This window comes from Massilia sp. KIM, assembly GCF_002007115.1.
Classification (GTDB): Bacteria; Pseudomonadota; Gammaproteobacteria; order Burkholderiales; family Burkholderiaceae_D; genus Telluria.
In genome coordinates, this window is record NZ_MVAD01000001.1 from 2612321 (window position 1) to 2669344 (window position 57024).

The following is a 57024-nucleotide window of genomic DNA, read 5'->3' on the forward strand; positions in this document are numbered from 1 at the left end:
TGGATGGGCGCAAGCTGACTGCCAAGCGGGCCGACATCGCAGTGGGCGGTCCGGGGAACGCGGCGGTGACCCTGGCGGCCAAGGCGCAGCGCAGCGGGGCGCGCGACGGTGCGCAATTGCTGGTGGTGAATCGCCAGGGGCGCAAGCACGGCGAGTAAGTGTGCTTGTCGAACAGGCCGCGTTCGACCGATTGCAAATGCTCAGCCGTGTCCGTTTTCGGCCCAAAGCGGACGTCTTCAGTGACGGCTATCCTCTGGATTGACTTCCCAAAATGTACTGTTCGAGTGACTGCGATCAATGAAGTAATGGTGATTTTTCCGGCGGATGGCATCGATTGCAGCTCGCGCATCGTCTACCGTTTTCTCGTCTGTGTGTCGTAAGAGGCGCTCCAGATGAGGGATCGCGTCTTTCCTCAGAGAGTAGGCACAGAGACCACATGCTCGATAACGAACCAATGTTGCCTTGTCATTGAGGGCAAGAAGTCCTAGTTCAAAGGCGGTCTCTGACTCGCGCGCGAATCGGATAGCATGGAAGATCAAGGCGACTCGGCCTTGAGCCTTCTTCGTATGAGGGTAATACTCTGCCAGGAAAGGAACAGCCCTGGCGCCTAGCGGTTTGAGCGATGCCCATGCAGCCTCATGCATGCTCGTGCTCGCTGTATCAAACATCTTCATCGCATGATGTATCTGTACGTCATCCATAAGTCTTTGGGACGCTGGTAAGTGGAACGTCTGTTCCTGGCCGGCTGCTGCCGCTCAGTGTACGTCAGCTGTCGGCCCGAAGCGAACACAGTACCTAGCTGTCGTGGCTAATAAAGCAGAGTTGCGACTGCTGCAATTCGATGTCGCCACCCTCTTCAAGCTCGACTAGGTAGCGGGGTTCTGTTCCGATAGCGAGTAAGGACACGAGTGAACCGCTTTTACCTCGATGTGGCCCATCAATCACCCGAACATAATCGTTATGCTGGTACTCAACACCGGGGACACTCTCGCGGCTGAGGAACGCTTGGCATAGGTCGTTGTTGTTCATGGCTTAACTTTGTCGTTGACTAGTTGACCCGTCTAGCTAAAGGTCCGCTTTTGGCCGATTGCAGACCTGCTGTAGCGTCCGCCCCCGACCTGAAGCGGACGGAGCGAATCAAACAAATCCGCCCTTCAGTTCAGATGAGGGCACGGACACCTCGTCGTTGAACTTCGCGACGAGTTTGGCTAGGCTCTCAGTTTCGTTCAGGCTTCCGCCACCTTGCAGTGGTTTAGCGATGTGTCGCGCTGCATCTGCGAGGATGGTTCCCCATGCAACCTCCTCATCAATACCCATCCCATCACGGTACATCCCAACTTTTAACGAACAATGCAGTTGACCTTCAGCTACCCATACCCGAAGCATTTCCGCGGAATTTGGGTCTTGCAAGGCTGCTTCCGGTATCGGACGTTCGTTCATTGGGACTCCGTTGCAACGTGTTAGGACGGCGACTAGACGTCCGCTTCTGGCCGGGGGCGGCCGTCGAGTTCAGCATAGCAGGTCGCCAGGAGCAAAAAATCGCAAACTGTCACGAAGGACTGCATCCGCCCCAAAGCGGACGTTAAGTCAGTGGTTAGACCCGTGCATTCGCCAAGGGCCGGGTATCGGTAAATCTCGCGACGAATGATCGAGCGGCTTCCTCAGGTAAATTGATGAGAATAGTTCCACTACTGTCCCAGCAAGCGATTTCGAACAAGGCACCATCAAGCTGAGGATCAGGTTCTTCCCCGCTCCAGTAGCTCGGGTTGCCCTCAACGCATGGTGCAGGAGAAGTAGTGGAGCGAAACCCTTTGGGGACCGCACCAAATACTGCCCAGATGAATTGCACCTCATGTTCATCTAAAAATGACGCCAGCTCTTCGCCAGAGAACCATTGATCAACTGGCGAGAACCCCGGTGGTGTCCAGTTTGTTTCTATGTCGCTGACGTACCAGTCGTAGTCTTGAGGGGCAATGTTCGCGGCATCGAGCATCGCGCATGTTTGTGAACCAACAGACTTGGTCTGTCCTTTCCAATATGAGATTCATCTGTGTCCTTGTAGAGCTCAACCTCGTACGTCCGCTTCTGGCCGACAGCGGACGCTCATATTGGCTTCGCGTACTGGATTGTTCAAGTCAGGCATCATAAAGTGTTGCCAGGCGCTTGACGACAAATTCACGCATTGTCCCGTACAGTTCCAGCCAGACGGCTGCTCAATCCGCCTCCTGCGCCTGCGCCACCACCGCCTCCACCTCCGCCGGCATCGCCGGCTTGAGCAGATGGTGGTCGAAGCCCGCCTCGCGCGAGCGCGCCCGGTCTTCCGCCGCGCCCCACCCGGTCAGCGCCGCCAGCATCACCTTCTCCATCCCGGGCAGCTGCCGCATGCGGCGCGCGGCCTCGTAGCCGTCCATGCGCGGCATGCCGATATCGAGGAACACCAGATCCGGCCGGAAGCCCGCCGCCACTTCCAGCGCATGGACGCCGTCGTAGGCCGTGCGCGTCTCGTGCCCCGCCATCGCCAGCAGGGAGCACAGGGTCTCGGCCGCGTCCAGGTTATCGTCCGCAACCAGCACCCGCAGGGGCCGGGCCGACGCGTGATGGGTGTCCGGCGCGGCATCGACCGGCGCGGCGGACTGCGACGCCGCGGGCGCCAGCGGCAGCCGCACACAGAAGGTGCTCCCCTGCCCCGGCCCCGCGCTGCCGGCCGACACCGTGCCGCCATGCAGCTCCAGCAAGCGCCGCACCAGCGACAGGCCGATTCCCAGCCCGCCGTTGCTGCGGTCGATGCTGCGCGCGACCTGGCTGAACATCTCGAACACCGCGCCCAGCGACTCCTGCGCGATGCCGACGCCGTTGTCCTCGACCTCGACCAGCGCATGCCCATCCTCGGCCCGCGCCCTCAACGCGATGCGCCCGCCCGGCGGCGTGTACTTGGCGGCGTTCGACAGCAAATTGCTCAGCACCTGGCTGATGCGCACCGCATCGGCGACCACCCGCAGGGGCGTATCCGGCACCCTCACCGCGAGCGTGTGGCGCGCGCCGTCGACCAGCGGCTGGCTGGTCTCGACCGCCATCGAAATCACGTCGCGCAGGTCGATCAGCTCCTTCTGCAGCACCAGCTTGCCGCTGGAGACGCGCGCGATGTCGAGCAGGTCGTTGATCAGGTGGACCATGTGGTTCACCTGGCGCTCCATCATTTCGCGCACGCGCTGCATCACGGCCGGGTTGCCCGACCCGATGCGCATGATTTCCAGCCCGTTGCGCACCGGGGCCAGCGGGTTGCGCAACTCGTGCGCCAGGGTGGCCAGGAATTCGGACTTGCGGCGGTCGGCCTCGCGCAGCGCCTCGGTCGAGCGCACCCGCTCGATGTGGGCCCAGCAGCGCTCGACCACGGCTTCCACCAGCGCCACCTCGCTCGCGCTCCAGGCGCGCGGACGGTCCTGGTGCACCGCCATCATCGCCACCAGCTTGCCACCCTTGACCAGCGGGCAGCAGATGATGGCCTGGATGCCGATCCGGGCGAACATCTCGAGGCCGTCGCCGGCCGCCAGTTCGGCGTCGATGTCGGCGATCTGCAGGGTGTGCCCTTCGCGCATCGCGGCGCTCGCGCGCGAACCGAACAGGTCCAGCGAATACACGCCCACGGTGCTGATCGCGCCCTCCACCGTCCAGTCGTGGCGGATGGTGAAGCGGTCGTTGTCCGGCTCCAGGTCGGCATAGGCCACGCGCGTCACGCCCATGTGCTCGCCCAGCAGGCGGGTCGCCTCCTCCATGATGGCGAGGGGCTCGACGGCGATGCGGGTGGCCTCGCCGATCGCGTCCAGCAGGCGCAGGCGCTCTTCGACCTGGCGCCGTTCGGTGATGTCGGCGCCGGTGGCGGCCACCGACAGCACCACCCCGTCCTCGCCCGTCACCGGCGTGAACACGATGTCGGTCCAGCGCTGGGCGCCGTCGGCGATATAGTAGGGCAGTTCGTGGCGCGCGGTGGCGCCCTCGCCCGCCGCGGCCACGCTGTCGCGCACGATGCGGGCAAGCGCGTCGGAGGGCGACCACCAGCCGCATTCCCAGAACGGCCGGCCCAGCACGTCTTCGCGCCGGTAGCCGCAGGCCTCGACCGAAACCCGGTTCACTTCCAGCACCCGGCCGTCGAGGGCGAGCAGCGCGGCGAAATGAATGCCCTGGTCGAAGAAGGTGCGGAACAAGGCGTTGGCCTCGGCCATGTCGCGCGCCACGCGCAGCTTCTCGCTGCTCGACTCCAGCTCGACCAGGGCGGCGTCGCGCTCCTGCTGCGAAGCGACCTTGCCGGTGGTCTCGCCGCACACGCAGAACGCGCCGCCGACCGTCCCGTCTTCGAGCAGCACCGGACTGACCGAGAAATTGAAGTAGACCTGCTCGGGATGACCGTGGCGCTGCAAGGTGAAGAGCTGGTCTTCGCCATGGACCGGACTCCCCGCCATGCTCTCGGCCAGCATCGGCCCGACCACGTGCCAGACCTCGGCCCACACCTCGGAGAAAGGACGGCCGATCAGGGTTTCCGGGTGCTCGGCGCGGGCGCCGAACACGGCGCGGTAAGCGTCGTTAAAGAGGATGCGCAGTTCCGGGCCCCAGGCGATGTACATCGGCTGCTGCGAGGCCAGCATGACCCCGACCAGGGTGCGCAGCGGCTGCGGCCAGGCTTCCAGGGGCCCAAGCGGCGTGGCGGACCAGTCGAAGCCGCGCAGCACCTGCCCCATCACCCCGCCACCGGCGGCGAAGGCGGTTCGTGACCGGGATCCTGGATCGAGCTTGTGCATGCGTTCTTGTTCAGTGTCGTGGTTGAGCCCCGGCTCCCCCGGCCGGGTCTGCGCAACGATAGCACTTCTTCACGAAGCGCGCTGCCGCGCTCGACCCTTCGGCGGGGCGGCGCAAGGGACCGAAAAAAAATCCTGGCCAAGGCGTGATCCGGTTGGCGCGTGGCTACGTATTACGGATGTGCTCTGCGATTGCGGAGCCCCTTCGACCCACGCTTTCAAGGATAAGACATGCACAAACCTACTTTCGCAAGCTCGCTTCTCGCCTCCGCCATCGCCCTCGCCCTCACCGCCTGCGGCGGCAGCGGCGGTGACGACCCCGTCGCCACCCAGCCCGCACAGCCGGCGCCCCAGAACCCGCCCGCAGCGGCCGAGCCGGGCGAAGTCTACGTGCTCACCGCCAGCAACAAGATCGTCACTTTCAACCGCGATACGCCGGGCACGATCCGCACCACCGCGACCGTCACCGGCCTGCAGCCGGGCGAGAACCTGATCGGCATCGACTTCCGCCCGGCCGACGGCCAGCTGTACGGCGTCGGCAGCAGCGGCCGCATCTACACCATCGTCGGCCGCACCGGCGCCGCGACCCTGAAATCGACCCTGGCGGCCGATCCGGCCGACACCAGCGCGCCCTTCACGGCTCTCGCTGGCACCGAGTTCGGCGTCGACTTCAACCCGGCGGCCGACCGCCTGCGCGTGGTCAGCAACACCGGCCAGAGCCTGCGCATCAACGTCGACAACGGCGTGACCGCCACCGACGGCAACCTGAATGGCGGCCCGGCCAACACGGCCGTCACCGCGGCCGGCTACACCAACAGCTTCGCCGGCGCAGCCACTACCACCCTGTACGTGATCGATCCGGCCAACACCACCCTGTTCATCCAGAACCCGACCACCGGCGCCCTGAGCGCGCCGGTCGCGCTGGGCGCCTTCAGCCAGTTGGGTGGCTTCGACATCGACGCCCGCACCAATACCGGCTACACCGTGATGACGGTGGGCGGCACGCGCGGCCTGTACGCCATCGACCTGGCGGCCAGCGCCAATCCGGTCACCCGCGTCGGCGCGCTGGCCATCAACGAAGAGCTGCGCGGCCTGACCCTGCGTTCGCCCAACGCGCCGCTGGTCCATGGCCTGGGCGACGATGGCCGACTGCTCAGCTTCAAGGCGTCCAGCCCGAACACCATCGACGCCAATGTCGCCATCACCGGCCTGGCCACCGGCGAGCGCCTGCTGGGCATCGACATCCGCCCGAAGGACGGGCTGCTCTACGGCCTGACCTCCAACGCGCGCATCGTCACCATCAACCCGGCCACCGGCGCGGCCAGCGTCAAGGCCAGCATGGCGGCCGACCCGGCGGACACCAGCGCGCCCTTCACGGCGCTGGCGGGCACCGCCTTCGCGGCCGACTTCAACCCGGCGGCCGACCGCCTGCGCGTGATCGGCAACACCGGCCAGAACCTGCGCATCAACGTCGACACCGGCGCCACCTCGACCGACACCCCGATCAACCGCAGCGGCGCGGCGCCGGCGGTCACCGGCGCGGCCTATACCAACAGCTTCGCGGGCGCCACCAGCACCACCCTGTTCGACCTCGACACCGCCGGCGCCAGCCTGGCGGTGCAGAACCCGCCGAACGACGGCGCCCTGGCCAACGTGGGCGCGCTGGGAGTGAGCATCGCGGGCGACGTGGGCATGGACATCGCCGGCGGCGCCAACGGCCTGGTGCTGGCCGCCCTGCGCACCAGCGCCACCGGTCCGAGCTCGCTCTACCGCATCGACCTGGCCACCGGCGCCGCGACCCTGGTCAACGGCGCCGCCACCCCGGCCGCCTCTGCGATCGGCAGCGGCGCGACCGGCTTGACCGACATCGCCATCGCCATCACCCCGCGCTGATCGGCGTCGGGCAATCCGCGTTCAGGCCGGCTCCTCGCCGGCCTGGCGCCGGAACCACATCCGGCTGGCCTCGTCGGCCGGGAAGAAGGATTCGAGGCGCAGCTCGTGCACCGTGACGTCGTGCGGGGTGCCGAGCGTGGTGATGGTGCTGAACAGGTTCAGCACCACCCCGTCCTTGCGCAGAATGAGGGGCAGGAAGGGCAAGGCCATGCGCTCCAGGTTGGGCTGGGCGGCCGCTTCGGCGAGACCGGGCAGCGCCATCAGCTCGTCCAGCAGTTGCGCCGCTTCGCTGTTCGGGCCGTCGCCCATGGCTTCGCGCTGCACCCATTGCAGCAGGTCGGCGCCGACCTCCTGCCAGTTGTCGAGATAGCGCCGCAGGCCATCCGGGGCCAGGGTCGAGCGGATCACGTTGATCGAGCCGTCGCGCGGGATCGGGGCATGCGACGGCAGGTCGAGGAAAAAGCGCAGCATGCGCAGCGCCGGCTCGTTCGCCATCACAAGGTTCCACAGGCGGTCGACCACGAAGGCCGGATAGGGCGCGGCCTGGCGCAGCATGAAGTCGAGCGCCTGCTTGACGGCCTCCATCTCGGGGTCGGACAGGCTGCGCTCGCGGTAGGCCGGGGCGAAGCCGGCCGCCAGCAGCATCGCGTTACGCTGGCGCAGCGGGATATCCAGCGCCAGGCCGAGCTTGATGATCAGGTCGCGGCCCGGCTGCGCCCTGCCCGTTTCTAGAAAGCTCAGGTGGCGCTGCGAGATCCCGGAGTCGAGCGAGAGCCGCAGCTGGCTGACGCCGCGCTTGCCGCGCCAGTAGCGCAGGGCCGCCGCGAAGTCGCTGAAGTACCGGGCTCCAGCCGCTTGTGTGTGTCCTTCCATGCCGTCTCCTGTCCAGTAAGCGCCCCCGATTGTGGCCGAAGCGTCCATTGTGCGCAAAGCGCCATGCATGCGCGATTACCTGAGAGGTCATCACCACCTCAACAATACCAAAAACAATACCAATTAATTTCTTCGGAAAATCAGGGATTTACATTCATAACCTGCGGCTATGAGGAGATATCTGCAGAGGAAATTTGCATACCACTTAAATACCTGTTGACAGCGCCGCAGGGCCTGCCTATAGTGCGCTGACCTCCCTTCAACTCACACACCATGATCGACTATCTCATCGGCGTCGATGGCGGCGGCACCGGCACGCGCGTGCGCCTCGCGCTCCCCGACGGCTCGGAACTGGCCCAGGGCGCGAGCGGTCCTTCCGGCCTGCGCCACGGCATCGAGAACGCCTGGGCCGCGATCAACGACGCGGTCGCCCAGGCCTTCGCGGCGATCGGCATCGACCGCATCCCCATGGCTTCCTGCGGCATCGGCCTGGGCCTGGCCGGGGTGCACAACAAGGAGTGGGCGGCCGCCTTCAGCGCCGCCAATCCCGGCTACGCCGCCTTCGTGCTCGACACCGACGGCTATTCGACCCTGATGGGCGCGCACCGCGGCCGCCCCGGCGCCATCGTGGCGATCGGCACCGGCAGCGTGGGCGAGGCCCTGCGCGCCGACGGCGCCCGCGTCGAAGTCGGCGGCTGGGGCTTCCCGGCCGGCGACGAAGCCAGCGGCGCCTGGATGGGCCTGCGCGCCCTGAACCACATCGAGCAGGTGCTGGACGGCCGCGTCGAAGGCGGCGAGTTCGCCCACGACCTGATCCAGGCCTGCGGCGGCAACCGCGACGCCATCCAGGTCTGGCTCGGCAAGGCCACCCAGACCGACTACGCCAGCCTGGCGCGCTTCGTGGTGGCGCACGGCTCCACCGACCCCGTGGCGCTCGGCATCCTCGAGCACGCGGGCCGCGAAGTGGCCAGCATCGCGCGCGCGCTGGACCCGACCGGCACGCTGCCGCTGTCCCTGTGCGGCGGCCTGGGCGAGGTGCTGCGCACCTACCTGCCGGCCGAGACCCTGGCCCGCTGCAGCCCGCCGCACGGCGATTCCGCCGCCGGCGCGCTGCGCATGATCGAACTGCACCTGCAAGGAGCGCAAGCATGAAAGGCAACATCCTCACGCCGCACGGCTGGATCCACGGCGAGCTGCGCCACGGCGTGCTGATCGACGAGATCTCGGGCGACCCGGTCCACCCCGACGGCAACGGCGACGACTACATCCTGCCCGGCTTCATCGACGTGCACGTGCACGGCGGCGCCGGCCGCGACATGATGGAAGGCGGCGACGCCCCCCACGTGATCGCCGCCCTGCACGCGAAGCACGGCACCACCAGCCTGCTGGCCACCACCATGACCGCGCCGCTGGAAGACATCCGCGTGGCGCTGGACGCGATCGGCAAGGCCTGCCGCGAACGCGGCCGCAAGGAAGCGCGCATCCTCGGCGTGCACCTGGAAGGCCCTTACATCAACTCGGGCAAGCTGGGCGCCCAGCCGCCCTTCGCGCGCGAAGCCACCCTCGACGAAGTCAAGAGCTTCGACGACCAGGCGCCCATGCGCCTGATCACGGTGGCGCCCGAGATCGACGGCCACATGGAACTGGTGCGCCAGCTGGCCAACGCCGGCATCCGGGTCCAGATCGGCCACACCAACGGCAACTACGAGGTCGGCGTCAGCGCCCTCGAACACGGCGCGGCCGGCTTCACCCACCTGTTCAACGCCATGCCCGGCCTGCACCACCGCGACCCCGGCATGGTCGGCGCCGCGCTCGCGCATGCCGAATACGCCGAGATCATCCCCGACCTGCTGCACGTGCACCCGGGCGCGATCAAGACCGCGCTGCGCTGCATTCCCAAGCTGTTCTGCGTGACCGACTCCACCGCCGCCGCCGGCATGCCGGACGGCGAATACATGCTGGGCCGCCAGGTGGTCCACAAGTGCATGGGCGGCGTGCGCCTGGCCGACGGCACCCTGGCCGGCAGCACCCTCACCATGGACCAGGCGCTGCGCAACCTGGTGAAGATCGGCCTGCCGCTGGAAGAAGCCAGCGCGCGCGTCTCCACCCACGCCGCCGACTACCTCGGCGAGACCCGCCGCGGACGCCTGGCGCCGGGCTGCCACGCCGACTTCGTGGTGCTCGACCGCGAATTGAATATCAAAGCCGTTTATATCGAAGGAGAAGCCTTGTGACCTCGTTGATGCTCCAGGAAGCGCTGTCCGCCAGTGAGTGCGTCGCTCTGCAACTGTCCCGGGACCAGGACCGCTATGCGGAACTGGGCCGCACCCTGCGTTCGCCCCGTTTCCACAGCGCCGTCACGGTGGCGCGCGGGAGCTCGGACCACGCCTCCAGCTACCTCGCCTACCTGACCATGGCGCGCACGGGCCACCTGGTCACCTCGCTGCCGATGTCGCTCATCACCCTGTACAAATCGCCGATCAAGGCCAGCGACACCCTGGCGATCTCGATCTCGCAATCGGGCCAGAGCCCCGACGTGGTCGAGCCGATCCGCTACTTCCGCGAAGGCGGCGCCACCACCGTGGCCCTGGTCAACGATGCCGATTCGCCGCTGGCGCAAGCCGCCGAGTGGACCATGCCCCTGCACGCCGGCAAGGAGCAGAGCGTGGCCGCGACCAAGAGCTTCATCACCAGCCTGGTGGCCGGCGCGCGCCTGGTGGCCGAGTGGCAGGACGACGCCGAACTGAAGGACGGCATCGCGGCCCTGCCCGAGGCGCTGGCGAACGCCGCCAAGGCCGACTGGTCCTCCGCCATCGAGGTGCTGGCCCCGGCCCGCAACATCATGGTGGTCGGCCGCGGCATCAGCTTCCCGGTGGCCCTGGAGTCGGCCCTCAAGTTCAAGGAAACCTCGGCCCTGCAGGCCGAAGCCTTCTCCGGCGCCGAGATCAAGCACGGCCCGATGGCCCTGATCGAGGAAGGCTATCCGCTGCTGATCTTCGCCACCCGCGGTCCGGCCCAGGCCGGCCTGGTGGCCCTGGCCGAGGAAATGCGTGGCCGTGGCGCGCGCGTGCTGCTCGCCGCTCCGGCGGACATCGCCAGCCGCGACCTGACCCTGCCGACGGCGGCCATCCCTGACCTCGATCCGATCGCCGCGGTGCAGGCCTTCTACGTGATGGCGGCCGGCCTGTCGAAAGCGCGCGGCCTCGACCCGGACCGTCCCCGCCACCTGAGCAAAGTCACCAAGACCAACTGAGCATGAACGCACCCGCACAAGACTATCTCGACCTTGCCGGCCAACTGATGATGGTGCGGCTGTTCGGCACCGAACTCAATGCCGACACCGAGGCCTTCCTGCGCGCCCACAAGGTGCGCGGCGCCTGCCTGTTCCGCCAGAACATGACGGACGCGGCCCAGCTGACCCGCTTCACCGGGGCCCTGCGCGAGGCCATGGGGCCGGAGGCCCTGATCGGCCTCGACCAGGAAGGCGGCGCCGTGGTGCGCTCGACCTGGGTGCCGGCCCCGCCGAGCGCCATGTCGCTCGGCGCGGCCAACGATCCGGATCTCGCGCGCGAAGTCGGCGCGGCCGTGGCGCGCGCGGTGCGCGCCCTCGGCTTCAACTGGAACTTCGCGCCGGTGCTGGACCTGAACAACAATCCGCACAACCCGGTGATCGCCGAGCGCTCCTTCGGCGCCGACCCCGAGACCGCGACCCGCATCGCCCTGGCCTGGATGGAAGGCAGCGAGCGCGAAGGCGTGGCCTGCTGCGTCAAGCACTTCCCCGGCCACGGCGACACCCATGTCGATTCGCACCGCGACCTGCCGAGCGTGGACAAGCCGCTGGCGGAGCTGGAGCGTTTCGAGTTCGCGCCCTTCCGCATCGCCGCGCCTCACGCGCCGGCGGTCATGACGGCCCATATCGTCTACCCGGCGCTCGACCCCGAGCACCCGGCCACGATGTCGCGCCGCATCCTGACCGGCATCCTGCGCGAGCAGTTCGGCTACCAGGGCGTGATCATCACCGACGGCATGGACATGCACGCCATCGCCCACCGCTACGCCGCCGGCCAGGCCGCCGCCAACGCGCTGGTCGCGGGCGCGGACATGGTGATGGCGATCGGGTCGCGCGAGACCCAGGTCGAGACCGTGCATGCGATCGCCGCCGCGATCCGCGACGGCCTGCTGCCGCTGCCCGAAGTCGAAGCGCGCCTGGCGCGCCTGTCGGCCCTGGCCAAGGCGCATCCGGCCGGCGCGCTCGCCTACGCGCAGGAAAGCGATGACCGCGCCCTGATGGCGCGCGCCTGGCGCGCGGGCCTGAGCCTGTTGGGCCAGCCGCAGCGTCCGGCCAAAGGGAGCAAGATCCGCCTGGTGGCGCGCCAGGATGTGGTCAGCGATGGGGTGTCGGAAGCCGGCGTGCCGGCCGCCCAGATCGCCGCCGCGCTGGGCCGCCTGTACGAGGTGGAGCTGACGACCTTCGCCGACCCCGAGACCTTCGACTGGAGCGCCCTGCCCCAGGACGGACGCTTCACCATCCTCGCCTCGACCTCGCGCCGCCGCTACGGCCCACATGCGCGCGCGACCTGGAAGCCGGATCTGCATATTGCTTTGTGGAATCCGTATCAGGCCTTGGACTTCGCTGCGCCGGCGGTGATGACCTATGGCTTCGCGCCGCCGGCCGTGGAGGCTGCGGTCGCCTGGCTGGGTGGGGAGATCGAAGCATCGGGCCGCTGCCCGGTGCCGGGCTTCAACTGATTTAAGGTTCGCAGACCAGCGGATCATTTTGTAGTCGCAAGCCTCAAGACCGTCATTCCGGCGAAGGCCGGAATCCAAGTTCAGCTGAGCAGCCAATCAAACAAACTTGGGTTCCGGCCTTCGCCGGAACGACGGTCTTGGGGCTAACAAAGCCTTGTAGAGCCTTCTGTGCCATCAAGGCCTAGATGGGTCGGGCACACAATTTCACACCCACGATTCAACCATCCACCCCACTCAAGCGTTACTACCCCTGCACGCGTGCTCCCCATGACACTCGTGGTAACGCTATGTAACCGTATGCACGCGCCCACCGCGCCCTGCGGCACAATTGCCGAGCCCGAGAATGCAGTTTGTGGGACAATGCACGCTTTGTCCAAGATGGCATTTTCGCACTATTGGCGAAAGCGCACGTCGCTCATTTTTTGTCTTGATTGAAGGATACTCCATGGCTCAATTCCGTCTTGCCCGCCTCTGCCTGATGCTGGCCGCCGTCGGCCTGACTACTCCGGCCCTGATGACCAGTGCCCACGCCCAGCAAAAAGCCGACGCGCCGGCAGCCGCCGCAGCGCCGAAGGACACCGTGCGCCCCGAGCTGTTCAAGCTGCTCGACCCGGCCGCGATCAAGCCGTTGATGGACGCCAAGAACTACGCCGAAATCCAGAACCGCGTCACCCAGGCCGAAGCCATCCCGAACCGCACCCCCTACGAAGACTTCGTGCTCAACCGCATGAAGCTGACCCTCGGCTCGGCCACCAACAACAACGCGATCACCCTGCCGGCCCTGGAAGCCGTGATCAACTCGGGCCGCCTGCAGCCTGAAGAACAGGCTAACTTCATCCAGGCCATGGCCAACATGCACTTCAACGCCAAGGATTACCCGAAGGCGATCGAGTGGTTCAAGCGCTACCAGAAGGAAAGCTCGACCCCGGAAAAAGTGCGCCCCTCGCTGATCCGCTCCTACTACCTGAGCGGCGACTTCGCGACCGCGAAGACCGAACTGCTGCCGCTGATCAACGACCTGGAAAAGGCCGGCAAGGCCCCGAGCGAGGAAGACCTGCGCCTGCTGGCCTCGGCGGCCAACAAGGTCAAGGATGACGCGACCTACCTGGTGGGCCTGGAGAAGCTGGCCAACTACTACCCGAACGACGATTTCTGGACCGACCTGCTGAACCGCGGCGTGGCGCGCAAGCCGGGCTTCGACGCCAACACCAACATGGTCAACGTGTACCGCCTGGAATTCGCCGCCGTCAAGCAGATGGCGCCGGAAGAGTACGTCGACCTGGCCGAGCTGGCCATGCGCGACGGCTTCCCGGCCGAAGCCAAGAAGGTGATGGACGCCGGCTTCGCCAACGGCGTGCTGGGCAAGGGCGGCAACGCCAAGACCCACACCGCCCTGCGCGACAAGGCGACCAAGGGCGCGGCCGACGACGCCAAGACCATCGCCGCCGGCGAAGCCGCGGCCGCCAAGGCCAAGACCGGCGCCGGCCTGGTCAACCTGGGCTGGGCTTACGCCACCATGGACCAGGGCGACAAGGGTGTGCCCTTCATCCAGCAGGGTATCGCCAAGGGCGGCCTGAAGAATCCGGAAGAAGCCAAGCTGCGCCTGGGCATGGCCCAGGTTCGCGCCGGCAAGCAGGCCGACGCGATCAAGACCTTCGAGACCGTCAAGGGCGGCGGCGGCGCCGGCGACCTGGCCAAGTACTGGATCATGCTGATCAACCAGCAGCAGCGCGGCGGCGGCGCCCAGACCGCTGCCCAGTAAGTTGCTTGCTGTAATGAAAGCCGGTCGCCTGCCCTAATGCTGTTAAGTTAGCCGTGAAACCGTCGTTCCGGCGAAGGCCGGAACCCAAGTTCTCCTGCGCAGACACGGACGCAAACTTGGGTCCCGGCCTCCGCCGGGACGACGCTCAAGCGCTAACTGAACGGCATTAGGGCGCCTGCCCGGCTTTTTTCGTTAACCGGGCCGCCTGCCGGCAAAGCTGTCCCCGCTCCGTCCCGCTTCCCCTGCCATATCGTGCGTACCCGCACATAAGCCCGGCCGAGGCCGCTCCATAATGGCCGCGATTACCCGGAGCTCCCATGACGACCGTACGCAAGGGCCAGGCGCCCGCCAAGCTGGACCGCAACGAATTCCACCTGCGCTTCCGCCGCGCTTTCTACGACCCGGCCTACGAGCAGATCGACCGCGAGCTGGCCGCCGTCGAGGACGTCGCCTGGAAGGCCTATGCCGACAGCAACAAATCCCCGCGCACCGTAAAGGCCGGCCCCGGCTTCGCCGATCCGGACTACGACCTCTCGGTCGAATGGAAGGAGGCGCACGCGCGCCTGCTGGCCGCCGAGCAGCGCCAGAAGGACCCCGCGACCCCCAGCCGCGTCCTGCTCATCAACGGCTCGGCGCGCAACGACGGCAGCTGCCCCGGCGAGATGTCCAAGAGCTGGCGCATGACCATGCTGGCGCGCGAGGTGCTCGAGAGCGGGGGCGTCGAGGCCGACGTGCTCGACCTGAGCCTGCAGATCTCGGACTACGACCGCCACATCTACCCCTGCAAGGCCTGCGTCTCCACCGCCATGCCGCTCTGCCACTGGCCCTGCAGCTGCTACCCCAACCACGCCGAGCGCCAGACCAACGACTGGATGAACGAGATCTACGAGCGCTGGGTGGCGGCCCACGGCGTCATCATCGTCACCCCGGTCTACTGGTACCAGGCCCCGGCGGTGCTCAAGCTGATGATCGACCGCCTGGTGTGCGCCGACGGCGGCAATCCGGACCCCAGCTCGACCCAGGGCAAGGAGGCCGAGCTTGCCAAGCAAATCGAGCAGCGCGGCTGGGATTACCCGAAGCACCTGGCCGGGCGCGCCTTCGGCCTGGTGGTGCACGGCGACGTGGCCGGCATCGAGGGCACGCGGCGGGCGCTGTCGGACTGGCTCAACTGGATGGGGCTGGTGGATTCGGGCAGCTTCGGCCAGCTCGACCGCTACGTCGGCTACTACGAAAACTATGCCGACAGCCACGAGCACCTGGACCGCGACATGGCGGTGCAGGAGGAGGTGCGCAACGTCGCGCGCGCCGTGCTCGAAGCGGTGAAGGAAGTGCGCGCCGGCCGGGTGCGGGTGGTCAGCCATGCCCTGCGCAACCCGCGTCCCAAGTAAAGGCGCTTTGGTATCATGCGCCGCATGACGCCACTCGCCCAACTCATGTACAACATCGCCGGCAGCGCCAAGCTGCCGCTCTACCAGCAGCTCCAGCGCGCGCTGCGCCAGGCGATCGACGAAGGCGCCCTGGGTCCGGCCGCCGCCCTGCCGGCCGAGCGCCAGCTGGCCCAGGAGCTGGGCATTTCGCGCATCACGGTCAGGAAGGCCATCGACGGCCTGGTGGAGGAAGGGCTGCTGGTGCGCCGTCCGGGTTCCGGCAACTTCATCAACACCCGCATCGAGAAGAACTTCGCCAAGCTCAGTTCCTTTTCAGAAGACATGCGCTCGCGCGGCAAGACCCCGCGCAGCGAGTGGCTCAAGCGCACCGAGGGCCTGGTGACGCCCGAGGAAGCGCTGCGCCTGCGGCTGTCGCCCGGGACCCGGGTCTACCGCTTCCACCGCATCCGCTACGCCGACGATCTGCCGATGTGCCTCGAATACGCGACCATCGCGGCGGCCGCCCTGCCCTCGCTGGAGGCGGTGGGGGAATCGATGTACGAGGCGCTGGAGGCGGCCGGGAACCGGCCGGTCAGGGCCTTGCAGCGCCTGTCGGCGCTGCTGCTGAACGCGGAGCAGGCCAGGCTGCTGCAGGCCAGCCAGGGGGATGCGGGATTGTGCGTGGAGAGACTGGGCTTCCTGCGCGATGGGCGGGCGGTGGAGTTTTGCCGGTCTTACTTCAGGGGGGATATGTATGACTTTGTGGCGGAGTTGAATGCGGGGTGATGGGGGGCGTTCGTGGTGCGCGGCTAAACTTGGGTCCCCGCCTTCGCGGGGACGACGTTGGTTGGAGCTGATAGAAAGATGTGGGCAGCGACTTCGGACGGCGCCAACTTCGGACACGTGCTACAGCACGTCGTCCCCGCGAAGGCGGGGACCCAAGTTGCATGCAGACCCGTAGCCCGCCTCACACCGCCGTTAAACCGCCATCCACCACCAGTTCATGCCCGTTGACGTACGACGCCTGATCCGAACACAACCACAACGCCGCATTCGCGATCTCCGCCGCCTCGGCGACGCGCCCGACCGGGGTCGCCGACTTGATCTTCTTCTCGATGCCCGGATCGCGCTCGATCGCGCGGGCCAGCATCGGCGTCTTGACCGCCGCCGGGCACAGGGCGTTGACGCGGATGCCGCTGCGCGCGTATTCCGCCGCCGCGCTCTTGGTCAAACCGACCACCGCATGTTTGCTGGCGCCATAGATGGCGCGGTTGGGCGAAGCCACCAGGGCCGACACCGAGGCCATGTTGACGATCGCTCCGCCGCCCTGCTTGAGCATCTGGCGCAGCTGGTGCTTCATGCACAGCCACACGCCCTTGACGTTGACGCCCATGATGCGGTCGAACTGCTCGTCCTCGCCCTCGGCCAGCGGCTGGCCTTCCTCGTCGATCGCGGCATTGTTCACCGCGTAGTCCAGGCGGCCGTAGTAGTTGATGGTCTTCTCGACCAGCGCTTCCACGTCCGCGGCGCGCGCCACGTTACTCTGTACGAACAAGGCCTTGCCGCCCGACTCGACGATCATCGCCGCCGTCGCATGGCCACCCTCGATCGAGGTGTCCGCCACGACGACGCAGGCGCCGGCCCGGCCGAAGGCCAGCGCGACCGCCCGCCCGATGCCGCTCGCGGCCCCGGTGACGAGAACGACCTTGCCCGAAAACGAGATCCCCGCTTCCGGCTGCTGCTTGCTGATGCCCTTCATGATACTCCCAGGATGAAACTGCGCAACGTATGCTGCCAAAGGGAAACATTTTAACGCACGCGGTTTCGCCTGTCACAAATGGCCGGGTTTTCCCGGCCGGTTGTTGCAAACCTGTCTCTACGGGGCGCGGGGCGGCGGCGCCTGGCCCGCCTTGCTCTGGTCCCCGGCGATGAAGACCGACAGCTTGGCCGGATCGATGGCCTTGCGGAAGGCCGCGTTCAGCTGGGGCAAGCTGACCGCCATCAGCTTGCGCTCGAACTCGGCCGACCAGTCGAAGGTCCGGTCGCGGTAGAGGTAGGAGGTCCAGCCGGCCGCCAGCGCGCCATCGTTGGCCCGGGTCTGGATGCGCTGCTGCATCAGGCCGGACTTGGCCCCGGCCAGCTCGGCCGCCGTGAAGCCCTCCTTCACCGCCCGCGCCAGCTCGGCGCGCACGGCGGCGTCGAGTTTGGCCAGGTTCTGGGGCGCGGCGATGGCGCTGATGGTGAAGGCGCCGGCGCGGTCCAGGTCGCCCGCCGCCAGGTCGGAACCGCCGCCGTAGGACAGGCCTTCGCGCTGGCGGATGCGGTCCATCAGGCGCGACTTCAGCCCGCCCTCGCCGAAGATGTAATTGGCCAGCATCAGCGCCGGGTAGTCCGGGTCCTCGATGTTCAGGTCCAGGTTCATGCGCGCCACGTAGAAGCCGTTTTCCTTGTCCGGGGTGTTCAGGGTGCGCGCCACCGGCGCCACCTCGGCATGGCGGCGCACCACCGGCGCCACGTTGGCGGGCGCCTTCCAGTCGCCGAACAATTCCTTCACCAGGGGCGCGATTTCCTTGGGATCGAAGTCGCCCACGATCGCCATCTCGGCAGGATGCGTATTGTGGAACTCGCGGTGGAAGGCCTTCAGCTGGTCCAGGCGCGCGGCCTTGATATCCTCGATGTCCTCGTCCAGCGTGTTCTCGTGGCGCACGTCGCCGCGCGGATACTGGTCGAAGTGGCTGGCCAGGGCGCGCGCGGCCACCGTCTCCGGCTCGCCGCGGCTGGCTTCCAGGCCCACCAGCGACTGGCGGCGCAACTGCTCGAACTCGTTCTCGGGGAAGGCCGGCTCCTTGAGCACGTGGGCCACCAGCCGCAAGGCCTCGGCCAGGTTGGCGCGCGTGGTCTGGAAGTGGTTCGGGCTGCCCGTGATCTTGAGCTTGTCGAAGGCGTCCGCGAGCTGGGCGCGGCTATAGCGGGTGGTGCCGCGCATCAGCATCGCGGACGTGAGCGCGGGCACCGCGCCCTTGCCGTACAGGTTCTTCTCGTCGCCGAAGTGGCGGCGCAGGTCCACGGTCACGGTCTCGCCCCGGTTCTTCTTGGGCAGCAGCGCCAGCTTCACGCCGCCGGCGCTGGTGAGCTGGGTGCGCTTCATGATGTTCTGCTGGCTGGGCTCGAAGTCTTCCGACACCAGCGAGGACGCGGCCGGCTTGAAATCCTTCAGCAACTGGTCGACCGGCGGCGCGGGCGGAATCATGGCGCGTTGCGGCGCATCCTCCGGGATGAAGCTGCCGGTGATGCGGTTACTGCGCAGGAAATAGCGTTTGGATGCGGCGGCCACCTGTTGGGCGTCGACCTTGCGGATGCGGTCGCGGCTCAGGAAGTACAGGCGCCAGTCGCCCAGCGCGATCACCTCGGACAGGGCCACGCCCACCGCCTGCGGGTCGTTCAGGCTGCGCTCGAAGGTGTTGAGGTAGGTGCGGCGCACCCGCTCCATCTCCTCCTCGCTCGGCGGCCTGGCGCCGAACTCCTCGACCGCCTGGGTCAGGGCCTCGCGCACCGGCTCGAGTGGCTCGCCCTTCTTGACCACGGCGCCGAAGAACTGCAGGCCGGGCGCATAGCCGGTCTGGCCGAAGCTGAACACCTGGCTGGCCTTGCCGCTTTCGACCAGCAGCTTGTGCAGGCGGCCATTGGGCACGTCGCCCAGGATCTCGTTGGCGAAGCCGATGGCCTCGCTGTCCGCGTGCAGGTCCGAAGGAATCTTGTAGCCCACGGCGACGATCTGCACGTCGCCGTGGCGGCGCACGGCGAAGCTGCGTTCGCCGTCCTGGGTCGGCTCGACGGTCCAGAATGCGGGCAGCGTGCGCCTGGGCTTGGGGATCGCGCCGAACAGGCGGTTGATGCTGGCCAGGGTGGAGTCCGGATCGAACTTGCCGGCCACCAGCAGCACCGCGTTGTCGGGCTGGTAGTAGGTTTTATAGAAGGCGCGCAGGTTGGCGATCTTGACGTTCTCGATGTCGCTGCGGTTGCCTATGGTGGCGCGGCCATAGGCATGCCAGTCGTAGGCGATGCTCTGCATGCGCTTGAACAGCACGGCGCCGGGCGAGTTCTCGCCGCTCTCGTACTCGTTGCGCACCACGGTCATCTCCGAGGCCAGGTCCTTCTCGGCGATGAAGGAGTTGACCATGCGGTCGGCTTCCATCTGCAAGGCCCAGTCGAGGTTCGCCTTCGAGGCCTGGAACACCTCGTAGTAATTGGTGCGGTCGAGCGAGGTGGTGCCGTTGAACTGCATGCCGCGCTCGGAGAACTGGCGGGTGATGTCGCGGTTGTTCTTCGCGCCCTTGAACAGCAGGTGTTCGAGCAGGTGGGCCATGCCGGTCTCGCCGTAGTTCTCGTGGCGCGAGCCGACCAGGTAGGTGACGTTGACCGTGACCGTGGGGCGCGAGGCGTCGGGAAAGAGCAGGACCTTGAGGCCGTTGGCCAGCCGGTATTCGGTGATGCCTTCGACCGAGGGGCCGAGGGTGACGCCCTTGGGCAAGGGGGCGCTCCAGGCGGCGCCGCTGATGACGAAGGCGGCGACGCCCAGCCAGACTTGCGCGGCCGGGCCGCGTTTCATACTCATCCAATCCATGGGATCCCTTCACTGGTGCGGCGGGCGTGGGGGCGGGCCGCCGATCATCGGGATGGTAGCAGAGGATGGGGGTGTCGCGGGCTTGCGGTGCGCGCGTGGACGCGCGGCCCCGCCTGGGAGGCGCCTTGGACTGCTTATTGACGGACGCGTTTTTCGTGGGCCTGCTGCCAGCCGCTGATGCGCGACAGTTCGCCCATTTCCTCGGCCAGGAATTCGAGCAGGTCGTCGGCGCTGACGATGCCGCTCAGGTTGCCGCTGGCGTCGACCACCGGCAGGCGGCGCACGCCGTGCAGGCGCATGCGTTCGATGGTCTCGTAGACGTCGTCGGTATCGCCCGCCACCAGCAGTTCTTCGCTCATGATGTCGCCCACCTGCAGGCTGGCCGGGTCGAGCCCGGGCGCGATGACCGACACCACGATGTCGCGGTCGGTGATGATGCCGACCGGGGCGCTGCCCGCCCCGTCCGAATCGATCACGACCAGGTCGCCGACATGGTACTTGCGCATGAGCAGGGCCGCGCCCTGCACGGTCTCCTCGCGCGTGCAGTAGACGGTGTGGACGGTGCAGATGTCGCCGATGTGCATGGTGTCCTCGCGGATTGCTATCCAATCACGCTAGGCCGAAACAAAACTGGCGCTTTGATATGTATCAAAGCGCCAGTTTGGAATCGGGCAAGTGCGGATCAGGCCGCGCTGGGTTTCTTTTCGCCAGGCAGGGGCACGAAGCAGGCGTCGACCACTTGCAGGTCATTGTCCTTGGCGAAGCTGTTCACGAAGTGGTAGGCCATCGGTTCGACCTGCTGCAGCTTGTGGCTCACCACCACCGCCTTGGTGCCGTTGACCACGGTGGGGTGCACGTAAGGCGAAAACTTCAGGTGCGCATCCAGGCCCGAGGAACCCGGGCAGAAGCAGGACATGACGCCGCACAGGCGCTCCGCCCAGTCGCTCGGGCGAAATTGCCTGCCTTTGTTCGTGATGCCCAGGATGAAGAACTCGCCTGCTTGTTCCTGATCCGTGGTGTGCGCTAACTCGGCCATAGTGCTGCTTGCTCAAACAGAAAGTACTGCGTGGATGAGAACAACCTCAGCTCAGTATTATATCTTATAGAAGACTTGGGGACGAGGCCCGCTGCGCCACAGTTTCAGCCGAGCCAGACGACGCTCGAGGTGAGCAGCAGCAGGATCATCCATAATATCAGGGCGCGCCACACCAGGCCTACCGTGCTTTGGAGGGCCCGGATGTTCGGCTCCTCGCCCGGCAGGACATCGGCCTCGCTGTCGCTCAGGTCCACGGTGGCGGCATCGGCCGGCAGCAGCTGGGGCGCGTTCTCGAGCGGCGAGCCGAGGCGCACGCCCATGGCGCCGCCGCCCGCGGCCAGGATGATGCCCTTGGCTTCGTCGGCCCAGCGGCCGGCGAAATTGCGCCAGGCATAGATGGCGTCCTCGAAGTTGCCGACCACGGCGAAGGCGATCGCGGTCAGGCGCACCGGAATCCAGTCGATCCAGTAGAAGGCCTTGGCCGCGAACTGGCCGAAGGCTTCGTTGCGCATGTGGTCCGGCTCGTTCCAGGCACGCGCCAGGTATTCGGACACGCGGTACATCACGGCGCCCGCCGGCCCCAGCGGCATCAGGAACCAGAAGAACACGCCGAACACGTTGCGGTGGGTGGTGATCAAGGCCTTCTCCACCGCCACCCGTGTAATTTCGCTACTGTCCATGCCCACGGTGTCGATCCGGGCCCACTCGGCCAGCAGGGTGCGCGCGGTGGCCTCGTCGCCGTTGTTCAGGGCCAGCTGGATATTGGTGAAGTAATGGCTGTAGTGGCGGAAACCGAGGGTCAGGTAGACGATCAGGACGTTCCAGGCGAAGGCCAGGAACACCAGGTTGTAGCGCATGCAGGCCCAGTACACCAGCCAGGTCGGCAGCATCAGGGCCGCCATCATCAGGAACCAGCCCATGCGGCCATTGCGCTGCTCGCCCGCGTTGAACCAGCTCTCGATGCGCATGGCGAAGGCCTTGACGCCAGCGTAGACCTGGTTGTCGGCGCGCAGCGGTTTCAGCTGCTCGATCAGCAGCGCGCACAGGATGGAGAAAAATGTCATTCAGGAAACCCTTTTTTGTTATTGCATTACAACTGCCCGCTACATTAACGGAGAAGGCGGCTGGAATCAAATCCGGGGTTCCGCGCGCCGGCTCAGGCGCGCAGGTAATGGAACAGGTTGCGCAGCATGGCGGCGGTCGCGCCCCAGATGAAATACTGCTCGTAGGGCATGGCGTAGAAGCTGCGGCGCACGCCTTCCGGCAGGTCGAGGGTGCGGCGCTGGTGGTGCATGCCGTCCATCAGCCAGGCCAGCGGTACCTCGAACACCTCGGCCACCTCGCCGGGGTCGGCCTGCAGGTCCACCGGCGGCTCGACCAGGGCCACCACTGGGGTCACGCGGAAGGCGCTGATGGTGAGGTGCTCGGGCAGCACGCCGATGATCTCGACGTGGCGGCGGTGCAGTCCGATCTCTTCCTCGGCCTCGCGCAGCGCGGTCTCGATCAGGGAGGAGTCGCCCTCCTCCGCCCCGCCGCCCGGGAAGCTGATCTGGCCGGCGTGGCTGGACAGGTGCTCGGTGCGGCGCGTCAGCAGCACGGTCACGCCCTCGGGGCGCATCACCAGCGGCACCAGCACGGCGGCGCGGCGCAGGCTCTGGCCGCGCAGGGACAGCGATTCTTCGGAGACTTCCGGGTCCCAGGGCAAAGTTTGCGCGAAACGGGCGCGCAAGGCCTCGGGCGTCAGGCGCGCGGCCGGGACCGCGGCCTCACCGGCATGGCCGGCCACGGGCATCTGGGTGGGGTCGAATACGAGCTTGACCAATTGGGCTTCCTTTATGTCCAGCATCCGTCGCGGGGACGGCGGCGTCCGTTATCGATTTCACATCGGAGGCCGAAAAAGAAAAAGGCATCCTCGCGGATGCCTTTTTCAGAACACAGTCGCTATTACTCGGCGGCAGTGGTTGCGGCGCGGCGGTTCGGCAGCTTTTCTTTGATACGTGCCGATTTGCCCGAACGCTCACGCAGGTAGTACAGCTTCGCACGACGCACGTCACCGCGGCGCTTCACTTCGATCGAAGCGATCAGCGGCGAGTACAGCTGGAACGTACGCTCCACGCCTTCGCCCGACGAGATCTTGCGAACGATGAAGTTCGAGTTCAGGCCACGGTTACGACGCGAGATGACCACGCCTTCGTAAGCCTGGGCGCGCTTGCGGTTGCCTTCGACGACGTTGACGCTGACGACAACGGTGTCGCCCGGTGCGAAATCAGGGATATTGCGGCCGAGGCGCGCAATTTCTTCTTGCTCGAGTTGCTGGATCAGATCCATGTTTTACACTCCAAAAACCATCGTGCTGGCGCTGTACGATTGCCCAGTAGAGGATGGGGTTGAACATACGGGCAACATGCCCGTCGTTACATGCACACAAGGTACATTCTTACTCGGCGGCCTGGTCCAGGCTCGCCAGAAACTGCTCGTCGGCCTTGGTCAGCCGGCCGGCGCCGCGCGCCTGCTCGATCAACTCGGGCCGTTTCCTCGCGGTCGCCTCCAGCATGCGCTGGCGGCGCCACTTCATGATCTCGGCGTGGTTGCCGCCCATCAGCACGGGCGGCACCGGCGCGCCTTCGTAGACTTCCGGCCGGGTGTAGTGCGGCGAATCCAGCAGGCCGTTGACGAAGCTGTCCTCGACCGCCGAGGCATCGTCGCCCAGCACGCCCGGCAATTGCCGCACCACGGCATCCATCAGAGCCATGGCCGGCAGTTCCCCGCCCGACAGCACGAAGTCGCCGAGAGAAATTTCCTCGTCAACGCAGCGGTCCAGCAGGCGCTGGTCCACCGCTTCGTAGCGGCCGCACAGGATCACCAGACCGGGCTCGTCCTTCAGCGCCATCACGCGTTCATGGCTCAAGGGCTTGCCTTGCGGCGACATGAACACCACGCGCGGCGCCGGCAGGCCCAGGTCGAGCTGCCTTTGCTTGGCCGCATTGATCGCGGCTTCGAGCGGCTTGGCCAGCATCACCATTCCGGGGCCGCCGCCATAGGGGCGGTCATCCACGGTGCGGTGGCGGTCCTGCGTGAAATCGCGCGGATTCCAGATCGTCAGGGCCCAGCGCTGCTGCTCGATGGCGCGGCGGGTCACCCCCGACTGCGTCAATGCGGCGAACATCTCTGGGAACAAGCTCACGACGTCAAACTGCATCGGGATCTCGCTCCGGTTGGAAGGGGTTAATAATCCAGACCCCAATCCAGGGTAATCAGCTTGCCCTCGAGGTCGACGGTCATGACGTACTGGTCCACGAAAGGCACGAGGCGTTCGGTTGGCTTGTCTTGCGTCTTGCCGGCGTCGGCCGGCGTGATGCGCAGGATCGATTGCGCGCCGTTATGCATCATATCGCTCACCTTGCCCAGGGCTTCGCCCTGCAGGTTCACGACATCCATGCCGATCAGGTCGGTCCAGTAATACTCGTCCTCGTCGAGCGCGGGGAAGTCCTTGCGCGACACCTGCACCGTGGCGCCCTTGAGCGCCTCGGCTTCGTCGCGGTCGCGCAGGCCGACCAGGGTGGCGACCACGTCGCCACTGTGATACTTCGCGTTGCGCACGGCGACCGCGCGCAGGCCCGGTTTATCGAGCCACCAGGTCTTGACGTTCAACAGCGCATCGGCGTCGTCGGAATGCGGGGTGATGCGAATGCCACCCGCGAGTCCGTACGCGCCGGACACATAGCCAACCTGGATCAGGTCGTCAGGGATGTCCATCCCGGATGCTGCCGAATCGGTCAAACCTCTACAACCCTGCTTGAATTAAGCAGCTGCTTTCTGGGTAGCGACCAGGCGAGCGACTGCCGGCGACAGTTGTGCGCCAACGCCTTGCCAGTGAGCCAGACGGTCAGCAGCGACGCGCAGGCCGACTTCGGCGCCCGAAGCCATCGGGTTGTAGAAACCGATGCGCTCGATGAAACGACCATCGCGACGGTTGCGCGAGTCGGTTGCAACGATGTTGTAGAACGGGCGCTTTTTAGCGCCACCACGAGCCAAACGAATAACGACCATAATAATTCCGAAAAAGTGAGCTGGACGGAGAAAGTCGACGATTATAGCGCGCGACGGCTTCCCCCAGCAAGTGTTAACAACAACCCGGCGCGCAGTCCCGGCCGAATCAAACATTATCGCCGATTTTTCGCCCTGCCGCCACCGGCGGGGTTGTTTCCCGGTAAAAACGTGCCATTCCCGCCAATTTGGACCATACTCTTGGCTTCCTGAACATTTGGCAACTTTTCCCATGGCTGTCGCGCACAAGAACAAGACCCTGACCGTATTGCTGGCCCTGGTGGCGGGCGGCTTCGGCCTGCACCGCTTCTACCTGAAGGGAGGGACCGACCGGCTGGGCTTGCTGCACCTGTGTGCCCTGCCCCTGACCGGGCTGCTGTACGGGGCGGTGAAGCCCCACCCCTTCTATGTCCTGATGCCCTTGCTGGTGTCGTATATCGCCGCCTACATCGAAGCCCTGGTGCTGGGTCTGACGCCGGACGAGAAATGGGATGGGGCGCACAACCAGGGCAGCGGGCGCGCTTCGCGCTCGAACTGGGTGCTGCCCCTGCTGCTGGTGCTGGCGGCGGCGATGGGGGCAATACTGCTGATCGGGACCATCGCGCGCCTGTTCGACCTGCTGTACACGGGCGGGGCCTACGGCTGAACCCGAACGGGGCCCCGCCCCTGCGTGAGGCCGGCGCCGGACCGGACGCCGGCCGGACCGCTAGTAATGCGCCTCGTCGTACTCCTTGTCGTGACCCTTGTCGTGGTCCTTGTCGTGGTCCCTGTCGTGACCCTTGTCATGGTCCTTGCCGTGGTCGTCGCCGTGGTGCTTGCCCAGCTTCTTGGCGGCCTCGACCAGGTCATCCTGCAATTGATCGAGCTTGCGCGCCGCGACGCCAAGACGCTCCAGGGCTTCCTTGACGAAGGCTTTGTACTCGTACAATTCCTTCTTGTACTTCCAGGCGGCCTTCTTCCACTCCTCGCGCTCCTTCCTGTAATCGTCGCGCTCCTTGCGGTACTCGTCCCGCTCCTTCTTGTACTCGGCGCGCTCCTTCTTGCACTTGCAGTAGTCGCGCTCCTTGTCGTCGTCGTGACCGTGGTCGCCATGGTCGTGGTCGTGGCCGCAGTCGTGATGATCGTGGCCATTGTCGTCGTAGTTCTCGATACCCATGATGTTCTCCTCGTCGAGCCGCTGGAATTGGAGGCCGCGCGGCTCATGCACGGCTTACGAACAAGTTAGTTCCATCTGGATGAGCGAGCTTTGCGACAAACTAAATATCGCAGCACATGGTTTTATGCAAATTTCCTTCCAAAAAATCGTGTAAACGAGAAATATCGTGCAAAAAAAAAATCCCCGGCGCCGGCGAATGCCGGGGCCGGGGACGCCGTGCGGGTTCAGCCGTTTAGAATTGATCCACCTCCAGCGCCAGCACACCCGGCGCGCCTTCGACGATCGCGTCGCGCAGGCTGCCGGCCTGGCTCAGCACATGGTCGCCAAAGAAACGGGCGGTCGCGATCTTGGCCTTGAAGAAGGCGGCGTCGCCCTCCCCGGCCTGCAGCTTCTGCTGGGCCACCAGCGCGGCGCGGCCCAGTTGCCAGCCGCCCAGCACGATGCCGGCCAGCTTCAGGTAGAGCACGCTGCCCGCGAACACCGCGCGCACGTCCGACTTGGCGTTGGCGACCACATAGTCCACCACCTGGTCCAGCGCATCCGCGCCAGCGCTCAAGCGGCGACCGATCGCCGCCAGGTCGCCCTGCACCTCGGCCAGCTGGGCCGCCGTCGCGCGCACCTGGGCGCTCAAGCCCTTGGCCACGGCGCCGCCGTCGCGCACGGTCTTGCGGCCCACCAGGTCGTTGGCCTGGATCGCCGTCGTGCCTTCGTAGATGGTCAGGATCTTGGCGTCGCGGTAGTGCTGGGCCGCGCCGGTCTCCTCGATGAAGCCCATGCCGCCGTGCACCTGCACGCCGTCGCGCGCCACGTTCTCGCTCATCTCGGTCGACCAGCCCTTGATCACCGGGACCAGGTATTCATACACGGCCAGGTTGGCCTTGCGGGTCGCTTCGTCGGGATGATGGTGGGCCAGGTCCGACAGGCCCGCGCCCACATAGGCCAGCGCGCGCGCGGCCTCGGTCTGGGCGCGCATCGACATCAGCATGCGGCGCACGTCCGGGTGGTTGATGATGGCCACCGGACCGGGCGAGCCGGCCACTTCGCGCGACTGGATGCGGTCCTTGGCGAAGGCCACGGCCTGCTGGTAGGCGCGCTCGGCCAGGCCGACGCCCTGCATGCCGACGCCGAAGCGGGCCGCGTTCATCATGATGAACATATATTCCAGGCCGCGGTTCTCCTCGCCCACCAGGGTGCCGATGGCGCCGCCGTGGTCGCCGAACTGCAGCACCGCGGTGGGGCTGGCCTTGATGCCCAGCTTGTGTTCGATCGAGACGCAGTGCACGTCGTTGCGCTCGCCCAGCGAGCCGTCTTCCTTGACCAGGAACTTGGGCACGATGAACAGCGAGATGCCCTTCACGCCGGCGGGCGCATCCGGGGTGCGCGCCAGCACCAGGTGGATGATGTTCTCCGCCATGTCGTGCTCACCGTAGGTGATGAAGATCTTGGTGCCGAAGATCTTGAAAGTGCCGTCGCCCTGGGGCTCGGCGCGGGTGCGCACGGCAGCCAGGTCGGAGCCGGCCTGGGGTTCGGTCAGGTTCATGGTGCCGGTCCACTTGCCGCTGATGAGGGGCTCGAGGAACAGCGCCTTCTGGGCGCTTGACCCGGCGGTGAGCAGGGCCTCGATGGCGCCGTCGGTCAGGAGCGGCGCCAGCGCGAAGGACAGGTTGGCGCCGTGCAGCATCTCCATGCACGGAGTGGCCACCAGCTTGGGCAGGCCCTGGCCGCCGAATTCGGCCGGGTGCTGCACGCCCTGCCAGCCGGCGTCGGCGAAGGCGCGGAAGGCCTCGCGGAAGCCCTTCGAGGTGGTGACGCTGCCGTCCTTCCAGAAGCTGGGCTCCTTGTCGCCGGCATGGTTCAGCGGGGCCACGACTTCGCCGCAGAACTTGGCGCTTTCCTCGAGCACGGCGCTCACGGTGTCGGGGGTCGCGTCCTCGCAGCCGGGCAGCTGGTTGATCTCGGCCAGGTTGGCCAGTTCGTTGAGCACGAACTCCATGTCTTTCAGCGGGGCTTGATAGCTCACCTTGGTCTCCTGATGTAAAGCTTGAATGTATAAAGCACTGCTTGCCCGACGGCGCGCGGCGATACCGCTAACGTCCGCCATAAGCGAGAACGCCGTTCCGGCGCAGGCCGGAACCCAGGTGTGCGGGCGCCGCCAGCGGCGTCAGGCGCTATCGGACCGCATCCAACTTGGGTTCCGGCCTGCGCCGGAACGACGTGCTTGTGCTGCTGGTGCGGGAGGCATTGCATTTCGCCCCTCCCGCTCCGGGTATCAGCCCAGTTCCTTGACCAGTGCCGGGACGACTTCGAACAGGTCGCCCACCAGGCCGTAGTCGGCCACCGAGAAGATCGGGGCTTCCGGGTCTTTGTTGATGGCGACGATGGTCTTGGAGTCCTTCATGCCGGCCAGGTGCTGGATCGCGCCCGAGATGCCGACCGCGATGTACAGGGTCGGGGCGACGATCTTGCCGGTCTGGCCGACCTGCCAGTCGTTCGGCACGAAGCCCGCGTCCACCGCGGCGCGCGAAGCGCCCATGGCGGCGCCCAGCTTGTCGGCCAGCGGCTCGAGGATCTTGAAGTTCTCGGCCGAGCCGATGCCGCGGCCGCCCGAGACGATGATCTTGGCGGCGGTCAGTTCCGGACGGTCCGACTTGGCCAGTTCGCGGCCCACGAAGGAGGACTTGCCCGAATCGGCCACCGGCGCCAGCTGCTCGACGGCTGCCGAGCCGCCCGTGGCGGCCGAGTCGAAGGCGGTGCCGCGCACGGTGATGACCTTAATCTTGTCGCTCGACTGCACGGTGGCGATGGCATTGCCGGCGTAGATCGGGCGCTCGAAGGTGTCGGGCGCGTCGACCTTGGTGATTTCCGAGATCTGGGCCACGTCCAGCTTGGCGGCCACGCGCGGCAGGATGTTCTTGCCGAAGGCGGTGGCCGGAGCCAGGATGTGCGAGTAGTTGCCGGCGATGGCCAGGGCCTGCTCGGCGACGTTCTCGGCCAGGCCGTCGGCGAAGTGCGGCGCGTCGGCGACCAGCACCTTGGCGACGCCCGCGATCTGGGCGGCGGCTTCGGCGGCGGCGCCGCAGTTCGAGCCGGCGACCAGGATGTGGACTTCGCCGCCGCACTGGGCGGCCGCGGTCACGGTGTGGTGGGTGGCGCCCTTCAGGGAGCCGTTGTCGTGTTCAGCAATAACGAGTGCGACCATGATGATTCCTATGTGTGAGTTCGGCGCGGGCCGCGATCAGATGACTTTGGCTTCGGTACGCAGCTTTTGCACCAGCGTCGCCACGTCCGGCACCTTGACGCCGGCCGAGCGCTTGGCCGGCTCGGTCACTTTCAGGGTCTTCAGGCGCGGGCTCACGTCGACGCCCAGGTCTTCCGGCTTGATGGTCTCGAGCGGTTTCTTCTTCGCCTTCATGATGTTCGGCAGGGTCACGTAGCGCGGCTCGTTCAGGCGCAGGTCGGTGGTGACGATGGCCGGCAGGCTCAGGGCCACGGTTTCCAGGCCGCCGTCCACTTCGCGGGTCACGGTGACCTTGCCGTCTTCCAGCACCACCTTCGAGGCGAAGGTCGCCTGCGGCCAGCCCAGCAGGGCAGCCAGCATCTGGCCGGTCTGGTTGGAGTCGTCGTCGATCGCCTGCTTGCCCAGGATGATCAGCTGCGGCTGTTCCTTGTCCGCCAGCGCCTTCATGATCTTGGCCACGGCCAGCGGCTCGGTCTCGACATTGGTCTCGACCAGGATGCCGCGGTCGGCGCCGATGGCCATGCCGGTACGCAGGGTTTCCTGGCACTGGGCCACGCCGACCGACACCGCCACCACCTCGGTGACCTTGCCGGCTTCCTTCAGGCGCGTGGCTTCTTCCATCGCGATCTCGTCGAACGGGTTCATCGACATTTTGACGTTGGCGATATCCACGCCGCTGCCGTCGGATTTGACGCGGACCTTGACGTTGTAGTCGACCACGCGTTTGACGGGTACCAGGACTTTCATAGGGTGCCTTTAGAAAATGGGAATGGGTGACAGACTAAAATGGCCTAGATTATAAGAGAAATTCAGGCTACGGTCGAAATTAAAGCACGATCGTGCGTTTTTTTGTTAGAGGTTTTCGACTAAAACAAGCTGGACATCAAAAAGGGAGATTCGACGGGGCCCCGGGCGGCTGCCCTGCCCCGTCACATGACATTGCGCGGGAAAGCGCGCAACTTATTTGCGGCGCATCAGAAAGGTGAATTCACCGTTCTCCACGCTGTGGTGCAGCAGCGCGTTGCCGGTCTGTTTGGCGAAGGCCTGGAAATCGCGCACGGAACCGGTATCGGTCGCGACGATGCGCAGCACCTCGCCGCTTTCCATCTCGGCAAGCGCCTTCTTCGCTTTGAGGATGGGCAGGGGACAGTTCAGCCCGCGCGCATCCAGGTCTCTCTGGAATTCCATGGTGTCGAAAGTGATGTCGCTCATCGCATACCTGCTCAGTTAAACGTGCGTCTGGTTCGCATACTACTCCAATTCGCGCAGTATGACGCAGCGCACCAAAATAGTCACACATTGTTGCAAGAGTGCAACCGAATGTGAAATGCCACAGTGCATTTGCGTCCGCATCCGACACGCTTGTTACTACTTTTGCACAGCGATGGTGCATTTCACCCTGTAAATATGGTGCATTCTGGCCCGCTGCAAGACTCCTGGCAAAGCCTAAGAATACGTAGGCGGGACGTCAATGGACGCATTGACTACGCATGCGGTGCGGCCCTGCGCCTTCCGCTCTCCCAAAATAAAAACGCCGCCCGGAGGCGGCGTGTTCATGCGCTGCGCGAGCCGGTCAGGCGCGCTCGCCCACCCAGCCGGCCACGCCAGCCAGTGCCTGCGGCAGGGCCGACGGATCGGTGCCGCCCGCCTGCGCCATGTCCGGACGGCCGCCGCCCTTGCCGCCCACCTGCTGGGCGACGAAGTTCACCAGCTCGCCGGCCTTGACCTTGCCGGTCGCGTCCTTGGTCACGCCCGCGATCAGGCTGACCTTGCCGTCCGCCACGCTGGCCAGCACGATGGCCGCGGTCTTGAGCTTGTCCTTCAGCTTGTCCATGGTCTCGCGCAGGCTGGCCACGTCGGCGCCGTCCATGGTCGCGGCCAGCACCTTGATGCCGTTCACGTCGATGGCCTTGCCGGCCAGCTCGTCGCCCTGGCCCGCGGCCAGCTTCGACTTGAGCGCGGCCACTTCCTTCTCCAGCGCCTTGACCTGGTCCTGGACCTGGCCGATGCGGCTCGGCAGTTCCTCCGGGCTGGTCTTGAGTGCGCCCGCGGCTTCGTTCAGCTTGCGGGTGATGGCCTGCACCAGCGCCAGCGCGCCCTCGCCCGTCACCGCCTCGACGCGGCGGATGCCGGCCGCCACGCCGCCTTCCGAGACGATCTTGAACAGGCCGATGTCGCCGGTGCGGGTGACGTGCACGCCGCCGCACAGTTCCTTCGACGAGCCGATGTCCAGCACGCGCACGGTGTCGCCGTACTTCTCGCCGAACAGGGCCATCGCGCCGTGCTTGACGGCGTCGTCGAAGCTCATGTGCTGGGCCTGGGTGGCGTGGTTCTCGAGGATCTCGCGGTTGACGATGGCCTCGACCTTCGCGATTTCCTCGGCGGTGAGGGGCGCCGGGTGGCTGAAGTCGAAGCGGGTCTTGTCCGGATCCACCAGCGAGCCTTTCTGCTGCACGTGGCTGCCCAGCACTTCGCGCAGGGCCTTGTGCATCAGGTGGGTCGCCGAGTGGTTGCGGATGGTGCGCGCACGCTTGACGGTGTCGACCTGGGCGTCCACGGTGTCGCCCACCTTGAGCGCGCCCTGGCGCAGCACGCCGTGGTGGCCGAACACGTCGGCCTGGATCTTGAGGGTGTCCTGCACCTCGAACAGGCCGCCGGGGGCGCGGATCTCGCCCTGGTCGCCCACCTGGCCGCCCGACTCGGCGTAGAACGGGGTGGTGTCCAGCACCACGATGCCCGGCTGGCCGGCCCGCAGTTCCTGGACCGAGACGCCGTCGGCGTACAGGGCCAGCACGTGGGTGTTGTGGGTCAGCGACTCGTAGCCGACGAACTTGGTCTTCTCGCCCGCGTACTCGACGTTGGCGGCCATCTTGAACTTGCCGGCCGCGCGCGCGGTCTGCTTCTGCTGTTCCATGGCGGCGGTGAAGCCCGCTTCGTCCAGGGTCACGCCGCGCTCGCGGCAGATGTCGGCGGTGAGGTCGAGCGGGAATCCGTAGGTGTCGTACAGGGTGAAGGCGGTGGCGCCGTCCAGGTTCTTCGGGTCCTTGGCCAGCTGGGCTTCCAGGATCTTCATGCCGTTTTCGAGGGTCTCGCCGAAGCGCTCTTCCTCGGCCTTGAGCACCTGCATCACGCGCTCCTTGGCCTCGCGCAGCTCCGGATAGGCTTCGCCCATCTCGAGGTCGAGGTCGGCCACCAGCTTGTGGAAGAAGGGCTTGGTCTGGCCCAGCTTGTGGCCGTGGCGCAGGGCGCGGCGGATGATGCGGCGCAGGACGTAGCCGTGGCCTTCGCTGCTCGGGATGATGCCGTCGACGATCAGGAAGGAGGCGGCGCGGATGTGGTCCGCGATCACCTTCAGCGAATTGTTCGACAGGTCGGCGGCGCCGGTCTCGCGCGCGGCGGCCTTGATCAGGTTCTGGAACAGGTCGATCTCGTAGTTGCTGTGCACGTGCTGCAGCACGGCGGCCAGGCGCTCCATGCCCATGCCGGTGTCGATCGAGGGCTTGGGCAGCGGGGTCAGGACGCCGGCTTCATCGCGGTTGAACTGCATGAACACCAGGTTCCAGATCTCGATGAAGCGGTCGCCGTCTTCCTCGGGCGAGCCCGGAGGACCGCCCCAGATCTCGGGACCGTGGTCGTAGAAGATCTCGGTGCAGGGGCCGCAGGGGCCGGTGTCGGCCATCTGCCAGAAGTTGTCCGAGGCGTAGCGCGCGCCCTTGTTGTCGCCGATGCGGATGATGCGCTCCTTCGGCACGCCGATCTCGTTGGCCCAGATGTCGTAGGCCTCGTCGTCCTCGAAGTAGACGGTGACGGTCAGCTTCTCGGCCGGCAGCATGTACACGGTGGTCAACAGCTCCCAGGCGAACTGGATGGCGTCGCGCTTGAAGTAGTCGCCGAAGCTGAAGTTACCCAGCATCTCGAAGAAGGTGTGGTGACGCGCGGTGTAGCCGACGTTTTCCAGGTCGTTGTGCTTGCCGCCCGCGCGCACGCAGCGCTGCACGGTGGTGGCGCGCTTGTACGGACGGGTATCCAGGCCCAGGAAGACATCCTTGAACTGCACCATCCCGCTGTTGGTCAACAGCATGGTCGGGTCGTTGCCCGGCACCAGCGGGCTGGAGCGGACGATGGTGTGGCCTTTGGACTCAAAGAACTTGAGAAACTTTGCGCGGATTTCGGAGGATTTCATGTCGTAGGGGCGGAAAGGGGCAGCGTTCTGTATAAAGGAACGATTATAGCGTAGCTGCTTGTTGGAATAGCAGTCTGGTGGAGAATGCGTTGGGGGGATGCTTGCGGGGGCGACTACGGTAGGGAACTTGGGTTCCGGCCTGCGCCGGAACGACGGGTTGTTGTTGTCAGCTATTCATGCTGTGGCGCCGCCTTCGTAGTCCGCGGCCAGAGCACGTCGTTCCGGCGCAGGCCGGAACCCAAGTTTGCATGAGCAGCGCCAACCCCACCCAGTGCCGCAGCGCGTGAAGAGCGCGCCCTCAGCGCAACAAGGACAACACCGCCCGCGGCTGGCTGTTCGCCTGCGCCAGCATCGCCGACGCCGCCTGCTGTAGGATCTGCGCCCGGGTCAGGCCGGCCGTCACGCTGGCGTAGTCGGTGTTGGCGATCCGGTCCTGGGCCGCGGCCAGGTTCACCGAATCGCGCTGCAGGCCGTTGGCCATCATGTCGATCCGGTTGCTGTAGGCCCCCACCGCCACCCGCTGCTGGTTGACGAAGGCGAGCGCCTCGTCGATGTGCAGCAGGGCCACCGCCGGATCCTGCATGTTCAGGTCGGCCAGCCCCAGCGCCGCCGCGCTCATGCCGGCGAAATGCAGGTCGATCGTGTCCCCGGCGCGCTCGCCCACCTGGATCTGCACCCGCCGCATGGCCGTGCTGCCGCCCTGCTCCGGATAGATGACCTGGAAGCCCGCCAGTCCGTCCTCGGCGTTGTTGGTCCCGTCGTCCGCCACCACCGCGCGCGCATTGCGCGCCGGCCCGCCGTCGGCGTCCAGGCCGCCGATCGCGCCGGTGTCGGCGTTGGTCAGGTTCATCTTGGTGGTGATGAAGTTGGCGCCGTTCGTCCCGAACTCGGTCATGAAGGCGCCGGCGTCGGCCCACACGCCGTTGCTGACCGTGTTCAGGGCCTGGTTCAGGTTGGCCGACTGGTTCTGGTTCAGGAACTGCATCACGCCCTTGATCCCGCCGTCCACGCCCATCTCCTTCAGGCGAGAGTGCAGGTAGCGTGCGGCCGCGTAGGAGCCTTCGTAGCTGAAGGTGCCTCCCGCGGTGGCCGCCACCAGCGCCGCCGCGCCGCCGCCCACGGCCCCGGCCAGGCGCTCGTCGGCGCCCTGGATCAGCTCGGCCGTGCCTTCGATGAACCATTGCGGCAGGCTCTGGAAGTTCATGGTGCGCGACATGATGGCGTGCGCCATCTCGTGGGCGATGATGCGGTCGCTGTACAGCGGCGCGCTGCCGCCGTCCTGGGTGGCGCCGGTGCCGAAGTCCGCCATGTCGATGTTCAGGTGGATGTTGGTGAACTTGCCGCCGGAATAGACGCCCGAGACCGAGGCCAGGTTGTTGAAGGCGCCGTCGGTGCCCTCGAGGTTGACGGTCATGGTGGCGCCGTCGGCCTCCAGGCCGTAATACTTCTTGACCATGTCCTCGGCCGCCGCCAGCCAGCCTGTCTTGAGGCCGTCCAGCACCTTGCGCTTGCGCTCGTCGCCGCCGATGCTGCCCGCCTCCTGCGAGAACACGGCCTGGCCGTTGAAACTGGTCTGCTGGCCGATCTGGGTGATGTTGCCGAGCAGTTCACGGGTCTCTTCCTGCAGGGCGGCGCGGTCGCCTTCCGAATAGCTGCCGTTGCCGGCCGCCACCGCCAGCGAGCGCAGGCGCTGCAGGGTGTCGCCGATGCTCGCCATCGCGCCGTCCGCGACCTGCAGCATGGAGCCGGCGTCGCTGATGTTGCGCAGCGCCTGGCTGGCGCCGTTCAGGCCCGCCGTCATGCGCGTGGAAATCGCCAACCCTGCCGCATCGTCCGCCGCGCCGCCGATGCGCATGCCGGTGGCCAGCGCGCCCAGCAGCCTGGCCCGCGATTCCTCGTGGGTCTGCAGATTGCGCTGGGCGAAGCTCGCCAGCGTATTGTTGAGAATCGACAGTGACATTGCTTGCCGGGTTGACAGACGGTTATCTGTCTTTATCGACAAGCCGGAAAAATACTTGAGCCAATTTGGAAACTTTTTGTCGGGCGCCGCCGCTTACCTGAAATCGGGGCCGATCAGGTCGATCCGGTCGGTGCAGAAGGCGTCCACGCCCCAGTCCAGCAGTTCGCGGGCGCGCGCCGGGTCGTTGACGGTGTAGCAGAACAGGCCGAAGCCGGCGGCCTTGACCGCCCGCGCCAGCTCGAGCGTCAGGTGGCGGTGGCTGGTGTGCACCGCCACCGCCTCGACCGCGCAGGCGCGCCGTTCCCAGTCCGGGGCCAGGCGCTCGAACAGGCAGGCGCGCGCCACGCCAGGCGCCGCCTCCATCGCCGCCTCCAGCGCCTCCTGGCTGAAGGAGGACAGCAGCGGCGCGCGCCGGCGCGCCTCCAGGTCCCCGGCCAGCTCCGCGGCGAACATGGCGGCCACGGTGCGCGCCACGGTCGCGCCGGTGGCGCGCTCGAAACCGGGCGCAGGCTTGATCTCGACGTTCATCCATACGCCCTGCGCCTTGCACATGCCCGCGAACTCGACGAACAGCGGCACCGTTTCGTCACGGTGGGCGGCCGCGAACCAGCTGCCGGCATCCATCGCCGCCAGCTCGTCCGCATCGTAGTCGGACACCTGGCCGCTGCCCTTGACCGTGCGCCCCAGCACCGGGTCGTGCATCACCACCGGCACCCCGTCGCGCGCCAGCATCACATCGAATTCGATGGCCCGGAAGCCCGCTTCCATGCCGCGCCGCAGGCCGGCATAGGTGTTCTCGGGCGCCAGCGTGCCGCCGCCGCGGTGCGCCAGGATGCGCGGATAAGGCCACATGGACGACTCCTTCATGCGCTATGCCCCAGGCCGTGGCGCTGCGCCAGCCAGGCGAACAGGGTGATGTTCAGGGCCACCGTCAGGTGGAACTTCCAGCGAAAGGATTGCTTGGCGCTTTTGTGGCGCAGCCATTGTTGGGCCAACAGTCCGCCCGGCCAGCCTCCGACCAGGCCCAGCAGCAACAAGGTGGTTTCCGGGGTGCGCCAGGTCTTGGCCCGGGCCGCCGACTTGTCGAGGGCGTAGAACACGAAACAGGTCAGGCTGGTGACCAGATAGGCGGCGCCGACCAGCAGCGGCAAGTCCCAGGCCAGGGTGGCGTACAGGTAGAGGCCGGAGAACAGGATCAGGGGCAGATAAGGCATGGCCACAGCTTACGGTCCCATCTTGGGAATGTCCATATGGCAAAAAAGACAGCGTTTTCCGGCTTCACCGTTCGATAACGAACAGAGAAAAGCATGTCAAAACACCTACCCTCGACCTTCACCCTTGGAACAGGCAGGAGAAACCTCATGGCTTTTGATCTAGGAAACCTGTTGAACCAGTACCTCGGCGGCGCCCAGAATCCCCAGAGCGCGGCCGACGATTTCGAGCGCGTGGCCCAGAATGCGCCGCGCGAAACCCTGGCCCAGGGCGTGGCCGGCGCGCTGCGCTCCGACCAGACCCCGCCCTTCCCCCAGATGGTGAGCCAGCTCTTCGGCCAAAGCAACCCGAACCAGCGCGCCGGCATGCTGAACCAGCTGCTGACCACCCTCGGCCCGGCCGTGCTGGCCCAGCTCGGCAACGGCGGCCTCGGCAAGATCTTCGGCGGCGCCGCGCCCACCCAGGTGACGCCCGAGCAGGCTGCGCAGGTGACGCCGGAACAGGTGCGCGAACTGGCCGAGAAGGCCGAGCAGCAGAATCCCAGCATCATCGACCGCATGGGCGACTTCTACGCCGAGAACCCGACCCTGGTCAAGGCCATCGGCGGCGCCGCGCTGGCGATCGCGCTCGGCCACATGGCGCAGGGCATGCGTCGCCAGTAAGTAGTCACCAACAACACAGCGAGGACATCATGGGTATTCTGAGCAATATCTTCCACAAGATCTTCCCGGGCTCCGCCCCGAAACCGGCGCCGGCGCAAGCCCAGGCCCCGGCCCAGGCGCCCAAGCCCCAGGCCGCCCCGGCCCAGCCCCAGGCGCAGCCTCAGGCCCAGCCGCAAGCCCAAGCCGCCCCCGCAGCCGCCGCGCCGATGCAGCAGGTCGACGTGGAGCAGATCCTCAACGACATGCAGAAGCAGTCGGGCCAGCAGCTCAACTGGCGCACCTCGATCGTCGACCTGCTCAAGCTGCTCGGCCTGGACAGCAGCCTGGCGGCGCGCAAGGAACTGGCCGCCGAACTGCACTACACCGGCGACACCGGCGACTCGGCCACCATGAACATCTGGCTGCATCGCCAGGTCATGAACAAGCTGGCGGCCAATGGCGGAAAGGTGCCGGCCGACCTGCGCGACTGATGTCAGTCCGCCAGCGTGGTGTTGGCCGGCGTCCCGCAGGAAAAGCAGAAGCGGGCGAAGGCGCTCTTGCGCGTGTTGCAGGTGCCGCAACGGTCGAACAGGCCGATGCCGCAGTGCGGGCAGAAGTCCAGGCTGCCGTCCTTCAGGTCCACCGGCCGCTCGCAGCCGGGGCAGACGCTCTTGCCCAGCCGGGCCTGGGCCAGGTCGTAGCGCATGGTCTGGCGCCGCTCCTGGTCAGGCAGGGCCTCGGCCGCCTTCTGGCGCGCCAGGTAGGCCTGCAGCCACTTGATGGCGTAGCGGCCGACCACGAAGGTGAGCAGGATGCCGACCAGGTAGCGCACGTAGCCGCCATAGCTGGGCAGGTAGGGCACCAGCTCGAAGAAGAAGGTGAACAGGGCGAACAGGATGAAGCCCCAGGCGAAGGGCCAGTCCGGGCTCTTGCGCTTGTGCTTGAACAGCCAGCCCGCGACCAGCAGCAGCGGCAGGGTCACCGCCAGGCGGTACAGGAAGACCCGCAATTCCTTGGCGCGCTCGGCCTCGGCATAGGCCTTCTGGGCCGGTCCCTCGAGGCGGAACAGGCGGTCGTGGGCGCGCCCGGCGGCCTGGGTGGCGTCCAGCATGGCCTGCTGCTCGGCCTCGACCGCGCCCAGGGCCTTGCGCTCGGCGGCTTCGAGTTCGTCGAGTGCGCGGGTGCGGGCGATGAGTTCGGGGTCCTGCTCGGGACGCGCGGTGGCGCTGCGGGTGGCAAGCCAGTTGTCGAAGGTGGCGCGCGCCGAGCGGGTGTTCGACTGGGCCACGCCGTGCTTCTGGGTGGCCTGCTCGAGCCGTTCGCGCGCGCTCTCCTGCCTGGCCGTGGCCCCCTCCAGCTCGGCCTTGGCGGCCTTGAGCTGAGCCGGATCCATGAACTGCTCGACCGTGAGCGGCTCCTCGACATCCCAGAGGTTCTGCACGACCAGGCTGCCCAGGCCGATCAGGAAGCCGGCGAAGACGATCGCCACCAGCCACAGCGCGCGCTGCAGCCATTTTTCGGTCAGGCGCAAGCCTTTGTTCATGAGCAGGGTCCTCCAATCAAATTGAAGGCCCTACTTTGCCATGGGAAACGACCCCGGGCCAGCGGCTGGCGCAAAAGACAGCGCCGGCGCTACCTTGGGTATCGCCGGGCGCTACCCTGCCCCCGCTCAGAAGTAGGACAGGCCGAGCGCCTTCTTGACTTCGTCGGTGGTCACGGCGGCGATCTCGCGTGCACGCGCCGTGCCTTCCTTCAGGATCTGCAGCACCTGGCCGCGGTCCTTGGCGAACTCCTCGCGGCGCGCGCGGATCGGGGCCAGCAGCTCCTGCAAGATGCCTTCCAGGCGCTTCTTGACCACGCTGTCGCCCAGCCCGCCGCGGGTGTAATGGGCCTTCATCTCGGCCAGGCCTTCCTTGTCCGGGTCGAAGGCGTCGAGGTAGATGAAGGCCACGTTGCCCTCCAGGTGGCCGGGGTCGGAGACCTTCAGGTGCAGCGGGTCGGTATAGACCTGCTTGACGGCGGCGCGGATCTCGTCGGCCGAGGCGCCCAGGTTGATGGTATTGCCGAGCGACTTGCTCATCTTGGCCTTGCCGTCGATGCCGGGCAGGCGGCCGACTTCGGGCACGATGGCCTTGCACTCGACCAGGATGTCGCGGCCGGCGTTGCGGTTGAACTTGCGCACGATCTCGTTGCACTGCTCGATCATCGGGATCTGGTCTTCGCCGACCGGCACCACGCTGGCCTTGAAGGCCGTGATGTCGGCGGCCTGGCTGGCCGGATAGGTCAGGAAGCCGGCCGGGATGTCGCGCTCGAAGCCGCGCAGGACGATCTCCTGCTTGACGGTGGGATTGCGCTCCAGGCGCGCCACCGTCACCAGGTTCAGGTAGTAGAAGGTCAGCTCGGTCAGTTCCGGAATCTGGGACTGGATCAGGATGGTGGTCTTGGCCGGGTCGATCCCTACGGCAAGGTAATCGAGCGCCACCTCGACCACGTTCCGGTGTACCTTTCCGATGTCATCCATGTTGTCGGTCAGGGCCTGCGAGTCGGCCAGCATGACGAACTGGCGATAGCTGTCCTGGTAGGCGACCCGGTTGCGCAGGCTGCCGACGAAATGGCCGAGGTGCAGCGGACCGGTAGGACGGTCACCGGTCAGGATGATGGGCGTGGAGTTGGTCTGGTTCTGGCTTGGCTGGTTCATCGAGTTTTCCTGTTCTTGCCCCGATCGTCCAGCGCCAACGAAAAAACGCCACCCGAATCGAGGCGGCGTCGTTTGAAATGCACATCATTTCCCGTGGCCGCGCGCTATGAGCGGCGCCACCAGGTCGTCAAATGGAGATGTGCTTTCGGAAAGTTCATGGACCGCATGGTTGCAGGTTGGCGCGTCGCTGTCAACCGCAACCCGCGCCGTGACACGGCAGGCAAGGCTTCCCCTTCTCTTCTTTTTTCACATGGGCGCCTCGCTGGGACCACTTTGTTGTAAAACTTATAATAATTGGTGAATGTTATGGATTCAAACAAGCGCACGAACAACCCGATCCCTCCGCTGGAACTCTGGGGCGGCCTCGAATGCACGGTCAATCGCGTCCGCGACGAATATTTCAGCCAGCTCGACCGTAATGGCCATGCGGCGCGCGCCTGCGACATCGCACGCTTCGCCTCGCTCGGCATCCGCGCGATCCGCTATCCGGTGCTGTGGGAGCGCACTGCGCCGAACGGCCTGGACAGCGCCGACTGGAGCTGGCCGGACGAGCGCCTGCCCGCCCTGCGCGAGGCCGGCATCACGCCGATCGCCGGCCTGATCCACCACGGCAGCGGCCCCGAGCACACCAGCCTGGTCGATCCGGGCTTCGCCGAGCAGCTGGCCGAGTACGCGGGCGCGGTGGCGGCGCGCTATCCCTGGCTGGAGTACTACACCCCGGTCAACGAACCCTGCACCACCGCCCGCTTCGCCGGCCTGTACGGCGTGTGGTACCCGCATGGACGCGACGACCGCACTTTCGTGCAGGCCCTGCTGAACCAGTGCCGCGCCGTGGTGCTGGCCATGCGCGCCATCCGCAAGGTGAATCCGAACGCCAAGCTGGTCCAGACGGACGACCTGGGCAAGACCTACGGCACGCCCGAGATGGCACAGGTGGCCGACTTCTACAACGAGCGCCGCTGGCTGGCCTGGGACCTGCTGTGCGGCATGGTCGGCCCCGAACACCCGCTGTGGAACTACCTGCGCAAGACCGGCATCCCGGCCGAGGAATTCCTCTGGTTCCGCGACAACACCTGCCCGCCCGACATCATCGGCGTCAACTACTACGTCACCTCCGAGCGCTGGCTGGACCACCGTCCCGAGCGCTTTCCTGAGCACCACCGCGGCGTGGCCGACGGCATCCCCTGCGCCGACATCGAGGCCTCGCGCGTGCTGGCCACGCCGACCCCGGGCATCGCTCCGCTGCTGTCCGAGATCTGGGACCGCTACCGCATTCCGCTGGCCGTGACCGAAGCCCACATCGACGCCAACCGCGAAGACCAGCTGCGCTGGCTGCTCGAAATCTGGGAAGCGGCCCAGCAGTCGCAGCAGAACGGCGTGGACGTGCGCGCCGTGACGGTATGGTCGCTGCTGGGTTCCTTCGACTGGAACAGCCTGGTGACCCAGAACCGCGGCTACTACGAGCCCGGCCCCTTCGACGTGCGCTCGCCGCTGCCGCGCCCGACCGCGCTGGCGCGCATGATGCAGGAGCTGTCGTCCGGCAAGCCGCTGTCGCATCCGGTGCTGCGCGGCCAGGGCTGGTGGCGGCGCGCCGGCCGCTTCCTGTGCCACCCGCCGGTGGCCACGCCGGCCGCCCTGACCTCGATCTCGGCCGACGGCCACCGCCTGGTCGGCACCGGCGCCGCGCCCATCCTGGTGCTGGGCGCCACCGGCACCCTGGGCCGCGCCTTCGCGCGCGTCTGCCAGAAGCGCAACCTGGCCTTCCGCCTGCTGTCGCGCAAGGAGATGGACATCGCCGACCCCGACTCGGTCGAGCGCGCGCTTGCCGAGCACAAGCCCTGGGCCGTGATCAACACCTGCGGCTACGTGCGGGTGGACGAGGCCGAGAACGACGTCGAGCGCTGCCTGCGCGAGAACACGGTGGGCCCGGCGATCCTGGCCGCGGCCTGCGCGCGCCACGGCGTGCACCTGACCACCTTCTCGAGCGACCTGGTGTTCGACGGCGGCCAGGACCGGCCCTATGTCGAATCCGACCCGGTGGCGCCGCTCAACGTCTACGGCCGCAGCAAGGCCGAGGCTGAAAGCCGGGTGCTGGACCAGAACCCGGACGCGCTGGTGGTGCGCACCAGCGCCTTCTTCGGGCCCTGGGACCAGTACAACTTCGTGACCCTGGCGCTGGGCGCGCTGGAGCGCGGCGAGCCCTTCGTGGCGGCGAGCGACCTGACCATCACCCCGACCTATGTGCCGGACCTGGTGCATGCCTGCCTCGATCTCGCAATCGACCGTGAAAGCGGCATCTGGCACCTGGCCAACGGCGGCGCCCTGACCTGGGCGGAGCTGGCGCTGCAGGCGGCCGAACGGGCCGGGGTCGACGCCAGCCGGCTAGAAGCGCGGCCGGGCGCGTCCTGCGGCTTCGCGGCGGCGCGCCCGAGCTACTGCGCGCTGCACAGCGAGCGCGGGGTGCTGCTGCCCAAGCTGGACGATGCGCTCGGACGCTACCTGGAGCTGCGCGCCGGCGATCCGGCCGAGATGGAGGAGCTGGTGCTGACGGCCGAGAGCAGGCAGCCGGTGGCGGGCGGGCATCGGCAGCAGGAGGCGACCGAAGTGGGGGTGGTGCAGGCGGGGACCTGATGCCGCTTGCGGTGCGGGTTCGTGGCCTGCATGCAAACTTGGGTTCCGGCCTTCGCCGGAACGACGTTTATAGGCAGGTGGCCGAAGTGACGGAACTCGATCAGAGACCGACATAATCAACGTCGTCCCGGCGCAGGCCGGGACCCAAATTCCCCGCCGAAGCCACAAATATCCGACTAAACCCCTCCCCTATTAAACCCACAAAAAACCCTCCACGCTACAATCCCCCGGCCACCCAATAACACCACAGGCCACCCCAAGTGCAAGAGCAACACGCCTTCCCCTTCCTGCGGGAGATCATCCTCTTCCTGATCCTCTCCGGCATCCTCATCCCCACCCTGCAACGCCTGCGCATCAACCAGGTCCTCGGCTTCCTGGCCGTAGGCACCGTCGCCGGCCCCTACGGCCTGGGCCTGCTGGCCGACGACTACCCCTTGATGCGCCACTTCAGCTTCCCCAGCGGCGAAGGGGTGTCGATGCTGGCCGAGCTGGGCGTGCTGTTCCTGATGTTCATGATCGGCCTGGAGCTCTCCGCCGCCCGCCTGTGGTCGATGCGGCGCTGGGTGTTCGGCGCCGGCACCGCCCAGGTCCTCGTCAGCGCCACCCTGATCGGCGGCGCCTTGCTGCTCTACGGCCTGCCCGGCGAGTACGCCACCGTCCTCGGCCTGGTGCTCTCGCTCTCCTCCACCGCCGTGGTCATGCAGCTCATGAGCCAGCAGCAGAGCACCAACACCCCGCTCGGCCAGGCCGCCTTCGCGGTGCTGATGCTGCAGGACCTGGCCGTGGTGCCGATCCTGATCCTGATCGGCGCCCTCGGCAAGGACGCCGGCGGGGACGCGGGCGTGGCCATGCTGGCCCTGCTCACCCTGGCCAAGGCCGCCGGGGCGATCGCCCTCATCTACCTGGCCGGCGGGCGCGTGATCCATCCGCTGTTCCGCGCCTTCGCCCGCCACCGCCAGCCCGACGTGTTCATGGCCCTGATCCTGCTCTCGACCTTCGGCATCGCCGCCCTCTCGGCCGCCGCCGGCCTGTCGATGGCGCTGGGCGCGCTGATCGCCGGCCTGCTGCTGGCCGAGACCGAGTTCAAGCACGAGGTCGAGCTGATGGTCGAGCCCTTCAAGGGCCTGCTCATGGGCCTGTTCTTCATGACCGTGGGGATGAACATCGACACCCGCCAGATCCTCGAGGCGCCGCTGTGGCTGGCCGCCTTCGTGGGCGGACTGGTGCTGGTCAAGGCGCTCGTGGTCGCCCTGCTGTTTCGCATCGGCGGCCTGCCCTGGGGCCGGGCGGTCGAGGGCGGCCTGCTGCTGGGCCAGGGCGGCGAGTTCGCCTTCATCGTGATCGGCTACGCCGTCAGCACCCAGGTGCTGGACGCGGGCCTCGGGGCGCGCGTGATGCTGGCGGTCGGCCTGTCGCTCTTCATCACGCCGCTGCTGGCGCGCCTGGGCCGCATGATCGGGGAGCGCCACGACGGCGCGGCGCGCGAGCAGGCCGCCAACGCCTCCCACGCCAGCCTGGCGCAGGCGCGCGGGCGCATCATCATCGCCGGCTTCGGCCGCGTGGGCCAGCAGCTCGCCAAGCTGCTCACGGCCCAGGGCATCCCTTTCGTCGCCTTCGAGAACGACGCCAAGCTGGTGTCGAAACTCCATGCCGAAGGCGTGCCGGTCTACTTCGGCAACGCCGCCCGTCCCGAGCTGCTGCGCCGCGTGCACGCCGACGAGGCGCCCGCCATCGTCCTCACCATGGACCACCCGGCCTCGGCCCTGCAGGCGGTGCGCGGCATCCGCCGCGAATTCCCGGACGCGCGCCTGTTCGTGCGCTCACGCGACGAGAAGCATGCGCGCGCCCTGCGCCAGGCCGGGGCCAGCGTGGTGGTGCCGGAAACCCTCGAGGCCAGCCTGCAGCTGTCGGCCTTCGTGCTGGAAGCGATGGGCCTGGACGAGCGCTCCGTGGACGACATCGTCGACCACGAGCGCGAGCTGTTCGCGGCCCAGCTGCTCGACCCCAGGCCGCCCGCGGCCTGAAGCCGGCTCAAGCCGCGGCGCGCAGCGCCGCCTGCACGCCCCACCACGCCGCTTCCTCGAACACCGAATAGCCGGACAGGTCGCCGTGCGCGAACAGCACCGGTCCCTCGGCTTCGCGCAGCGCCGCCAGGCCCGCATTCTTGCGAAAGCCGGGCGCCGGAATCGCCATCGCGTGGGCGCGCAAGGTGATGTCGGCGCGCTCGACGCAGGGCGCCAAGGCCAGCCCATAGGCCGCGCGCAGGTCGCTCGCCGCCAGGTCCAGCAGCTCGCGCGGGTCGGCGTCCTGCAGCCAGCGCCGCGCCTCCTGCGGCGTGCGTCCGGACAACGCCATATAGGCCGTGAACACGGTCTTCTCGGGCGGATGCAGGCGGATGTCCTGGTGGGTCGACACCACGTAGCCCAGGCCCTTGCCGCCGTAAACCACGTTGTCCCAGGCCAGCGGCGTCTCGTCCAGCTCGCGCGGGAAGGCGCGCATCACGAAGCTGCTCACCATCCAGGGCGCGTAGGCCGGCAGGTCGCGGCGCGGGTCGAAGCCCAGCTTCCCGATGCCCTCGACGATGCGCGCGGCGACGAACAGCGGCATCGCGCACACGATGCGCCGCGCCCGCACCAGGAAGCTGCGCGGCTTGCCGCTCTCCAGCGTGAAGCACAGCGCCTCGGCCCGGTCGCCCAGCGAACGCACCGAAACCGCCGTGCCGGGGCGGCGACGCCCGGCGACGCGCGCGGCCAGCGCCTCGGCCACTGGCGCCAGGCCGCCCGGCCAGGTCAGGAGGCCGTTCTCCTCCGCGTTGGCGGCCAGGCCCAGGCGTCCGGCGAAGTAATGCACGCCGGCCCAGGCCGACACCTGCGCCAGCCCGGCGCCGTAGTCATCGCGGCAGCAGTAGTCGAGATACCAGCGCAGCGCCGGCGCGGTATAGCCTTCGCGGTCCAGCCAGGCGGCGAAGCTGATGGCGTCCAGTCCGTCGAATTCCGGGTCCTGCGAGGACAGCGCGGCCGGGAACACAAAGCTGCGCCGCCCGTCCGCGCCGCGATGGTGGCGCAGGCGCTCCATGTGGGCGAAGAACTGCCTTTCCTGGGCCAGCTCGCCGGCCGCCAGGCCCTCCTGCGGCAGCAGGCCCTCGTGCCAGCGTCCCTGGTACAGCAGGCGCTCCTGCGGGCCGTGCAGGACGAAGCGCTCGTCGTACAGCGGGCGCTCACCCAGCGCGTCCTGGCGGATCACGCCGAGGTCGGCCAGCATCTCGCGCACCTGCCTCGCTTCCCTGCCCGGCAGCGGCAGGTAGTGGGCCCCGGTCGGGCAGGCGTAGTCGCCGTAGCGGCTGCCGGCGGCGTTGCCGAAGGCTTCCGGGCCGTCGAACAGCAGGAAGTCCTGGCGGCCCATGCGGTTCAGCTGCCAGGCCGCGCTCAGGCCGGCGATGCCGGAGCCGAGGATGGCGACCTCGGTCTCGATCACGCTGGACGGCGGCGGCAACTGGGCGCGGTCGCGCAGCAGATGGCCTTCCAGCCGGCCGGGGGTACGCACCGTCGGCGTGATTTCCTGCCAGCCGAGAAAGCCGGCCGCGCCACCCAGGCCGGCCACCGCCGCCCCGCCGGCGCCGATCAGGAAGGAACGCCGGTCCATCAGCGGATCACCTGGCGCCAGTCTTCCTCGAACTCGCGCACCAGCGACTGCGAATCGAGCCGGTTCGGCTTCATCGGCAGGCGCGGCATGTCGGGCGGGAAGCTGAACATGGCGCGTGTGGTCTCGGCGTTCAGGTAGCGCAGCGGCAGGGTGTAGCGCTGCGGCGGCGTGAAGCTGCCCTGGGGCGAGGCCAGCACGAAGCCCCACTCGCCGAAGGACGGCACGTAGAGGTGGTAGGGCCAGGTCTTCAAGCCGACTTCGCGCAAGGTGGCCTCGATGGTCCAGTAGGCGTGCGGGGCGAAGAAGGGCGAAGTGGACTGGACGGCGATCATGCCGCTGGCCGCCACGTGCTTGCGCAGGATGCCGTAGAAAGGCACGGAGTACAGCTTGCCGAGCGCGAAGCTGGACGGATCGGGGAAGTCGACGATGGCCACGTCGTACATCCCGGCTTCCTTCTGCAGCCAGACCGCCGCGTCGGCGTTCACCACTTTCACCCGCTTGTCGTTGAGGGCGTTGTGATTGAGCTTGACGAGTTCCGGGCGGGTGGCGAAGGCCCCGGTCATCTGCGGATCGAGGTCGACCAGGGTGACCTCCTCCACGTTCGGATAGCGCAGCACTTCGCGCAGCGCCAGGCCGTCGCCGCCGCCCAGCACCAGCACCCGGCGCGCCCAGGGCGTGGCCTGCATGGCCGGATGGACCAGGGCCTCGTGGTAGCGGTACTCGTCGCGTGAGGAGAATTGCAGGTTGCCGTTGATGTAGAGCCGCAGGTCGTCCTTCCAGCGCGTGATCACCAGGCGCTGGTAGGGGGTGGTGGTCGAGAACACCACCTCGTCGCCGAACAGCCCGCGCTCGCCCCACTCCACCATGCGGTCGGACAGGCCGAAGCCCAGGCACAGCAGGAACAGCACCGCGCCGGCGCGCAGCGCCCGTCCGCCCAGGTTGGCCAGCTCGGCGCGGAACACGTAGAGGGTCCAGATGGCCACGCCGACGTTGAGCATCCCGAACAGGAAGCCGGTGCGCACCAGGCCCAGGTGGGGCGCCAGCACCAGCGGGAACAGCAGCGACACCGCCAGCGCGCCCAGGTAGTCGAAGGTCAGCACGCGGCTGACGATCTCGGCGAACCCGGTGCGGCGCTCGTTCAGCGCGCGCATCACCAGCGGCACCTCCATGCCGACCATGGCGCCGATCATGAACACCGTCACGTAGAGCACGGTGCGGAAAGGCGCGGCCATCCAGGTGAAGGTCATGAACAGCAGCGCGGCCGAGACGCCGCCGATCAGGCCCACCGCCAGTTCGATGTCGATGAAGCGCGCCAGCACGTCCTCGTCGCGCACGTATTTCGAGAGGTGGGCGCCGACGCCCATCGCGAACAGGTAGCAGCCGATGATGGTCGAAAACTGGAGCACCGAATCGCCCAGCAGGTAGCTCGACAAGGCGCCTGCGATCAGTTCGTAAGCCAATCCGCATGAAGCGACGACGAACACGGAAAGGATGAGAATTTTTTTGGTCATTGCTCAGGTTTTGCTCTAAGATCGCGATGCTGCCAAACAGACTATTTTCCGTGGAGAACGCCGTGCCCGCCATCCTAGCCTATCTGCTGCACCTGACAACAGCTGTCGCACTGGTCATGGGATTTTTTGTGGTCTACACGCGCGTCACGCCCTACGACGAAGTGCACCTGATCCGCGAAGGCAACGGGGCCGCCGCGCTGTCGCTGGGCGGCACCCTGCTCGGCTTCTCGGTCACGGTGGCCGCGAGCCTGATGTACACCCGCGACTATTACGAGTTCGTCGGCTGGGGCGCCTTCGCGATGCTGGTCCAGGTGCTGGTGTTCGTGGTCGCCACGCGCCTGCTGCGCATGTCCAAGGACCAGATCGAGGCCAACAACATGGCCTTCGGCGGCCTGCTCGGCGCCATCTCCCTGTCCATCGGCCTGATCAACGCCGGCAGCGTCTCCTGATCCATCCCTTCATTCCGCTCGCATACACGGAGGCTTCCATGTCCATCGGTTCTTTCATCAAGAAGCAGTTTCTCGACGTCCTGCAGTGGAACGAGGAGACCGAGGGCGTGCTCGCCTGGCGTCACCCGATGGAGGACTACGAGATCCAGAACGGCGCCACCCTGGTGGTGCGCGAATCGCAGATCGCGGTGTTCGTGGACGAAGGCCGGATCGCCGACGTGTTCGGCCCCGGCACCCACCGCCTGACCACGAATACCCTGCCGGTGCTGACCAACCTGAAGAACTGGGACAAGCTGTTCGCCTCTCCCTTCAAGTCGGACGTCTACTTCTTCAGCACCCGCGTGCAGACCGGGCGCAAATGGGGCACCACCCAGCCGGTGACGATCCGCGACAAGGACTTCGACATGATCCGGGTGCGCGCCTTCGGCATGTACTCCTACCGCATCGCCGACCCGCGCCTGTTCTTCAAGGAGATCAGCGGCACCCGCGCGGCCTACACCCGCGACGAGGTCGAGGACCAGCTGCGCGGCCTGATGCTGGCCACCATGGCCAACTCCCTGGGCGCGTCGAACATCGCCTTCCTCGACATGGCGGCCAACCAGACCCTGATGGCGCAGCAGATCCGCGGCGACCTCGCGGCCGCCTTCGCGCGCTACGGCGTCGGCCTGGACGAGTTCAACGTCACCAGCGTCAGCCTGCCGGAAGAACTGCAGGCTGCCCTCGACCAGCGCATCTCGGCCGGCATGAAGGCCAGCCTGGGCGCGGACAAGATGGGCAACTTCACCCAGTTCCAGGTGGCCAGCAGCATCCCGCTGGCGGCCCAGAACGAAGGCGGCCTGGCCGGCATCGGCGCCGGCGCGGGCGCCGGCATCGCCATCGGCCAGGCCATGGCCCAGGGCATGAGCGGCGCCTTCGCCCCGCCCCAGGCCCCGGCGGCGCAAGCAGCACCAGCAGCCCCCGCCCCGGGCGGCGAGTCGATCGAAGACCGCCTGGCCAAGCTCAATGGCCTGCTCGACAAGGGCCTGATCTCGCAGGCCGACTACGACGGCACCAAGGCCGAGCTGCTCAAGAAGCTGATCGGCTGAGGACTGCCGCCCCGATGCTGAGCGTTTCCTGCCCTTCCTGCGGCGCCCCGGTGGCCTTCCGCTCGCACGCCTCCGTGATGGCGGTGTGCGAGTACTGCCGCGCCACGGTGCACAAGGACGCCGGCGCGGTGCGCCAGCTCGGCAAGCTGTCCGAGGTGCTGGAAGACTATTCGCCAATCCAGATCGGCACCGCCGGCAAGGTGGGCGCGCGCAGCTTCACCGTGATCGGCCGCATCCAGCTGCGCTACGCGGCCGGCATGTGGAACGAGTGGTACCTGATGTACGAGGACGGCGGCAGCGGCTGGCTGGGCGATTTTTCCGGCCAGTTCACCGTCACCGCCCAGCGTCCGCTGCCGGACAAGTTTCCGCCCTTCGAGATGGCGCGCGTCGGCGCCCAGTTCGACCTCGGCTTCGGACTGGCGGTGGTGTCGGACCGGCGCGAAGCCCAGTGCGTCGGCGGCCAGGGCGAGCTGCCCTTCGACGTCGGCGACGGCTGGAGCGCGCGCGTGGTCGACCTGCGCCGCGGCCCCAGCTTCGCCACCCTCGACTACTCGGACGGCGACAAGCCCCTGCTCTACACCGGCGTCGCGGTCACCCTCGAATCCATGGGCTGCCAGCTGCTGCGCGACGACGAGGCGATCAAGGCCAGCGCGGGGCGCTACCGGGGCAAAGTCGGCGCCCTGCAATGCCCTTCCTGCGGCACGGCGATCGCCTACCTGCCGGGCATGGCGGACAAGCTGGTGTGCCAGGCCTGCGCCACCCGCATCGACGCCTCCACGCCCCAGGCCGAGGTGCTGGCGGCCGGTGAGCGCAACGACAAGGTGCCGCTCACCCTGCCGCTCGGCGCTCAGGCGAAGATCGGCAACCAGGACTACCACCTGATCGGCGCCATGAAGCGCACCGACGACGAGGGCGAGACCTGGACCGAATACCTGCTCTACGCCACCCGCGGCACCTTCTTCTGGCTGGTCGAAGCCGGCGACCAATGGTGGCGTTCGGAAGTGATGGACGAGTGGCCGGAGCCGGGCACCCCGGCCGTGCCCCATGTCTCGCTGCACAACATCCGCTACGAGAGAACGCTGGACTACGAAGCGCGCGTCACCTGGGCGGCCGGCGCCTTCAACTGGAAGGTGGCGGCCGGCGACCGGGCGCGGGTGCGCGAGTTCGAGCGCGGCATGGCCTCGCTCGCGGCCGAGAACACCCAGGACGAATTGAGCTGGTCGCGTTCGACGCCGGTCGCGGCCGACCAGGTGCGCGCCTGGTTCAAGCTGCCGGCGCCGCCGGCCGCCAAGGGAGCGGGCCTGTCCGCCTCGCTGGGCGAGCTGCAATGGCGCTTCCTGCTGTGGATCCTCGGCCTGAACGCAGTTCCGCTGATCGTCAACTTCGGCGAGACCATGATCTGGCTGCTGGCCGCGCTGTTCGCGCTGTTCATCCCGCCCAATATCGTCAAGAAGGACTGAAGCGCCCCCATGAACAAGCGTTATTTCGTCTATGCGATGGCGATTACGATCGTGACCACCATCGTCTGCTGGGTGAGCATGTTCGACTCCACCAGCTCCTCCGGCTACCGCTCGCGCGGCTACGGCGGCAGCTATTCGGGCGGTGGCCACAAGTGAGCGGCGGCGCGCACCGCCCGGCCGGCATCCATCTGCTGGCCGACCTGGCCGGCATCGACGCCGCGCTGCTGGCCGACCCCGAGGCCATCGACGCCCTGCTGCGCGAGGCCGCGCTGGCGGCCGGCGCGCGCATCCTGCACAGCCATTTCCACAGCTTCGGGACCGGCATGGGCGTGACCGGCGTGCTGCTGCTGGCCGAATCGCACATCTCGATCCACACCTGGCCCGAGCACGGCTTCGCCGCCGCCGACATCTTCATGTGCGGCGCGGCCCAGCCGCAACTGGCGCTGGAAGTCATCGAAGACGCGCTGGCGCCCGCCTCGCGCAGCCTCAAGACGGTGGCGCGCGGACAGCTATAATCGGGGTCTCCCGATTTCTCACGACACCGACATGACGCAATCCGGCACCTCCTCTTCCGCGCTTCCCAAAGCCCTGGGACACATCCGCGTGCTCGACCTGTCGCGCGTGCTGGCCGGCCCCTGGTGCTCGCAGAACCTGGCCGACCTCGGCGCCGACGTGATCAAGATCGAGCGTCCGGGCAGCGGCGACGACACCCGCGCCTGGGGTCCGCCCTATGCCAAGGACGGCGCGGGCCATGACACCGGCGAGGCGGCCTACTACCTGTCGGCCAACCGCGGCAAGCGCTCGGTGACGGTGGACATCGCGAGCAGCGAAGGCCAGGCCCTGCTGCGCGAGCTGGTCAAGCACTGCGACGTGGTGCTGGAGAATTTCAAGGTCGGGCACCTGAAGCGCTACGGCCTCGATTACGACAGTCTCAAGGCAATCAAGCCGGACCTGGTCTATTGCTCGATCACCGGCTTCGGCCAGGACGGTCCCTACGCGCACCGCGCCGGCTACGACTTCCTGATCCAGGGCATGGGCGGATTGATGTCGGTCACCGGCGAACGCGACGACCTGCCGGGCGGCGGCCCGCAGAAGGCCGGCGTGGCCCTCACCGACCTGATGACCGGCATGTACGCCACGGTAGCCGTGCTGGCCGCGCTGACCCACCGCGACCGTACGGGCGAAGGCCAGCACATCGACATGTCCCTGCTCGACACCCAGGTGGCGATGCTGGCCAACGTGGGCAGCAACTACCTCAACAGCGGCAAGCCGCCCAAGCGCTGGGGCAATGCCCACGCCAACATCGTGCCCTACCAGACCTTCGCCTGCGCCGACGGCCACATCATCGTCGCCACCGGCAACGACGGCCAATACCAGAAATTCGTGGAAGCCGGCGGCCGGCCGGAGCTGGGCAGCGACGAACGCTTCGCCACCAATCCGCTGCGCGTGCGCAACCGCGACACCCTGGTGCCGATCCTGGCCGAGATGGTGAAACAGAAGACGCGCGACGACTGGATCGCGCTGCTGGAAGAACGCGGCGTGCCCTGCGGCCCGATCAACGACCTGGCCGACGTCTTCGCCAACCCGCAGGTGGTGGCGCGCGAGGTCGCGATCGAACTGCCGCACCCGACGGCCGGCAAGGTCAAGCTGGTGCGCAGCCCGATCAGGATGTCCGCCACCCCCGCCACCAGCGACAAGGCGCCGCCCCTGCTGGGCCAGCATACCGACGAGGTGCTGCGCGAGATGCTGGGCCACAGCGAGGCGGATATCGCCGCCCTGCGCGACAAGGGCGTGCTGTAAGCCGCCCGGGCTTAATGCAGCTGGTGCTTGAGGTTCGACAGCTCGTCGTGCACCCGCATCACCACCGACTGCACCTGGGGTGAGGGCTGCGCGGTCCTGCAGATGCGCTTTGCCTCGTCGCTGAGCTGCTCGAGATGATCGATCTTCTGCACGATATCGGACTGGTCGTTCGAATTCATCACCACGGCTTGCGCGGCGTCCGACTCGTGCGCGATTTTCTGGATGCAGTCACGGATCTCCGACGGGATGCTCTGGTCGTTACGGCAGACTTCCTCCGCCTGGTTGATCACTTGCTGGACGTGGCTGAAGCGTTGCTGGATGTCGGCTGGTTGCAGCATGATGTCCTCCTGAAACGTGATGCGGAAACTCCGCGGGAGCCTTCCAGCTTAGGACGGATCCAGGGTTTATCAAGCAAATTCGCCCGCCCCTGGCCGGGACAAGCACGGTGCGTTCCTGTCAGCATTGCGCCTGCGAGGGCGGCAGGTAACGCTTGCCCAGCGCGATCTTCGCCCGCTCATGCGGGACGTGCTTGATGAAGGACGGCGCGCTGGCGTCGCCGTTGAGCACGATATAGAACTACTCGCCGTAGTCGTTGCGCGCGAAGCGCTGCACGCGGATCACGGGCGAGCCCATGTCGTCGTTCTCGTACTGCCGCGTTTCCGTCACGATTTCCGCCCTGCCGCCGTCGAAGGAAAAGCGGGGATCGGGCGCGTGCATCACCAGCTGGCGGAAATCGCGCTCCATATTGCGCCGATACACCTGACCGCGTCGCTCCGCACCGCGTGCTTGGCGTATGGACAGGACGCCAGCGGCGACGATACCGATCAAGAGGATGAGGGCGAATGGATCCATGAACGGGGAGCAAACGGTGCGGACATGCGCCGGATCCTAGCACGCCACGCCCCCGCCAATGTCCGCGCTTACTCACCACGCTGCGCGGACAGCTGCTGCGCCAGCATCTCCACGCACACCCTCACCTTGGCCGACGCGCCGAGCCGCTGCGGATACACGGCCCACACATTGGCCTCCTGCGCATACTCGGGCAGCACCCGCACCAGGGTGCCGTCGTCGAGCAGGGGCTGCACGTCCCACAGCGAACGCAGCACGATGCCCGCCCCTGCGCGCGCCCAGCGCAGCGCGATCTCGCCGTGATTGGTCGACAGCGAACCGGAGACCTTGACCGTCTCCTCCCCATGGCGCCCACGCAGGCGCCAGGTCCCGAAGGGATGGTCGCGCTCCTTGATCGGCAGGCAGTTGTGGCTGGCCAGGTCGGCCAGGGTTTTCGGTACCCCGTGGTTCGCGAGATAGGCCGGCGCCGCGCACAGCACGCGCCGGTTGTCCATCAGGCGCCGCGCGATCAGGTGAGGCGCGATCTCGTCGCCGATGCGCACGTCGAGGTCGAAGCCCTCTTCCACGATGTCGACCAGCCGGTCGAACACCTCGAAGCGGATCTGCAGGCCGGGATAACGCATCGCCAGCTGCGCGACCAGGGGAGCGACCACCTTGCGCCCGAAGCCGAAGCTGCTGCAGATGCGCACCCGCCCGGCGGGCTCGCGGCGCCGCTGCGACACCTCGTCGGCCAGGCTGTCCAGGTGGTCGAGGATGGTCTGGGCGTGGGCCAGCACCCGCTCGCCGTCCTCGGTGATCAGGATGCGGCGTGTGCTGCGCTGGAACAGCTTGACGCCCAGCCCGGCCTCCAGGATGCCGATGCGCTTGCTCACATAGGCGGGCGACATGCCCAGCTCCTGGGCCGCAGCCGCGAAGCCGCCCTTGCGCGCCACGGTGACCAGCACCCGCAGGTCTTCATTTTCGATGGGATTATTCACGGAATGTGATGTCTGAGCGAACAATAGCGACGATTATAAACGCCTTGTTTTGAGTTAAGCTGAGGGCATTCCAACACCCATCCCACTTCACCATGAAAAAGACCCATCGCATCGCCGTCCTCGCCGGAGACGGCATCGGCAAGGAAGTCATGCCCGAGGGCCTGCGCGCCCTCGAGGCCGCGGCCCGCCGCTTCGACATCGGCCTGGCCTTCGAGCATTTCGAATGGGCCAGCTGCGACTACTATCTCGCGCACGGCAAAATGATGCCGGACGACTGGTTCGAGCAGCTGCGCGGCTTCGACGCCATCTACTTCGGCGCGGTCGGCTGGCCGGCCACGGTGCCCGACCACGTCTCGCTGTGGGGTTCGCTGCTGAAGTTCCGGCGCGAGTTCGACCAGTACATCAACCTGCGCCCGGTGCGCCTGTTCGAGGGCGTGCCCTGCCCGCTGGCCGGCCGCAAGCCGGGTGACATCGATTTCTTCGTGGTGCGCGAAAACACCGAGGGCGAGTACACCAACCTGGGCGGCATCATGTTCCCCGGCACCGAGCGCGAGATGGTGATCCAGGAATCGGTGTTCACCCGCCACGGCGCCGACCGCGTTCTGCGCTATGCCTACGAGCTGGCCAAGAGCCGCGCGCGCAAGCACCTGACGGTGGCCACCAAGTCCAACGGCATCGCGATCAGCATGCCCTGGTGGGACGGACGCGCCGACGCGATCGGCAAGGCCTACCCGGAGGTCACGGTGGACAAGCAGCACATCGACATCCTCACCGCCCGCTTCGTGCTCCAGCCCGACCGCTTCGACGTGGTGGTGGCCTCCAACCTGTTCGGCGACATCCTGTCCGACCTCGGCCCGGCCTGCACCGGCACCATCGGCCTGGCGCCCTCGGGCAACCTGAACCCGGACCGCGACTTCCCCTCGCTGTTCGAGCCGGTGCACGGCTCGGCGCCCGACATCTATGGCCGCAACATCGCCAACCCGATCGCCATGATCTGGTCGGGCGCCATGATGCTCGACTTCCTCGGCGCCGGCGAGGCGCGCTACACCGAGGCCCACGACGCCATCGTGCACGCCATCGAGCGCTGCCTGGTCGAGGGCCCGCGCACGCCGGACATGGGCGGCGCGGCCAGCACCACGGACGTGGGCAAGGCGGTCGCCGCCCTGCTGGCCGGCTAAGCGGCCGGGATTGCTCCCGGGAACTCGAAAAAAAATTTGCAGATCGCTGCATCCGAACGCGCCTCTGGCGAGTAGTGCGAGGGCAAGCCGCCTTTTCCGAAGGGCGGCCCCTTTTGACCCACTACTACGGAGCAGCCATCATGACCAGACAGCAGACCTTCCGACTCGTCCTCGCCGCCTCGCTCGCGCTTCCCCTCGCCGCCTGCGGGGGCGACGATGACGACCACCACGAGATGCCGCCGCCGGCCCAGCCGGCGCCGACCACGCCGCCGATGAGCGCGGGCGACCTGTTCATCCTCACGGCGGGCAACCGGCTGGTCTCGGTGAACCGCGACGCGCCGGGCACGGTGCGCACCAACATGCCGGTCACCGGCCTGCAGAGCGGCGAGAACCTGGTCGGCATCGACTTCCGCCCGGCTGACGGCATGCTGTACGCGGTGGCCTCGACCGGCCGCCTGTACACGATCGACACCGCCAGCGGCGCGGCCACCCTCAAGTCCACCCTGAGCGCGGACGCCGCCGACACCACGGCCCCCTTCACCAGCCTGTCCGGCGCCGACTTCGGGGTCGACTTCAACCCGGCCGCGGACCGCCTGCGCGTGGTCAGCAACACCGGCCAGAGCCTGCGCATCAACGTCGACACCGGCGCCACGACCACCGACGGCAACATCAACGGCGGCGCCGCCAACAGCGCCATCACCGCCTCGGCCTATACCAATTCCTTCGCCGGCACCGCGAGCACGACCCTGTTCGGCATCGACACCGCGAACGACACCCTGTACGTACAGAACCCGCCCAACAACGGCACCCTGGCCACGCCGGTGACCCTGGGCGTGGATGCCGGCAGCGCCAACGGCTTCGACATCGACGCCCGCAACAACAGCGGCTACCTGGTGGCCACGGTGTCCGGCGCGCGCAACCTGTACAGCGTGAACCTGGCCGCCACCAGCGGCGCGGCCACCCTGGTGGGCGCGCTGGGCGTCAGCGAAGACCTGCGCGGGATCGCCCTGCGCCCGGCCCAGGCGCCCGTGGTGCTGGGCCTGACAGACGACAACCGCCTGGTGAGCTTCAAGCCGGCCACCCCGAACACCATCGACGCCAGCAACGCGGTCAGCGGCTTGAACGGCGGCGAGACCCTGGTCGGCATCGACGTGCGCCCGAAGGACGGCATGCTCTACGGCCTGACCTCGGCCGCGCGCATCGTCACCATCGA

At 67.1% G+C, this 57024-nt stretch carries 54 protein-coding genes (2 of these 54 only partly in view); 22 read left to right on the forward strand and 32 right to left on the reverse strand.

Translation table 11 applies throughout. From position 1 onward, the window contains the following. Positions 1-158 carry the 3' end of a head GIN domain-containing protein gene (locus B0920_RS11365; RefSeq protein ID WP_078032602.1) on the forward strand. It extends 1192 nt beyond the left edge of the window, so the window shows 158 of its 1350 coding nt (coding positions 1193-1350); its start codon lies beyond the left edge, outside the window; its stop codon occupies positions 156-158. Between the two features lie 78 nt (positions 159-236). Here B0920_RS11365 and B0920_RS25590 read toward each other — a convergent pair whose 3' ends face one another. The 5 genes from B0920_RS25590 to B0920_RS11380 form a co-directional block, all read right to left on the reverse strand. Then, on the reverse strand, positions 237-701 hold the full coding sequence (locus B0920_RS25590) for a hypothetical protein (protein ID WP_143745710.1): 465 nt from the start codon (positions 699-701) through the stop codon (positions 237-239). A 94-nt stretch (positions 702-795) separates the two neighbouring features. Then, positions 796-1029: a KOW motif-containing protein gene (locus B0920_RS25595; RefSeq protein WP_143745711.1), complete on the reverse strand. Its 234-nt coding sequence runs from the start codon at positions 1027-1029 to the stop codon at positions 796-798. A gap of 108 nt (positions 1030-1137) precedes the next feature. Beyond that, entirely contained in the window at positions 1138-1440 is a 303-nt protein-coding gene (locus B0920_RS11370; RefSeq protein WP_078032603.1) for a DUF5076 domain-containing protein, read from the reverse strand. Positions 1441-1594: 154 nt separating this feature from the next. After that, a complete protein-coding gene (locus B0920_RS11375) occupies positions 1595-1993 on the reverse strand; it encodes a hypothetical protein (RefSeq protein ID WP_218669353.1) in 399 nt (132 codons plus the stop codon). A 220-nt stretch (positions 1994-2213) separates the two neighbouring features. Next, positions 2214-4793 (reverse strand): ATP-binding protein, encoded by a 2580-nt coding sequence (locus B0920_RS11380; RefSeq protein ID WP_078032604.1) that lies wholly within the window; start codon positions 4791-4793, stop codon positions 2214-2216. A gap of 228 nt (positions 4794-5021) precedes the next feature. Between B0920_RS11380 and B0920_RS11385 the strand changes: the two genes are divergently transcribed. Further along, positions 5022-6683, forward strand: a complete 1662-nt coding sequence (locus B0920_RS11385) for a DUF4394 domain-containing protein (protein ID WP_078032605.1) — start codon at positions 5022-5024, stop codon at positions 6681-6683. A gap of 21 nt (positions 6684-6704) precedes the next feature. Here B0920_RS11385 and B0920_RS11390 read toward each other — a convergent pair whose 3' ends face one another. Beyond that, positions 6705-7556, reverse strand: coding sequence for a helix-turn-helix domain-containing protein (locus B0920_RS11390; RefSeq protein WP_179119141.1), 852 nt, complete (start codon positions 7554-7556; stop codon positions 6705-6707). A 273-nt stretch (positions 7557-7829) separates the two neighbouring features. Here B0920_RS11390 and B0920_RS11395 point away from each other — a divergent pair, with 273 nt between their 5' ends. The 7 genes from B0920_RS11395 to B0920_RS11425 all read left to right on the forward strand — a co-directional run bounded on the left by B0920_RS11395 (position 7830) and on the right by B0920_RS11425 (position 16220). Beyond that, entirely contained in the window at positions 7830-8708 is an 879-nt protein-coding gene (locus tag B0920_RS11395) for a BadF/BadG/BcrA/BcrD ATPase family protein (protein ID WP_078032607.1), read from the forward strand. Further along, the gene (gene nagA, locus B0920_RS11400) at positions 8705-9790 is read left to right on the forward strand and encodes an N-acetylglucosamine-6-phosphate deacetylase (protein ID WP_078032608.1); all 1086 of its coding nucleotides are present in this window, start codon (positions 8705-8707) and stop codon (positions 9788-9790) included. The genes B0920_RS11395 and nagA overlap by 4 nt, the downstream gene beginning before the upstream one ends. 8 nt (positions 9791-9798) lie before the next feature. Further along, on the forward strand, positions 9799-10809 hold the full coding sequence (locus tag B0920_RS11405) for an SIS domain-containing protein (protein ID WP_179119184.1): 1011 nt from the start codon (positions 9799-9801) through the stop codon (positions 10807-10809). A gap of 2 nt (positions 10810-10811) precedes the next feature. Beyond that, positions 10812-12305: a beta-N-acetylhexosaminidase gene (nagZ, locus tag B0920_RS11410; protein ID WP_078032609.1), complete on the forward strand. Its 1494-nt coding sequence runs from the start codon at positions 10812-10814 to the stop codon at positions 12303-12305. 445 nt (positions 12306-12750) lie between these two features. After that, positions 12751-14067: a hypothetical protein gene (locus B0920_RS11415; protein WP_078032610.1), complete on the forward strand. Its 1317-nt coding sequence runs from the start codon at positions 12751-12753 to the stop codon at positions 14065-14067. Between the two features lie 317 nt (positions 14068-14384). Then, the gene (locus B0920_RS11420; protein WP_078032611.1) at positions 14385-15455 is read left to right on the forward strand and encodes a flavodoxin family protein; all 1071 of its coding nucleotides are present in this window, start codon (positions 14385-14387) and stop codon (positions 15453-15455) included. A gap of 24 nt (positions 15456-15479) precedes the next feature. Beyond that, positions 15480-16220 carry a GntR family transcriptional regulator gene (locus B0920_RS11425; protein ID WP_078033387.1) on the forward strand — a complete coding sequence of 247 codons (741 nt, stop codon included), beginning with the start codon at positions 15480-15482 and terminating at the stop codon, positions 16218-16220. A 181-nt stretch (positions 16221-16401) separates the two neighbouring features. Here B0920_RS11425 and B0920_RS11430 read toward each other — a convergent pair whose 3' ends face one another. The 10 genes from B0920_RS11430 to rpsP all read right to left on the reverse strand — a co-directional run bounded on the left by B0920_RS11430 (position 16402) and on the right by rpsP (position 25144). Continuing rightward, positions 16402-17193: an SDR family oxidoreductase gene (locus B0920_RS11430; protein ID WP_078032612.1), complete on the reverse strand. Its 792-nt coding sequence runs from the start codon at positions 17191-17193 to the stop codon at positions 16402-16404. A 117-nt stretch (positions 17194-17310) separates the two neighbouring features. Beyond that, the gene (locus tag B0920_RS11435) at positions 17311-20049 is read right to left on the reverse strand and encodes a pitrilysin family protein (protein WP_078032613.1); all 2739 of its coding nucleotides are present in this window, start codon (positions 20047-20049) and stop codon (positions 17311-17313) included. A gap of 143 nt (positions 20050-20192) precedes the next feature. Further along, positions 20193-20642 carry a CBS domain-containing protein gene (locus tag B0920_RS11440; protein ID WP_078032614.1) on the reverse strand — a complete coding sequence of 150 codons (450 nt, stop codon included), beginning with the start codon at positions 20640-20642 and terminating at the stop codon, positions 20193-20195. Positions 20643-20740: 98 nt separating this feature from the next. Then, on the reverse strand, positions 20741-21094 hold the full coding sequence (locus B0920_RS11445; protein WP_078032615.1) for a DUF3579 domain-containing protein: 354 nt from the start codon (positions 21092-21094) through the stop codon (positions 20741-20743). 104 nt (positions 21095-21198) lie between these two features. Further along, positions 21199-22158, reverse strand: a complete 960-nt coding sequence (locus tag B0920_RS11450) for a CobD/CbiB family protein (protein ID WP_078032616.1) — start codon at positions 22156-22158, stop codon at positions 21199-21201. 92 nt (positions 22159-22250) lie between these two features. Next, entirely contained in the window at positions 22251-22916 is a 666-nt protein-coding gene (locus B0920_RS11455; protein ID WP_078032617.1) for a CoA pyrophosphatase, read from the reverse strand. 122 nt (positions 22917-23038) lie between these two features. Further along, on the reverse strand, positions 23039-23422 hold the full coding sequence (rplS, locus tag B0920_RS11460; RefSeq protein WP_078032618.1) for a 50S ribosomal protein L19: 384 nt from the start codon (positions 23420-23422) through the stop codon (positions 23039-23041). A gap of 109 nt (positions 23423-23531) precedes the next feature. Beyond that, positions 23532-24293, reverse strand: coding sequence for a tRNA (guanosine(37)-N1)-methyltransferase TrmD (gene trmD / locus B0920_RS11465; protein WP_078032619.1), 762 nt, complete (start codon positions 24291-24293; stop codon positions 23532-23534). Positions 24294-24319: 26 nt separating this feature from the next. After that, on the reverse strand, positions 24320-24850 hold the full coding sequence (gene rimM, locus B0920_RS11470; RefSeq protein ID WP_179119142.1) for a ribosome maturation factor RimM: 531 nt from the start codon (positions 24848-24850) through the stop codon (positions 24320-24322). Between the two features lie 45 nt (positions 24851-24895). Further along, on the reverse strand, positions 24896-25144 hold the full coding sequence (gene rpsP / locus B0920_RS11475) for a 30S ribosomal protein S16 (RefSeq protein ID WP_078032621.1): 249 nt from the start codon (positions 25142-25144) through the stop codon (positions 24896-24898). A 229-nt stretch (positions 25145-25373) separates the two neighbouring features. On the opposite strand from rpsP, the gene B0920_RS11480 reads away from it, so the two are divergent. Further along, positions 25374-25787 (forward strand): TM2 domain-containing protein, encoded by a 414-nt coding sequence (locus B0920_RS11480; RefSeq protein ID WP_078032622.1) that lies wholly within the window; start codon positions 25374-25376, stop codon positions 25785-25787. 60 nt (positions 25788-25847) lie between these two features. Here B0920_RS11480 and B0920_RS11485 read toward each other — a convergent pair whose 3' ends face one another. From B0920_RS11485 to B0920_RS11525, 9 genes are all read right to left on the reverse strand, one after another. Next, positions 25848-26297, reverse strand: a complete 450-nt coding sequence (locus B0920_RS11485; RefSeq protein ID WP_143745712.1) for a hypothetical protein — start codon at positions 26295-26297, stop codon at positions 25848-25850. Positions 26298-26529: 232 nt separating this feature from the next. Next, positions 26530-28317 carry an acyl-CoA dehydrogenase gene (locus B0920_RS11490; protein ID WP_078032624.1) on the reverse strand — a complete coding sequence of 596 codons (1788 nt, stop codon included), beginning with the start codon at positions 28315-28317 and terminating at the stop codon, positions 26530-26532. Positions 28318-28566: 249 nt separating this feature from the next. Then, a complete protein-coding gene (locus B0920_RS11495; RefSeq protein WP_078032625.1) occupies positions 28567-29496 on the reverse strand; it encodes an electron transfer flavoprotein subunit alpha/FixB family protein in 930 nt (309 codons plus the stop codon). Between the two features lie 36 nt (positions 29497-29532). Beyond that, positions 29533-30282, reverse strand: a complete 750-nt coding sequence (locus B0920_RS11500) for an electron transfer flavoprotein subunit beta/FixA family protein (protein ID WP_078032626.1) — start codon at positions 30280-30282, stop codon at positions 29533-29535. Positions 30283-30495: 213 nt separating this feature from the next. Further along, on the reverse strand, positions 30496-30723 hold the full coding sequence (locus B0920_RS11505) for a sulfurtransferase TusA family protein (RefSeq protein ID WP_078033388.1): 228 nt from the start codon (positions 30721-30723) through the stop codon (positions 30496-30498). A 385-nt stretch (positions 30724-31108) separates the two neighbouring features. Continuing rightward, on the reverse strand, positions 31109-33718 hold the full coding sequence (gene alaS, locus B0920_RS11510; protein WP_078032627.1) for an alanine--tRNA ligase: 2610 nt from the start codon (positions 33716-33718) through the stop codon (positions 31109-31111). 298 nt (positions 33719-34016) lie between these two features. After that, positions 34017-35678 (reverse strand): flagellinolysin, encoded by a 1662-nt coding sequence (locus tag B0920_RS11515; RefSeq protein WP_078032628.1) that lies wholly within the window; start codon positions 35676-35678, stop codon positions 34017-34019. 93 nt (positions 35679-35771) lie between these two features. Continuing rightward, positions 35772-36530, reverse strand: coding sequence for a glycerophosphodiester phosphodiesterase (gene ugpQ, locus B0920_RS11520; RefSeq protein ID WP_078032629.1), 759 nt, complete (start codon positions 36528-36530; stop codon positions 35772-35774). A gap of 11 nt (positions 36531-36541) precedes the next feature. After that, on the reverse strand, positions 36542-36892 hold the full coding sequence (locus tag B0920_RS11525) for a DUF1294 domain-containing protein (protein WP_078032630.1): 351 nt from the start codon (positions 36890-36892) through the stop codon (positions 36542-36544). A 171-nt stretch (positions 36893-37063) separates the two neighbouring features. Here B0920_RS11525 and B0920_RS11530 point away from each other — a divergent pair, with 171 nt between their 5' ends. Both B0920_RS11530 and B0920_RS11535 read left to right on the forward strand, forming a co-directional pair. Beyond that, on the forward strand, positions 37064-37552 hold the full coding sequence (locus B0920_RS11530; RefSeq protein ID WP_078032631.1) for a hypothetical protein: 489 nt from the start codon (positions 37064-37066) through the stop codon (positions 37550-37552). 29 nt (positions 37553-37581) lie between these two features. After that, on the forward strand, positions 37582-38022 hold the full coding sequence (locus B0920_RS11535) for a DUF3597 domain-containing protein (protein ID WP_078032632.1): 441 nt from the start codon (positions 37582-37584) through the stop codon (positions 38020-38022). 2 nt (positions 38023-38024) lie between these two features. Here the strand turns inward: B0920_RS11535 and B0920_RS11540 are convergent, their stop codons facing one another. Beyond that, on the reverse strand, positions 38025-39074 hold the full coding sequence (locus B0920_RS11540) for a serine endopeptidase (RefSeq protein ID WP_078032633.1): 1050 nt from the start codon (positions 39072-39074) through the stop codon (positions 38025-38027). Between the two features lie 126 nt (positions 39075-39200). Then, entirely contained in the window at positions 39201-40229 is a 1029-nt protein-coding gene (gene trpS, locus B0920_RS11545) for a tryptophan--tRNA ligase (protein ID WP_078032634.1), read from the reverse strand. Between the two features lie 306 nt (positions 40230-40535). Here trpS and B0920_RS11550 point away from each other — a divergent pair, with 306 nt between their 5' ends. Beyond that, positions 40536-42860: a family 1 glycosylhydrolase gene (locus B0920_RS11550; protein ID WP_078032635.1), complete on the forward strand. Its 2325-nt coding sequence runs from the start codon at positions 40536-40538 to the stop codon at positions 42858-42860. A 260-nt stretch (positions 42861-43120) separates the two neighbouring features. Then, positions 43121-44884: a cation:proton antiporter gene (locus tag B0920_RS11555; protein WP_078032636.1), complete on the forward strand. Its 1764-nt coding sequence runs from the start codon at positions 43121-43123 to the stop codon at positions 44882-44884. Between the two features lie 7 nt (positions 44885-44891). On the opposite strand, the gene B0920_RS11560 is transcribed toward B0920_RS11555, so the two are convergent. Then, positions 44892-46502 carry an FAD-dependent oxidoreductase gene (locus tag B0920_RS11560; RefSeq protein ID WP_078032637.1) on the reverse strand — a complete coding sequence of 537 codons (1611 nt, stop codon included), beginning with the start codon at positions 46500-46502 and terminating at the stop codon, positions 44892-44894. Next, positions 46502-48013 carry a polyamine aminopropyltransferase gene (locus tag B0920_RS11565; RefSeq protein WP_078032638.1) on the reverse strand — a complete coding sequence of 504 codons (1512 nt, stop codon included), beginning with the start codon at positions 48011-48013 and terminating at the stop codon, positions 46502-46504. Before B0920_RS11565 ends, B0920_RS11560 begins: the two co-directional genes overlap by 1 nt. Before the next feature lie 62 nt (positions 48014-48075). On the opposite strand from B0920_RS11565, the gene B0920_RS11570 reads away from it, so the two are divergent. From B0920_RS11570 to B0920_RS11590, 6 genes are read left to right on the forward strand one after another with little or no spacing between them, the layout of a single operon-like run. Continuing rightward, positions 48076-48462 carry a DUF350 domain-containing protein gene (locus B0920_RS11570; protein WP_373887883.1) on the forward strand — a complete coding sequence of 129 codons (387 nt, stop codon included), beginning with the start codon at positions 48076-48078 and terminating at the stop codon, positions 48460-48462. A gap of 38 nt (positions 48463-48500) precedes the next feature. After that, positions 48501-49547 (forward strand): SPFH domain-containing protein, encoded by a 1047-nt coding sequence (locus B0920_RS11575; RefSeq protein WP_078032640.1) that lies wholly within the window; start codon positions 48501-48503, stop codon positions 49545-49547. A 14-nt stretch (positions 49548-49561) separates the two neighbouring features. Then, entirely contained in the window at positions 49562-51007 is a 1446-nt protein-coding gene (locus tag B0920_RS11580) for a DUF4178 domain-containing protein (protein WP_229455388.1), read from the forward strand. Between the two features lie 9 nt (positions 51008-51016). Continuing rightward, positions 51017-51163: a hypothetical protein gene (locus B0920_RS25955; RefSeq protein ID WP_179119144.1), complete on the forward strand. Its 147-nt coding sequence runs from the start codon at positions 51017-51019 to the stop codon at positions 51161-51163. Further along, positions 51160-51522 (forward strand): adenosylmethionine decarboxylase, encoded by a 363-nt coding sequence (gene speD, locus B0920_RS11585; RefSeq protein ID WP_078032641.1) that lies wholly within the window; start codon positions 51160-51162, stop codon positions 51520-51522. The genes B0920_RS25955 and speD overlap by 4 nt, the downstream gene beginning before the upstream one ends. Before the next feature lie 31 nt (positions 51523-51553). Then, positions 51554-52807: a CaiB/BaiF CoA-transferase family protein gene (locus tag B0920_RS11590; protein WP_078032642.1), complete on the forward strand. Its 1254-nt coding sequence runs from the start codon at positions 51554-51556 to the stop codon at positions 52805-52807. Positions 52808-52818: 11 nt separating this feature from the next. On the opposite strand, the gene B0920_RS11595 is transcribed toward B0920_RS11590, so the two are convergent. The 3 genes from B0920_RS11595 to B0920_RS11600 form a co-directional block, all read right to left on the reverse strand. After that, the gene (locus B0920_RS11595) at positions 52819-53145 is read right to left on the reverse strand and encodes a hypothetical protein (protein WP_078032643.1); all 327 of its coding nucleotides are present in this window, start codon (positions 53143-53145) and stop codon (positions 52819-52821) included. A gap of 238 nt (positions 53146-53383) precedes the next feature. Then, a complete protein-coding gene (locus tag B0920_RS25600; RefSeq protein ID WP_143745713.1) occupies positions 53384-53659 on the reverse strand; it encodes a hypothetical protein in 276 nt (91 codons plus the stop codon). 68 nt (positions 53660-53727) lie between these two features. Next, complete coding sequence (locus B0920_RS11600; protein WP_078032644.1) at positions 53728-54633, reverse strand: LysR substrate-binding domain-containing protein; 906 nt, start codon at positions 54631-54633, stop codon at positions 53728-53730. Between the two features lie 92 nt (positions 54634-54725). On the opposite strand from B0920_RS11600, the gene B0920_RS11605 reads away from it, so the two are divergent. Together B0920_RS11605 and B0920_RS11610 are read left to right on the forward strand one after the other, a co-directional pair. Next, on the forward strand, positions 54726-55811 hold the full coding sequence (locus tag B0920_RS11605; RefSeq protein ID WP_078032645.1) for a tartrate dehydrogenase: 1086 nt from the start codon (positions 54726-54728) through the stop codon (positions 55809-55811). A 140-nt stretch (positions 55812-55951) separates the two neighbouring features. Further along, positions 55952-57024: the 5' portion of a DUF4394 domain-containing protein gene (locus tag B0920_RS11610; RefSeq protein WP_078032646.1), read on the forward strand. It continues 580 nt past the right edge of the window; the window shows 1073 of its 1653 coding nt (coding positions 1-1073); the start codon lies at positions 55952-55954; its stop codon lies off the right edge, out of view.

Bases quoted from the DNA above. Each gene is read 5' to 3' on its own strand.
- B0920_RS11425 (WP_078033387.1), top strand. From the start codon at position 15,480: ATGACGCCACTCGCCCAACTCATGTACAACATCGCCGGCAGCGCCAAG.
- B0920_RS11535 (WP_078032632.1), top strand. From the start codon at position 37,582: ATGGGTATTCTGAGCAATATCTTCCACAAGATCTTCCCGGGCTCCGCC.
- B0920_RS11370 (WP_078032603.1), bottom strand. From the start codon at position 1,440: ATGAACGAACGTCCGATACCGGAAGCAGCCTTGCAAGACCCAAATTCC.
- B0920_RS11580 (WP_229455388.1), top strand. From the start codon at position 49,562: ATGCTGAGCGTTTCCTGCCCTTCCTGCGGCGCCCCGGTGGCCTTCCGC.
- B0920_RS11525 (WP_078032630.1), bottom strand. From the start codon at position 36,892: ATGCCTTATCTGCCCCTGATCCTGTTCTCCGGCCTCTACCTGTACGCC.
- nagZ (WP_078032609.1), top strand. From the start codon at position 10,812: ATGAACGCACCCGCACAAGACTATCTCGACCTTGCCGGCCAACTGATG.
- B0920_RS25595 (WP_143745711.1), bottom strand. From the start codon at position 1,029: ATGAACAACAACGACCTATGCCAAGCGTTCCTCAGCCGCGAGAGTGTC.
- B0920_RS11565 (WP_078032638.1), bottom strand. From the start codon at position 48,013: ATGACCAAAAAAATTCTCATCCTTTCCGTGTTCGTCGTCGCTTCATGC.
- alaS (WP_078032627.1), bottom strand. From the start codon at position 33,718: ATGAAATCCTCCGAAATCCGCGCAAAGTTTCTCAAGTTCTTTGAGTCC.
- B0920_RS11550 (WP_078032635.1), top strand. From the start codon at position 40,536: ATGGATTCAAACAAGCGCACGAACAACCCGATCCCTCCGCTGGAACTC.
- rpsP (WP_078032621.1), bottom strand. From the start codon at position 25,144: ATGGTCGTTATTCGTTTGGCTCGTGGTGGCGCTAAAAAGCGCCCGTTC.
- B0920_RS11445 (WP_078032615.1), bottom strand. From the start codon at position 21,094: ATGGCCGAGTTAGCGCACACCACGGATCAGGAACAAGCAGGCGAGTTC.
- rimM (WP_179119142.1), bottom strand. From the start codon at position 24,850: ATGGACATCCCTGACGACCTGATCCAGGTTGGCTATGTGTCCGGCGCG.
- B0920_RS11380 (WP_078032604.1), bottom strand. From the start codon at position 4,793: ATGCACAAGCTCGATCCAGGATCCCGGTCACGAACCGCCTTCGCCGCC.
- B0920_RS11540 (WP_078032633.1), bottom strand. From the start codon at position 39,074: ATGAACAAAGGCTTGCGCCTGACCGAAAAATGGCTGCAGCGCGCGCTG.
- B0920_RS11395 (WP_078032607.1), top strand. From the start codon at position 7,830: ATGATCGACTATCTCATCGGCGTCGATGGCGGCGGCACCGGCACGCGC.
- B0920_RS11415 (WP_078032610.1), top strand. From the start codon at position 12,751: ATGGCTCAATTCCGTCTTGCCCGCCTCTGCCTGATGCTGGCCGCCGTC.
- B0920_RS11560 (WP_078032637.1), bottom strand. From the start codon at position 46,502: ATGGACCGGCGTTCCTTCCTGATCGGCGCCGGCGGGGCGGCGGTGGCC.
- B0920_RS25600 (WP_143745713.1), bottom strand. From the start codon at position 53,659: ATGGATCCATTCGCCCTCATCCTCTTGATCGGTATCGTCGCCGCTGGC.
- B0920_RS11595 (WP_078032643.1), bottom strand. From the start codon at position 53,145: ATGCTGCAACCAGCCGACATCCAGCAACGCTTCAGCCACGTCCAGCAA.
- B0920_RS11375 (WP_218669353.1), bottom strand. From the start codon at position 1,993: ATGCTCGATGCCGCGAACATTGCCCCTCAAGACTACGACTGGTACGTC.
- nagA (WP_078032608.1), top strand. From the start codon at position 8,705: ATGAAAGGCAACATCCTCACGCCGCACGGCTGGATCCACGGCGAGCTG.
- B0920_RS25955 (WP_179119144.1), top strand. From the start codon at position 51,017: ATGAACAAGCGTTATTTCGTCTATGCGATGGCGATTACGATCGTGACC.
- trpS (WP_078032634.1), bottom strand. From the start codon at position 40,229: ATGAACCAGCCAAGCCAGAACCAGACCAACTCCACGCCCATCATCCTG.
- B0920_RS11440 (WP_078032614.1), bottom strand. From the start codon at position 20,642: ATGCACATCGGCGACATCTGCACCGTCCACACCGTCTACTGCACGCGC.
- trmD (WP_078032619.1), bottom strand. From the start codon at position 24,293: ATGCAGTTTGACGTCGTGAGCTTGTTCCCAGAGATGTTCGCCGCATTG.
- B0920_RS11405 (WP_179119184.1), top strand. From the start codon at position 9,799: ATGCTCCAGGAAGCGCTGTCCGCCAGTGAGTGCGTCGCTCTGCAACTG.
- B0920_RS11430 (WP_078032612.1), bottom strand. From the start codon at position 17,193: ATGAAGGGCATCAGCAAGCAGCAGCCGGAAGCGGGGATCTCGTTTTCG.
- rplS (WP_078032618.1), bottom strand. From the start codon at position 23,422: ATGGATCTGATCCAGCAACTCGAGCAAGAAGAAATTGCGCGCCTCGGC.
- ugpQ (WP_078032629.1), bottom strand. From the start codon at position 36,530: ATGTGGCCTTATCCGCGCATCCTGGCGCACCGCGGCGGCGGCACGCTG.
- B0920_RS11385 (WP_078032605.1), top strand. From the start codon at position 5,022: ATGCACAAACCTACTTTCGCAAGCTCGCTTCTCGCCTCCGCCATCGCC.
- B0920_RS25590 (WP_143745710.1), bottom strand. From the start codon at position 701: ATGGATGACGTACAGATACATCATGCGATGAAGATGTTTGATACAGCG.
- B0920_RS11500 (WP_078032626.1), bottom strand. From the start codon at position 30,282: ATGAAAGTCCTGGTACCCGTCAAACGCGTGGTCGACTACAACGTCAAG.
- B0920_RS11435 (WP_078032613.1), bottom strand. From the start codon at position 20,049: ATGAGTATGAAACGCGGCCCGGCCGCGCAAGTCTGGCTGGGCGTCGCC.
- B0920_RS11390 (WP_179119141.1), bottom strand. From the start codon at position 7,556: ATGGAAGGACACACACAAGCGGCTGGAGCCCGGTACTTCAGCGACTTC.
- B0920_RS11495 (WP_078032625.1), bottom strand. From the start codon at position 29,496: ATGGTCGCACTCGTTATTGCTGAACACGACAACGGCTCCCTGAAGGGC.
- B0920_RS11485 (WP_143745712.1), bottom strand. From the start codon at position 26,297: ATGGGTATCGAGAACTACGACGACAATGGCCACGATCATCACGACTGC.
- B0920_RS11605 (WP_078032645.1), top strand. From the start codon at position 54,726: ATGAAAAAGACCCATCGCATCGCCGTCCTCGCCGGAGACGGCATCGGC.
- B0920_RS11575 (WP_078032640.1), top strand. From the start codon at position 48,501: ATGTCCATCGGTTCTTTCATCAAGAAGCAGTTTCTCGACGTCCTGCAG.
- B0920_RS11450 (WP_078032616.1), bottom strand. From the start codon at position 22,158: ATGACATTTTTCTCCATCCTGTGCGCGCTGCTGATCGAGCAGCTGAAA.
- B0920_RS11515 (WP_078032628.1), bottom strand. From the start codon at position 35,678: ATGTCACTGTCGATTCTCAACAATACGCTGGCGAGCTTCGCCCAGCGC.
- B0920_RS11590 (WP_078032642.1), top strand. From the start codon at position 51,554: ATGACGCAATCCGGCACCTCCTCTTCCGCGCTTCCCAAAGCCCTGGGA.
- B0920_RS11480 (WP_078032622.1), top strand. From the start codon at position 25,374: ATGGCTGTCGCGCACAAGAACAAGACCCTGACCGTATTGCTGGCCCTG.
- B0920_RS11505 (WP_078033388.1), bottom strand. From the start codon at position 30,723: ATGGAATTCCAGAGAGACCTGGATGCGCGCGGGCTGAACTGTCCCCTG.
- B0920_RS11420 (WP_078032611.1), top strand. From the start codon at position 14,385: ATGACGACCGTACGCAAGGGCCAGGCGCCCGCCAAGCTGGACCGCAAC.